Below are 57671 nucleotides of genomic sequence, written 5' to 3'. Positions count from 1 at the left end.
GCCCCAGGAGGTGCCCCATGACCTGAGTATTGCCCTGCCCTGCCTTCCCCGCTCTCTTTGGAGGTTTCCTATGACTCAATCCGGCACCCCGCCTCCTCACCGTGACCAAGGCCTCACCCTGGTCGAGATCCTCGTCGCTATCGCCATCGCCATGGTGCTGATGGGCTTGATTGCCCTCGCCCTCCCCCGCCTGGCGGGTAGCGCGGTCGCCCAGACCAACACCGCCCGCACCGTCCAGACCGTCACCACCCTCACCCGCGCCATTACGACGGACTTTAAACAGGACGCCTTCGCAGGCTTCCTCCAAGGCAACGCCACGAGCATGCAGGCCGTCTTTACGCAAGGCGCAGGCCGCACCTTGAAACTCACGGACGACATGCTCACCGGTAAAACCATCCTTGCCCCAAATCTCGGCGTGGAACCCGGCGGCTACGTCCTGCTCATCGCAGGCACCGGCCAGGCCAAAGTGGTCAAGGCCACCGCTGTGAACGGGGAAGCGGTCACGGTCTCCTGCCCACCTGGTCTGCCCAGCAACGTCGCGATCAAGGCCTACCGCGCCCGACTCTTGTCGCTAACCGTCCAGGGCTCCAAGCTCACCCGCACGGATGGTGACCGCGTGCAGGTCATGAGTGATGCCGCTACTGGGTTGCAGTTCTCGTATGCCTACGTCTCGCCCACGGGCCGTTTCTTACTCAACCCGCCCGGCGCACCTGCCAGCCGTCTGCCAGAAGGCACCCTCACCGGCTTCGTCCCTCAGATGAAGGACGTCAGCACCCGCATTGACGCCTCCGACATCGTGCCTGCCGAACCCGGCCGCGTCGAAAGCTTCATTCCCTGTGAAACGCTGGCTGCCCTCATCGAGAACGGCTCGAAACTCACGGTCGGGATCGAAGGCCTGCCCAGCGGCACCACCCCGGACGTCACCGTAAACGGCCCAGACGCCAGCGTGGACGGCGACCGCCCCACCAGCACCCGCGCCTACCTGAAAGTCGTGCGCGGCACGTACTCCATCACGGTCCGGGATGTCATCGTGAACGGCATCCGGTACCGCGGCGAAGCCCGCAACAGTCCCACGCGCTTAATCGCGCCGTGGGGCCAGATCATGATGCTCGCCCGCTACACCCAAGTCAGCGGGAACCTGAACATCAATGTAAGTGGCCTGGGCGTCGGGATGACCAGTAACCTCGTCCTGGCCGGACCGTACGGACAAACCTTCACGACCGGGAATGCACTGCTGGAGATCAAGACTCTGCCTGTCGGCACCTACACCTTGACCCCCAGTACGGTGAATGGTACGGATGGTACGTACAGTGCGCCCGGGTTGACGTTCACAGTGCTCGAAGGCCAGACCACGACCATCAACGCCGCCTTCACCCGCACGCCCACCTTAGGCGGCATGACCCTGAACGTCTCCGGCCTGCCCACAGGCGTGCAAACGACCCTGACCTACCGGGGGCCGATCAACGGAACGACCATCGGTCAGAATGGGCAGACCACCCTCTCTAACTTAATTCCTGGCACGTATTACTTGACCAGCACATCAGCCATCGTGGGCAGCGCAACCTACACCACGCCCGCGCTCACCATTACAGTCGTACCGGGCATCTCCACCCCCGTCAACGTGGTCTACACCGGCTCAGGCGGCACCCCACCCACAAATCCGAGTGCGCCCGGCGTTGGCAACATCGAAGTCATCATCACGGGAATCGGCGAACCGCGCAACCAGATCGCCAACCTCTCCGGCCCCAGAGATGAAGTGCTGCGCGTGACAGACAGCACAGTCACGTTCAGCAACTTCCCCGTAGGCACGTACACGTTAAGGCTACCGAGCCTGGTCCTGAATTCTGGAGTGACGGTCACCCCGGATCCAAGCGGGGTCTCCATGACGGTCGTCGCGGATCAGACGACACGGGCACGCTTCACGTACACCCGGCCTAGCGGCCCAACGCCCCCAGGAGGAACACCACCCACAGGTGGGCTGCCACCAGAACGCCCAGAACCACCAGAAGGTTGTAGTGACGGCGCCCTCCGCTGCATCGACGGCGATACCATCGGAGACGCCGTCGAGATTGGTGGGACAAGGTATCCAGCAAATACATCCTTAGATGCAGTGATCGATACGCCTCGGGGATCGATGACGCTGGAACAGTACTTGGAGAATTACAACCCCGAGTATGGTGATATCGATCAGGCGTTACGGTCCACCTCGTGGGGGGTTAACCCGAATGCGGACTCCTGTGCAGCAAGAGGCTGCGATGTGCCGGAGATCCCGGAGTCAGGTTCAGGGCCACGGGATCCTTCGGAGCCCATCACGCCACCCGAGGGGACACCGCCAGAAGGCCCACCCCTGCCACCTGGATGGGGTGGAGAGCCCTCTGAGCCAACCCCACCCACTGAAACGCCTGACCCACCCCCACCTCCGCCGCCACCCCCTTGTCGAACAAATTGCATAGAAGAGTAGTCGGATCTGACGGCCTGACACAAAGTATGAGAAAGCGTCCCGGTAGGGGACACTTTCTGTTTGTGAAGACCGAAAATGTCGCCGGGGACGCCCCGCGACTGTACCAAGCGATCCTGCCCCACCTCCACCCTGCCCTCTGGAACGATGTCCGCAACACCCGTACACTGGCGTGGATGGTCAGCGGCCTGGTGCTGTCCCAGAGCGTTTCCATCCCCGCCTGGCTGCCGCACATCCACTCCCAGGCCACAGTCGCCCAGAGCACCGAACGTCGCTGCCGACGGTGGCTGGAGAATCCAGCCATCGACCCTGGCAGCGTGTATGGCCCACTCATCACCCGAGCCTTGCGCGACTGGGGCCCGCACCCCCTGACGCTGGCACTGGATACCAGCGTCCTGTTTGAACGCTTTTGTCTCATTCGGATCGCCGTGCTGTACCGGGGACGAGCGGTACCGCTCGTCTCCCGTGTCATCGAACACGCCAGCGCTCAGGTGAGTACCGAGCAACTTCTTCCCCTTCTGGCTGAAGCTAAAGGTCTGCTGGACTTCCTCGGGCGACATGATGTTCGGCTGCTAGCGGATCGGGGCTTTTGCGACACGGCCCTTATGGGATGGCTGCGGGTCTGTGGCTGGCACTTCCGCATCCGCATCAAATCGAGCCTGATTCTTGCCGCTCCAGACGGGCAACGGGTGTGCACCATCGGCGAGATCAAACTCGCAGCGCGCGAAACGCGCTGCTTCCACAACGTCACCCTTACTGGACACCGATTCGGGCCGGTGCATGTCGCTCTGGGCCGTCCGTGGGACGGCCCAGAGCAGTGGCAGGTGGTCAGCGATGAACCCACCAGTCTTGCAACGTTTGCTGAGTACGGCGAGCGCTTCCAAATTGAGGAAGGATTCTTGGATGACAAGAGCGGCCTCTTCGGTCTGGAAGACTCCAAACTGCGTGATGCCGCCAGTCTCGAACGCCTGATCCTGGTGATCTCCGTGGCCACGCTCTTGCTCGTCTCCGAAGGACTCCAGATCGTGCAGCAGGGTGTTCGCAGAACCATTGATCCCCATTGGAACCGCGCCCTGAGCTATTTGAAGCTTGGTTTACGCGGCGTCCACTTCGCGCTGAGCCGGGGGCTGGCAGTACTCAATCGGCTGACCTCCAGGGGGGCGCCGATCCGACGCCTCCCGGACGTCGCAAGAGATCGCAAGTCAGCCCTGTGGACGCTTTGGAAGGCGGCTGGGTGCTCAGATTTCGCTCTCTCTCATAAATTGTGTCAGGCCGTCAGGTAGTCGGATAGAAATGACAGTGCCCCACTTCGTCAGTGGGGCACTTCTTTCGCAGGATTTAGTCTCAATCTTGAACGAGTTTTATAGTGCAGGTACCTGTACCTTTAGTATCTCCTGTTAGAAGATACTGGTTTGATGCTTTGAGACTGATAGACCAACGACCTTCAAATGTAGGAGGATTAAGGCTAGAAAGCTTTGGAGAACGTAAATCACAACTACTTGTAGCTCCTTTAGTTTTAGTCCCAGTGGAGTGCCAATAAGCACTGATATAAACTGGATAGGGGCCCACCAAATCTGAATATAGAACTCTAGCATCAGGGCGCTTTGTTCGGTAATCGAAGCCGCTGTCGTTGCTTGCTTTGGTGACTGAAACCAGCTCGAAGGTAGCGGCGTCGCTGTAGCCTTGGCCGCCTTGGGCGGTGACTTCCCAGCGTTGGCCAGGGGCAAGGGTGAAGCCGTCAACAACGGTGACCAGCGGTGTATGCAGTACGGGCGCACAGGCAGAGAGGATGAAGGGGACCAGGAGGGCCAGGGGAGGCTTGAAAGACTGTTTCATGGGGGAACCTCCAGAGTAGGTCTAACTGCGGCAGAGCGAGTTGAAAACAAAGGTGAGAGAGCAAGACAGGCTGCACGAGTAGGTGGCCGCGTAGGGCCGGGGCCGTGCAATACCATCTCGCCCTCTCTCCTCTTTGGAGCATCACCGCGCTCCCAAGTCAAGCACGACCCCCAGAGTGTGGAGAGAATCACGCGATGATTTCAGGCACGAGCTTCTAGAAAATGACCCTGTTTGATGTACTGGACTACCGGAACTTGGTGGGATTGGAGGTCGCCGACTACCGGAACTTGGTGGGATTGGGCAGAAGAGCTACCGGAACTTGGTGGGATTGGGCGCTTTCAGCTACCGGAACTTGGTGGGATTGGAGGTCGCCGACTACCGGAACTTGGTGGGATAGGGTAGAAGAGATGCCGGAACTTGGTGGGATAGGGCACTTCCGGCTACCGGAAGTTGGTGGGGTTGGAGGTGTCCGATTACCGGAACTTGGTGGGATTGGGCAGAAAAGGTACCGGAACTTGGTGGGATAAGGCAAACAAACTACCGGAACTTGGTGGGATTCAGAGGGAAAATTGCGCTCTAGACGGCCTACTGCGCCTGACTCTGATGATGATCATCATTTCTTTTAATAGCTTTTAAAAAGATTGATCATCAACAAGGACAGAGGGGACTCTTATCCTCGCATCAGTTGCGTCACCCCCAGCCCCCTCACCCTTTGGTCTATGAGTAGAATGTTTCCATGGTCAAAGAAGGTGCAGTCGTGACTCGCATCCAATACGAGCGGAATCTGATTCAGCTCGGCCTGATCTTGGCTGTCCAAAATGTCGACGCCAGTCGAACAAGCTTTAGTCGCCAGGTGGTCTCAAACGATATTTTTGGAATCACGACGTCTATCACCTGCACCGCAAACAATGGTTTTACTGTGCCGCATGGCATCGACAATGACATTGCGGCAGCATTTATCTCACTCTTCATTGAGCAGGGGATGCCCGAGAATGGGGCCATCCTGACGACAGGGTACAGATTACTTACTATGGTGGGATTGTCTGATGGTGGACAGAATTACAAGATACTGACGGAATCGTTGGACCGCATGCGAAACAATTCTTATGAGGTCAAACAAGGATGGCTGAATGCCTCCAAGTCTCAACGCAGCCGTGGAATTCGTTATCAATTTAATCTAATTTCTGATGTCCGAACTGTCGGTGAAGTCGATGAATTTGGCAATATCGCTCTCGGCGCTGAGAGCTATATCCGTATTCAATTGCCTCAAACCCTGATTGATAACATCAGAAGTGGATATACTCGCGCTTTTGATATGGACCTGTATCAACAAATAGATACAGTTGTGGCGAGAAGTCTTTATAGAATTCTGGAAGAAGTCCGTGATCCTGATGAATCTGCGGCTCCGCTTCCGTGGGTCAAATTACCTGTTTTGAGTTGGGGGGAGTTTTTGGGGTATAGGAATTCCGATGCCAGCGATATTCGTAGGTATTTGAAACGTGCACATCAGGAACTCCTAGACCACAAGTTTTTGCAAGCTGTTGAATATTCAGGCAGGGGTAAAAACTGTGAGGTCAAATATATTTTTAATCCCGATCAAGAAAAGAGTCCTCCTGCTGATCTTGTCGCTCTGTTGACGCAGCGGGGTTTTGGTTTGGAACGCGCCCGCGCTTTAGCAGCTGAATTTGGCCGTTCTCATGTGGAGGATGCAGTAAAACGTTTTGATCATGCGCTCGCCCGCGGCACCAAGGTCAGAGGACAGGCCGCTCTCCTGACGACCATTTTGCGGACACCTGAGAATTATCCTCTGCCTGAAGCTTCTCCTGTCATCAATGGCCGTGTCTTGCCTTCCTCCAAAGTGTTGCCAGCGGCTCCTCCCAAAGATCTGGTTGAACCACCGACGGACAGCGACGGCATGGTGCGGAGCATTCTCGCGTCCTTGGTCAACCGTGAGAAAATTAGTGCCGCTGAGGAGGCCGTGGTCATGGCTATGCACGCGCAGGGGCGGGTGACACCTATGGAGGTGACCGGGTTAGTGGCTCATCCTCAGCCCGCAGAAGTAATTAACCGCTGGGTGGTGCGCTCGACCGCGTAACGAGGCAGTACTGCAGCACGGGCCGACACTCACTGGTCGGCCCGCTTCTGTTGCTCCATTTTTTAGAGCAGTTGATTGATGTCGCCGCTTGAGGTGGGGTATAACTTTTGTTATACTGAGGAATGAAAACAGCGATCTCCCTGTCAGATGGCTTATTTGAGCGGGCCGAACGTTTTGCCCAGGTGAAGCGTTTATCCCGAAGCGAGCTCTATGCCACGGCACTTGAAACCTATCTCTCCCAACACGAGGACACTGGCATCACAGCCCAATTAGATGCCCTGTATGCCGAGGAAGACAGCTCCCTGTCACCAGAAATTCGTGAACTCGGCTTCACCGCGTTGCGTCGGGTCGAGAATTGAAGCGAGGGGAAATCTGGGACATTGAGTTCCCCTTGATTGAGCGCGAGAACGCGGAACCGTACGGACATGGCCCAGTCGTGATCGTGTCCAGTGACGTGTTCAACGCGAGCTTGATCAAGACCGTTCTGGTGGCCATACTGACGTCCAACCTTAAACTTGGCAGCGCACCCGGCAACGTTGTGCTATTGGCCGATGCTCTGAATGGCCTGCGGAACGACAGCGTGATCAATGTTTCACAGGTTCTCGTGGTGGATAAGATTCGCTTAGAGCGCCGCCGTGGCAGGCTGGACGACGTCAGCAGGCAACTCTTGGATGCTGGGCTGTTACTCGTGATGGGCCTGCCCTGACCGAGTGCTCGGTAGGCCGCACCCAAAGGAGCTGGTATGGCTGCCCTTAAAAATTCAATGTTGCTGCCCGTGCAAAATCCCGACATCATGTACCGCAGCGAGGCCTTGCCTGAAGATATGCGCCTTCGTCTGCGTCAACTGGGGTACGCGCCCCACGTGCCTGAATTGCTGATGGGAGGTTTGCCCATTGTGTACTCCGAAGATGGCCTAGTCGTGGAATACCCTACCGGGCAGCGGGTTAAAGTAAGGCGACACAAGCAGTATGACGCTCAGGGTGAGTTTCAGCGGTACTGATATCAAGTGGTGGAGTCGTTGTCTCCTGCCGCGCGTTGATACCTGTTTTGGCGCGGCGGTACAGCAGCATGGGCTGACAAGCTGAGGTTCGGATCAAGAAAAATCCCCCAGCGGTGGCCGGGGGTGTCGTTTTGGGGCGAGTGACGCGACGGAGGGGCGCACGAGAGGCTTAACCGAGGCCGAGGAGTTGGATCAGCTCAACCAACGTTTTCAGCGCCAAAAGAATGGAAGCCACGAGAGCCGCCCACTTTTGTGCCTGCGCCAGTTGAACTTGTTTCCTTTTTTTGGTAGCTTTCTTGTGCTGTTTCAAGAAGCACCACCTTTCCGGGCCACACTGTTGAAGCAGTGCGGCCCGACCTCTTGTACGAGGGGTGGCCTCCCTGATCCCCGTTGTCATAATCCCCGTCCCAATCGGACAGGACACAGAATACACGGTTTTTAGAGGTAATAGAAGGCGGTTTACGCCCGAGCAGGGGAAGCGGATAACGCGCTGGGTGCAACTAGGCAAACTGAATTTAGAGACCGTGCGCAGTTGTCTGGCCCTATCGACGTTGGAACTGCAGAAACAAGTTGGCAAATGGGATCAAGAACTGGACTGACCTGAACGTCAGTATCTCAAGAAGGCACCCCAGAGGAGGACTCTTAGGTGTCTTTTTTGGTCTCATTGCCGTTGCCGTTTTTCGTTGATCGCGTTGCCGTTTTTTGTTGATTTCGTATTTTCCCGTTGCCGTTTTTCGTTGATTGCCCAAAAAAGACCGTGTGAAACAGCATATTTTTTGGCCCTATGCTGCATTGCATTCTTTTTATCTTTAAGAGCTTTTAAAAGAATGCAGCACCAGCAAGGAGCCGAAAATTCTTGGTCACGATCCTCTGAGCGGGCCCGGGTCGGAGAGACCGGAGTGCTGGATGTTCCGGCAGGTAGACCCTTGGAAGTTTCAAAGACCTGAGCGGCCGAGGACTGCCCTTCCCGAAGTGCTGCAGGTTCGTTGGACGGTGCGCTCGCCTGCCTGATGGGACAGCAGCACGGGCGAACAGACCGAGAGACTCAAGCAGGAGTGGGCCGAGACCCCCCTTCCGCCCCAACGGCTCCTGAGCGGCTCAATTTGGCCCCTCTGAGTCTATGCATGTCCCGTTGATGCAGGATCGCTCTTGCAGGCCCCTTCACGGCCTTTCTGTGAGGGTGATCTTTCAGGTCGAACTGGGCCGACTTTGAGCGTCTTCCCTGCGTCACCCCCAGCCCCTTCACTGTGAAGGCATGCGCCACCGCACTGCTGCCTTCAGCCTGGTCTGGGCTTTGATCCTCTTCGCCGTCTTTGCCCTGCTCGCCGCCGGACTCTTCCGTGTTACCGAAGCCCGCACGACCCAAACCCGCGCTTTCGTGGACAGCACCCTTGCCTCTGTCACCGCCCGCAATGATCTCAGCTACGCCGGACGCCTCCTGGCCGCGAACGCCACCCGCATTGTCCGGAGCTTGCCGGAAACGCCGAATGATCCCACTGCTTTGACCCGCGCTGCTCAACAGATCGCCGACAGCTGGTGTACCCGCACGTCCACCGCGAGCAGCCCCGTGACCTTCCGGATCTACTTCACTCAGACAGCGTGTGGTCAAGCCTTGCCCGCAGGGATCCGGCTCGATCCGGTGACCTCGCAACCTGGGGCCCTGACCACCGTGCAACTGCCCTTCGTCCTGGTCACGCGTCTAGGAACCGGGCCGCAATCGGTTCGTACGGGTTGGCTGGGCGCGACCTACGGCGCCTTCCCGTTGGCCGCCACAACCCTGTACGTGCCGGGAGACTTGACCTTATCGCCGCGCATCAATATTCAAGGCACGGTGCAGGTGGACGGTCAGCTCACCCTGAACGGGGCGGTGAAGGTGACGGACGCAGTGGCGGTCAGTGGGTGTGGATTGAGTGCCCCAGATTGCCGGGGGGAACAGCGTGTGACTTTGGGCAGTTCGACGTTCCCAGTGATGCAACTCACGCCCGCTGTCGAGCGGCCGTGTCTCACAGTCGGGTGTCTGCAAAGTGGATCACTTAGCACAGGCGCTGGCGGGTATGGGTTGACCTGGGCGGTGCAGGCACCCAGTTCGCCGGTGCTCATTGCCGCTTCAGTGTTGCGGTTGGGTGTCACGTTGGAGGGAGTGCAAGTCCTGCAAGCCTGTCAGGGCAGCAATTGCACGTTGTACACCGCGACCCGCAATGGAGACCGGACCGCGCGCCTTCAGAGACAGGATTCAGTCACCGGACAGAGTGTGGTCGTGCAGGAACGCTGGGACGGCATGATCGTCGTGCCGAACGCGATCACGGTGAGTTCACTGGACGCGAACGGCCCATCCATCGGTCTACCGTTGACGGTGAGCAGCCTGCAACCGCTCCGGGTAGAAGGCAACCTGACGTACGTGCAGACCAGTTGTACGGACAGCAACTGCATGACAGGAGTTGGCGGCGAGGACATGCTGGGGTTGATCAGTCCAGTCGTACGGGTGGAAGCCGAACGTCTGCACGCGGCCATCTCAACAGGCACACTGTCGAACCCCAATGACCTGACCATCTACGGCTCCGTGGCGGGGACGCCAGGTGGGCCGGGGGCGCTGCGGATTCAGCAAGATCCTCGGTTTCGGGCAGGCCTCACACCGCCTGGAGTGCCTGTATTGCCGTCCAAGTGGCGGGAAGCGTTTATTGGGTATGAGAAGTGACCTTAGCCGATGGTTTGAGTGACAATCTTGATCCAACTGGGCGGGAACAGGACAGCGAACTGGCCGCGTTGCTCGCGCCAGACCCGTTCGAAATCCGGGTAGGTGATGGTGACGTAGCCGAGCAAGGGATCCATCAGGTAAACGACTTGCCGGGCGTCGTCGTAGCCCACGATGACGCGCCAGTGGGGGATGACGGCCCCAGAGGCGGCGTAATGATTTTGCAGGGCGATCAGGGGCAGGCGGGCGCGGATAGCCCGCCGGACAGTTTCCAAGGAGCCAAAGGAATATAATTTTGCCTGTAATCCGGCGGACGGTGCAAATGTTACAATTGCGGCAGATGTCATGTACGCTCGATCATTCGGACGTGTGGCCCGGCTGACGTCAGCAAGCGTGAGGGTAGAACCGAGGCCGTAATAGCGCAGGACTTGCAGGAGGCTGGCGGGGCCGCAGGCATTGTAGGTTTGGTGCACGAGCGGCATCCCGGACAGCACGAAGCCGGCGGGAGGAGAGGCAGCATGAACGGAGCCGAGTATGGACACGACGAAGATGAATACGAGATGGAACAAACGGGTCATGACTTGACTGTGCGCCCTGTAGGGGTGCCCGTGATGACGCACACGTACGTTCTGATGACGTACCTGAACCCGATCGAGATTCCCGCGGGTGAGGCTGTCATGATGCTTGCTCCCGACCAGTTCAAGGCCGTGGAGCGGATTCCAGATTGGTACTGGACGGTAGAAGAGCGGCAGCTCGGTTTTACGAATACTGGGCTGGTGGGGGATCAGGTGTTGGGCACGTATTTCACGTGTCGGCGAACGGCGGATGGGATGATGTTCAAGACGGTCATGGCGCATCCGGATGTGCGGCAGTACGTCGTGGTGGATCAGTCTCAGACGTATGCGCAGGCCCTGGAAGCGCATGCGTACTGGAAGCGCTATATGGCGCTTGATCCAGCCATTTCAGGAATGGATCCGTCGCACTGAGCGTCACCTTGAGCCGAGTAGCCAATTCTGGGTGACTCTGACTCACATCTCGGATGCGTTTTTGCACGATGCGGCGGCACTCTTGCCTCCACGCGTGGATGACTTCTGTTTCAGGGATGCCTTGCAGAAGAGGTGCTAAGTACACGATCGGCAGTTCGCGGGGTGAAATCAGGTACAGGCGGTCGATATCGGTGCGGATGGTGAAGGCCGCCAAGGTATAGCTGCCTCGCTCCGTGCCGAGTGGATCCGTGAAGCCGGTGACGGCTTTCAGGGCGTCTTTCAGGCGACTGACGGTGACATGCAGGCGACTGACGGCCTGTTCTCCGAAGACGTCCCGGGCGTCGTTGGCTGAAATTTTGCGGCGGTAAATCAGGCCGGTGAGCAGGTGCAGGGCACTCGTGCTGAGTTTGAGCGGGTGACCGTCCACGCTGACTTGCGGTCTCCGGGCAAGGAAGACGACGTCCAGAACAGGCTTGAACGTGGGGAGTTGGTGGATGCCGAGCCAGTTCGCGTACATCTGCAGAGTGCTGCGGCCCCACTGATCACTCAAGTGCTGGAGTTCGGCGATGGCGAGGGGCCTGAGATGTTCCGCTCCCCAGGTGACGATGGCCAGGACGGTCAGGATTTGCACGCTGGGGGGCACCTGTGCGCCCAATTTGAGCTGTTCAAGTGACGTAGGGGTGTGCTTGACCAGGGCGCGCAGGACGAAGACCGTGTCCTGGTAGGCGGGGTAGGGAGCGGCGACGATGGCGAGTTCTTCGAGGGTGCTTTCGAATTCGGTGCGCAGGACAGTTTCGGGCTCCTGCAAGCGGAGAAGACCGAGGCAGATGGCGCCGAGGGTCAGGACTTCGAGGCGTTGGGGCGTGTTGTTCAGTTGGCGGGTGGTCGCGCGTAAGGTGCGGGCTTCAAATAAGGCTTGCCGGAGCGCGGCGGGCGTGTGTTGACGCAGCATGATCCACGCGCGGTTCATTTTGAGTTGCAGGTGCCGTTCGGTGAGGTGACTGGGGACAATGGCGCAGCCTTGTTGTAAGAGCAGGTCAGCGATCTCGGGTTGGTCTTCGTCCGCGTAGAAGGTCGCGAGGGCGGCGTAGAGGGCGCTGAGTTCTTCGGGGTCGGTGAGGGTGTGGGTGAGGTCGCGGGCGGCGTCGGCATGGCGGCGTGCGGCCGTGCGTTGTCCTCGGTACGCCAGGGCCAGGGCAAGGGCCGTATGCGCTTGTGCTCTGGCCATCGCTGTCGCCTGTTGGGGCGCATCCAGCACTTGCTGGGCCTCAGGTTCAATCTCCGAGAGGGTGGTCAGCAGGCCGTTACGGGCCTGTACCGCCTCACCGAAGCTGAGTTGCGCGCGGATGCTCAATGCCTCACTCAACTCCGGCTGATGCTGTAAGGCTTCCCGGTACAACGCACGGGCGAGCACGAAATTCCCGGATCTCGCGCGCATGCGGGCCAGCGTCAGGGTGGCTGACAGCGGCGTGGCACCGGCTTGACGTGCTTCTTCGACCAATTGCAAGCCTTGTGCAGTGCGGCCTTCCTCGAACAGGGCCAGGCCGTAGACCACGCGGAAATCCGGGGTGAGCCGGTCACGCAGACGCTCAAGGGCGGGTTTGAGGGCACTCAGTTGATGGCTGCGCTGGAATTGATCCGTGATGCGGACGACGACTGCGAGGGCTTCATCCAGTGCGCCTGCACTGAGGAGCGCTTCAAGGGCCGCGACGGGTTGTGCGTGTTCGACCAAGGCCAGGCCGAGGGTATGTTGAGCGGTCTGGTAGGCCTTGGGTTGGCTCTGCAGGGCGTCGAGTAAGACTTGTCGGTACAGCGTGTGTGGGACGTACTCGCCGGGTGCGACTTCCAGACAAGGAACGCATTCCCGCACTGTTTCGAGCCAGTTGGGATGCAGGCCGAGTTGGGCTTGGACAGGATCGTGGTGACGCCAGAGCGGGAGGAGGGCGGCGCGGAGGAGGGAGGTATGCAGTTCAGGGGCGAGGGTGCTGGTCTGCGTGAGGATGTAATCGGTGGGGTCGCCGCCAGCGCGGAGGAAGAAGCTCAGCTCGGGCCAGCCTTGAGTTTGTTGGTACTGCGCCATGCTGAGCCCGAGTTGTGCGGCTTCTGCGGGCGTGAAGGCCAGATCGGCTTGGGTGAGGGTCTGGATCTTGACTTTCAGGCGGAGGGTGGAGAGGCGTAAGTTGCCTTCAGCGCGCATGCCGAGCAGGATGCGCACGCCTGCGGGCAGTCTGGGCAGCAGGTAGTCGAGCAGCAGGGTGCGGCTATCGGGGGTGAGGGTGTGCAGATCGTCGATGGCGATGGTGATTGGCACATGTTGGGCGAGGTCGCTGCGGAGGGCGGCGGCGGCATTGACGAGGGTCAGGGGGTTGTGGGTTCGGAGGTAGTGGTAGTGGGTTTGGGTGGGATCTGGGAGGCGGGCGATCAGGTGTGCGGCGATGTTGAGGGCTTCTCCGCCCGCGTCTGCACTGCTGATGTAGATGTCTTGGGCGCCGCGCGTGAGTTCTTCGAGTAGGTGTGTTTTGCCGTAGCCCCGGGGGCCGACCAGTGCGGTGACTGGGGCATCTGAGGCACGGATGCGTTCAATGAGGTGGGTTCGAGTGAGGTGGATCATAGGGTGCGTGGCGTTCCTTCGGAGGGGTGAAAGAGGCGTTTTATTCTGAGAGTTTCTTGAAGCGTGACTCATCTGACAATTTGGGTGTAAAAGGAACCGTTCTCATTTATTGGGGGGGATTCGGGGGTGCATTCTTACTAAGAACTTTCTGAGCGGTCTCTCATTCTTTCAAGAGGGGGTCAGAAAGGGGGTCATTCTTACAAGATGAGTGCAGTTCTCATGGTCATTAGAAGCTCTCTCATCTTATTTGTGATATACTCTGCATTAGAGAAGTTATTCCTCATCCGAGATGACTCAACGGTCCTTTTCATCTATAAAGCATTTTGGCACTTGAGCCGTATTTAGGGTGTGATTGAACGGGCAGTTTTATGAGAAAAATTCTCATAAAACCAGAAAACATCGACTGAGATGGCGCATAGAACACTAATGAGAGTTTCCAGCAGCGTTGTAAGAATTGATGGGGCAGATTTCCCGCATGTCTGCCACGCACGCTTTTCTCCTTGCCGCTCCACCCCAATGCTGGACGACCCGGGATCTGCATCAGGCCATGCGAGGGAAAACCTTGCTGCCTGTGAGCCGGGTACGAACCGGAACAGAACTGCGTGAACTCGCGGCCTCTCAAGCGGTGGTTCAACCAGTGCGGCATTACTACTGCCTGGCCGCCCAGCAAGACGAGGCTCGCGAAGCTCACATTCGTCTCCTGGTGGATTACCTCGCCAACCACGGGGCGGCGTACCGGCAGACCGTCATTCGAGACTTAGGCGTCTCCGCTTCGTTCTTGAGCTGGCTGTTGCGGGGAGTGGGCAACCGTGTTCACGTGCTGCGCCGGGACGGACGAGAAGTCTTGGAGCTGGGTCAAGGAGCGCAGACCGTCATGTTCGCACCTCATACCTTGGAGATCGTGCGGGAACGTCTACGCTATGAAGCCACGAAAGCGATCATCCGCAAGCGAGAACTCGGCCTTCAGGAACTGACGGTCGGACTCAACCGAACCATCAAGATTTCAAAAGAAGCGGTGCATCAGTATGTCCAGCATCTCGAAACGTTAGGTGAGGTCGCGCTGCGAACCGTGAAAACGGAAATGGCCTCGATTTGCTTCGTGGCGTCTCTACCTGCCTTGTTGTTCCCCGCACCCGTGGTGGCCCCGGTCGTGGCCCTGCCTGCGGTGGTTGGCCTGCCACTCGTTACCCCGCTGCCCGCCCGCCCTGCACCGACCCGTCACCAGCAGGTGCTCCTGACCGCCGCGCTCGGTCGTCCCAAGCGCACCTTGCCCCTGGGCGTGAGCGCGCCCGTCGTCACGCCGTTGTTCCCGGAGGCCCACGGCACGCCCATGATGGCCGCCGCTCCGGTGCTGTCTGCTGCAGGTGTTGAGCGTCCCGTTAATGGCTCGGGTGCGATGACGCCACTGGTCTCCGTGCCTGTGTGGGAGGTGAGGACGTCTCCCTGTGTAGTCGCGTTTTTTGAGCTTGAGCGGCCGCAGGCAAGGGGCACACCTGGTCTGCACCCGCGTCACCCCCAGCCCATTCACGATGCGGCGTAATCCCCGGCCGTCTCCTGGCCTGGGCAAAGGAGACCCATATGACTCATCCCGCACGCCCTGTTGTGGTGGCCACAGCATCTGTTGCCAACCCGACTCCTGGAGTTGTCGCTCCAACTGACCGGACACCAGCTCCAGTGGCCCCGATCCCGGTGATGCCTGTCGCTCCAGTGGCCTCACCTCTTCCTGAGGTCAGTCCAGCTGCACCCAAGGCCGCGGTACTTCCCGTACCCGAAGCCCCGCCCGCGCCAGCTCTCAGTGAGGCCAAGTCCCCAACTCCTCGAGAACGCGACCGTTCCCGCCGCACCACAGTGGATGACATCTACGTCACCCGTTCTGCCGGGCAGTACAGCATCATCCGCGTCGTTCGCCTTGGCAAAGACGGCACCCTGGTCGGCACGTATCACACCCGGGATCTCCCTACAGGCGACCACTGGGCCGCTGAAGCCATCCTCACCGCTGTGCTGCCCACCCGTACCGGCTCCATGGTGCGCCTGCACACGAATGACAAGGACATCATGGCCGCCATGCGTCTGTTCCGTGAGCGCACCAAGACGCATCCCAGCCTGACGGAACTCTCCCGTCATCTCAACCAAATGGACAAACTGCTCGTCATCGCCCGCCCGGAACGGGAACTGCCCATCTGGCGCTCCATGCTTGACCTGATGCAGCGCGGCGAAATGCCGGAACCCACCCCGCTCGTGACGTACGTCCTGCATACGGCAGCCTTTACGGATTACGAGAACGTCTACTACGGCGTGGTAATCATCGGGCAAGGGCAAGTCGTGGTGCACAGTGGCCGGGAAGCCGGGGATGACCTGGTGACGACCGAGTTGAATATGGTGACTTGGGCGTTGGAGTTCGCTCAGGGCGGTGGGCGCATTGACGTGCATCATTCTAGTGACGGGGCCCTGCGCATCTGGGAGCAACGAGACGTGCTGGTGCAGGCCAAAGGCGAGCAGGATCCCTTGGCATCAACGGGTGAGCGCTTACGGACGCTGTTACGTACGGCGATCCGTTTGAGTACGATCATTCAGCCGGCCAAGCGGCCGCATCCGGTGTACAACAAGTTCGCGCGAGCGGCGGCTGGGTTCGCGTTTGCCGAAGCAGACGTGTTGTGAACGTGGAGGCCGTGCGGCAGACGGGCCTTGTCCCGGAGGCCATCCTGCACCGGGTCGAGCACGGCCTGCAAGAAGGCGGCAGTGTGCTCACTCAACTGGCCCGGCAACCGGAATTGGATCTGCCTGCACTCTGGCAGGCCCTGGCGTCCCGTGCCGAACGCCATTTCATTCCGACTCCAGCGGCGGCCGGGCCAATTGATGCACGCCTGTTCGGGCAAGACATCGCAGTGGATTACCTGATCTTGCCGCGTGTGCGCGTATTCAACACGATCCGGGTGATCTCGCCCAATCCTCTGCGGCGAGTGCGGGAGCTGGATGAAGTGCGGGCGGTGTGTGCGGCCTGGGTGCCCAGCCGTCAGGTGACGTTCCAGATTGACATCACGACGCCTGCGGTGTTTCGGGAGTTGTTCGCGCTCACGTACCCAGCTGCGCCGAGTCACTACCGTTCTTCAGAGGATGCCGCTGCACTTGCCGCCCTCATTCCCCGACTGGCGTGGGGCATTGACCAGCGCCCGACCCCGGAAGAACTGACCCAAGCCATCGCCGCCTTCGCAGGACTGCCGTATGTGGACACCACCCTCTCCCCGCCTGACCGCAGATTGTGGCATGAGTTACCTGCCGGGCCACTCTTGCAGCGCCGCCTGGTGCCGTACGTGCGGCAGGCAGACGGGCGACTCGGTGTCCTGGGCGCTGTAGAGCGCAGTGAGGATGTCGCGGCCGTGCAGGTGAATGTGACGCGGTTGATGGAGACCCTACAAGTACCGCTGGTACTGGCACTCACCAGTCGCCGGGCGCTGAACATCTTACTGAGTACGTATCAACAGGAGGCCGAAACCGCATGAAGAACCGATTCTTATTGAGCGAAGTATTGACTGAAATGCCCGCATGTACGCATGGGACGCTGATTGCCGTGGTGCGCGATGCCGTGAACCGTCAAGAACTCAAAGCCGTTCCGTTCGGCGTGATGCCGGGCGGGCAGGGTGTTGAACTGGTGATTCAGGGGACGGAGGAAGCCAAGGCATGGGTCAAGGCCCTGCAAGAGGGTTTGAAGAGCATGTTGCGGGCGGACTGGAGTAAGAAAGGGCTGGGCGCTGCGCCATTCGATCCGGGGTTCGTGACGGATGAGTTGCTGGATGCCATGCTCGCAGCCAGTGAGAAGCCTGCGCCGTCCGCTCAAACGGGAGGGCAGAAGAAGAAAGAGAAAGGAACGAACGAGAAAGCCAGTTCGGGCAAAGACCAGACCGTACCGTCCGGGCCTGCGGTGTCCCCGCCGCTCACGAACCAATCCCATGAATCCCCTGCTGCGTGAAGCCCTGGCTGCCCTGGAGCGTGGCTGGAGTGTCCTCCCCATTCATGCGGCAGGGGCGGCCCTCAAGCAACCGCACGCGGGCCTGCTGATTGCGGCGGGCTACCGGGAGTGGGTTGAGGACGCTTCCCGTTTCCGGGCGGTCTGGAAGCCACTCCAACAGCAGGCTCCTTCCATCGAAGTCGTCGAGCACTGGTTCAAGGATCCCACTGGGCTGGGCTTGGCCTTGGTCACGGGGCGGGTGAGTGGCCGCGTGATCATTGACTTCGATGATGAACCCGGACGTGCACTTGCCCATGACCTCGGGATTCGTCCGCATGTGCGTACCGGGAGCGGGTATCACTGGCATGTGCAGGCCCCTGCTCACTTCGTGCCGAATCTCGTGGGGAAGAACACGACTCGGCCGGGCGTGCCGCAATGTGTGGACGTGCGCGGGGATGGGGGAAATGCTGTCCTGCCGCCGACTGTGGTGCCGAAAGGGCCGTACACCTACTTACGGGATCCAGATGACCTTGCGCCGCTGAGTGAGGTGCCCGTGGCGCTGCGCGAGGCCTTGGGACTGGAAGCCCCTTTACAGCCGCCCACGCCCACCTATCAGGGGCCGTTGCCGAGTGGGGAAGATCGTGTCCCCGCAGACGTGATCCTGACCTGGGCGCTGTCACAGGTCAGCACGGGCGGACGCAATGACACGGGGTACAAGCTCGCATGGGTTCTGTGCAACAACGGCTACCGGGACGATGAAGTGCTGGCGGTTGGAATGCGGTATGTCGCAGGCGTCCCACAACCCAGCGGCCAGCCGTACACCGCGTCCGAGTTTCAGGCCAGCGCGAGAAGTGCGCGGAACGCCCCGCGTGGTGCCCCTTGGGAGAATCGTCGTGTCTCCACGCCGGGGCAGGCCCAAGACGAACAGCGTCCTGTCTCCCGGGTGCCCGTCACCGCTGAACATGCCCTGCAAGACATCTGGGCCAGTCTGGATGAGGCCGGGAAAATACGTGCGGCCTACCTGTGTGCCTGGCAGTTCGCTCAACGCCGTGACACCCTCGCGAACGCCCTGACCTTCCTGCGCCTGCTCGGTCATGCCAGCGTCAGAGAAGCCCGGCGTGCGTTTGAGGAGCACGAGCGCGGCCAGACCCCAGACGGCACCCTGCCCGCCTTCCTGCAAGGACGTGGCGTCACATACCTGAAACGGGGGGCTTGACGATGACATGGGCACAGGCTCACAATCAGGGCACTTTCCCTTCCCCCTTTGTGGGGCCTTCTGTCTTGGAGCACGACCTCACCCGCAAGGGTCGGGTCGTGCTGTTCATTTCCCTTGGGCCGCGCAGTGTGGCCCGGACGCGTTCCAAAGCGTCCGGGTCCCCCCGAACGCCGCTGCAAGGAGATTCCCATGAAAAGCTACGCGATGGTCTACGTCACCGACGCTTCCCGCAAGTACGTCACCCATTATCTGGGCGAAGGCAGCAGTCCCGGCAACCTGGCCCTGATGGCCCGCACCCGGCACCCGCACTGCCTGATCTCGTTTGGGCCGTTTACCGAGCAGTAGTTCTCCCCTCCTGTGGGCCGTGTTGGTGCGGCCCGGATGCTTGATCCAAAGCGTCCGGGCTTCCGCCTGCACGCACCCAGCGGTTTGTCGCCGTTCTCGTTCCTTCGCCCGCACTCTGGGCGTCTGCCCGAGATTGCTTCCCCCGCGCTCACCCTGTGAGACAACAAGGAGATCTACCATGGCTCAAGGTATGAACCACACTTACCTGATCGGCGCTCTCGCTCGTGACCCCGAACTCCGTTACACCCCCACCGGTGTCGCGGTATTTGAGGCCGTTGTTGCTGGCGAAGATCACCTGATCGGCACCGATGGCAAAGAACGCCGTCTCCCCTGGTACCACCGCGTCACCATCCTCGGCAAACCCGCGGAATGGCAGGCGGAACGTAACCTGAAGGGCGGAGACGCCGTGATGGTCGAAGGCAGCCTGGATTACAGCCAGTGGGAAGCCCCCGAAGGTGGCAAACGCAGTGCCGTGAAGGTCAAGGCGCTGCGCATGGAACAACTCGGGTACAACCCAGAACTTGTGCAGGATGCAGGCGGCGGGGTTCGGATGCAAGGCGGCATGAACACCGTCATGCTGATCGGCAATGTCGTCCGTGATGCTGAACTGCGTTACACCCCTGCAGGTGATGCGATCTTGACGCTGGGTCTGGCCGTGAATGAGCGCTGGACAGATCGTCAAGGGCAAAAGCAGGAGAAAACCCATTGGATCGATGTGACCCTTTGGCGTGAGGTGGCTGAAGCGATGAAGGATCTCCGCAAGGGTGATCCCGTACTTGTGCAGGGCCGCTTGGTGAATGAATCCTGGCAGGACAAGGAAGGCCAGAAACGCAACTCGACGAAAGTTGAAGCGTTCCGGGTTGAAGCCTTGGCTCGTGGGAGTGCAGATGTTGCTCCGGCGACCCGTGCTGCTCCGGCCCGTCCTGCACCTGCAACGCCTCAACGTGAACCGGTCGCTGCGAGTGCTTCTAGCACGCGTCGTGCCCCCGCTCGTCCTGCCCCAACACCTCGTGGTGGTCTGGACATTGATCAAGGCTTTGACGCCTTTCCCCCGGAAGAAGACCTGCCTTTTTAAGCCTCTGGGCTGAAGCGCGGTTGTTCTCTTTCCCTCTCCCACCCCGTTTGGATGGAAGTGCGTGCACTTCTCTGAGTGGTGTGGCCGCCCTGCGCGGATAAACCCCTGATTGACCTTGTGTCTCAGGGGTTTCTTTTTGGTACACTTCACCCATCTTTCTTCTCCTCGTTCGCGAGGAGCTTTATGTTCTGGAGTACGACCCCCGGTGGCAACGCCGGGGGTCGGCGTGTGTTTTCGTCTGGAGGCCAGTATTCGTACTGGCCTCCCAGCCTGTATGACTGCTGCCTCCCTTGGATCATCCCGGATGCCCGGGCCCTAGGAGCGCATCATGATTCTATTCATCACCCGTCTCGGCCTGTCTGTCACCGCTTTCGCCACCTTCGCGACCACATGGGCCGCCTGGAATACTCCTGCGGGTGTTGCAGCGCTGGTCATGGTGTTCTCAGCGCTGAGTGTGCTGATGGTCGGGGCCGCCATGACGGACACCCATCAAGAGCGCCTGGACACCCTGCTGGAAGGGATTACCCCTCAGTCTGGAGTGGCCCAGGTCGATCTTCACTTCGCGGGCTTACCCGCCATGACGCTCTCTGTTCCGGAGCTGCACACGTTCGCCCAGTACGCCCGCACCCATACCTCCCTGACCCTGCTCAACCCCGCCATGACCGCCATTCCGGTGTCGAGTGTGGATGGGCGAGTGCGGTTCAGTGTGCTGGCCTTCGGTGAAGTGCTCGTGCTGAACTTTCGACTGGAAGGCACCTCGGTGCGCTTCCGCATTTTGATGTCCCTGAGTTCGGTCGATCGTCTGCTGGACGCCTTGACTTAACTTCATCCACTGCCCGCTGTGGGGTCATCTGACCCCGTCGCCTTCTTTCTGGTCGGAACCCCTCTCGTGTGGTTCCGACTGGAACTGTGCGATCTGGGTCTCCGGCTTCCCTCCAGGAGCTGTGATTATGCGTAAAGCCGCCCCCACCGAACACTTCGTACTCGCCCGCAATCACGTTGTCGAGGCTGTGCAGTTGCCAATCCCCACGAACGCCTTCGAGGACGCTGTCAAAAGCGCCCGGAATGCGTACGTGCGCCTGACCGACGCTGAAACGATGGCGTGCCATCAGGACGCCAGGGAAGGCACCCCTCGGCAACAAAAACGCGCCCGAGAACTCCTCGTTCGCAATGCGATGCCGCTCCTGTTGATCTCCGCGCGTGATTTCGCGTGGCGGTTCGGGGGTTGGCTGGAAGCGTTGGACGCTGCCCTACACTTGCTCAATCTGGCTCTCCCCCGCACGGAACTGTTGGAGAATGGCCGGATCAAGCGCAGTGGCTGGAATCCCCACCTGAACGGTGCACGCTGGCTGTTCTGGGTGGAGAAGACGCTCGCGGCGGAACTGCCGAAAATGGCGGAACGGCTGGTGGACGACAAACGGGCTTCTGGTGCGCCTGCGGCGATTGCGGCAGGTCGTTCGCGGTTGCTTACGACGTACGGGAATGATCTTGGTTTGCATGACGAGTTTCAAAGCGCTATGTCCGACTGGGCCTGCTCTCGCTTCACGACCGTGCTGCCGAAAGGCCGCAAGAATGTGACGCCGAAACGGGGTCACGGGCGGTATACGGTGCGCTTCGTGCAGGCCAGTGGGCCCGGGTTCTTTCGGGATCTTACGTCTGCATTCGCTTTGAAGACGGCGTATTTCACGTTACGCACGAACATCACCGCGTCCCTGGTGGCGCGGGCCGTGCGGACAAATGCGCGGGTGACTTTAGCGAAGCCTGGCTTAGCAGAGCGCACCCGGCAGCAGGCCTTCGCCCTCAGCGAAGTCACCGCCCTGTGGGTGGAACGCAACAGCAAAAGCCTGAGACTTGATGCCCTGGTGGGTGAGGATCAGAACGAGCGGTTGCAGGACATCATCGCCGCACCAGAGCCGACGCAGGCTCCTGTGTTTCAGGCCCCCCTGCATCAGGCTGACCGCGCACGCGCCTTGAGTGCGTACCGGCGGTATGGTGCCGTGTATGGCCCGATCTTGCTGGCCCTGCCTGTTCGTCAGTTGTTGCCCGTGTACCGGCAACGCGTGCGGGACGCGCAGGTGCGAGCGTACTTCCGCGCCCGGTGTGCCCAGTGGGGTGTGCCGGCCACGCAGGACGTGATCGCGTGCGCACGCACAGCTGCTCACCTCAGTGGAGTTTCACTGAGTGCCAGCGCTGCGGAGTTGCGTACCGCACTTGCTCCTGTGCAAGCTGCCTTGAGTGGGGGCCTGCACGAGAACCGCGTGTCTGTATTAGGGAGTGCCTTGGCGAACGCCTTACAAGGTCAAGCCCTTGCCCCCCGCATTACAGACAGTGAAGGTATCCGGGTTGCCCGTGAGTTACGTCAGGCGTACCCCAGCATCGCCCCCCGCATCAGTCTGGTCACCGCAATTCTGCTTGGTCGCAAGTTGGACAAGACCGGCAAAGCAGACCAGACATTCATTGCGGCGTGCGTGCAAGCGGACGTGCGCGTAAAACTGGCCGATCAAGCCTTCGCACTGCTGAGAGACGTGCCCGTGACGACCCGGAAGGGCCAGCGCGTGCGTGTTGCAGGCGGCTCGAAGTACGTACGGCCGGATCAGTTGACGTTGGAACGCCACGCGGTCAGTGCAGGCAGTCGGGCCGATGCGGCACGGCAGACCTTCCTGACGTTGCAGGCCAAACTGCACGTTGACTCCAGTCCAGCTCAGCTTCAACAGGTGGCTTTGGCAGAGCGAGTCAGTGACACCCTCACTGCAGCAGCCGAACAACTTGAAGAAGCTGCCACGCGCTTGACCTTCGGCCCCGCGCTGGAAGCCTTGCTCGCGGTGGACTCCGTACTGGACGACCATCTCGCCTTGCAGGATCCAGGGGCATGGTGGGCGGCGGCGTGGTGGGCCAAGCCCCTGCGCAACAGCGTTCAAGTGCACAAGGCACAGATTTATGGCGCGTGGGCTCCCGTAGCCCGCTGCGTGCTCCGCACCGCCGTCAAGGGTCTCCCTGACATGGCTGTACCTTTCTAATTCAAGATTCCTGACCGCCCGGTTCCCGTTCTTCGTCCTCACCAGTGTTCTGGCGGGGGCCGAGTTCGGGCCCCCGCTCCCTCAGGAGTTTTCCCATGACCTATCTCACCGCTCGTTTGACCCGTGGCAATCCTTCGACCCCGCACGCCGGCCTGAAACACCTCAAAGCCTTCGTGCAGGACTTGAAGAGCACCCAGACCCTCCAGATTCTCTCGACGCCCATCTGGATGAACGGCACCCTGAATCTCGGGGTGTTGGCACGTCAGATCCCGTCAGGGAATCACTTGCACCAGGACGTCCGGGCCTTGCTGAACAAGCAAGTGCCGGGTGTATTGGAGCAACTCGCCGATAAGCAAGGCCAAGCCGCCAGCAGGGCGACCCGCACCTCGGGTTCAGCTCCACTCGCCGGCTTGATGCCCAAGGCGCTCAACTCGCATGAACAGGCGGTTCGCACGGCGGTCTATGACCTTGTGAAAGCTGAACTGGTCGGACGCAAGCAAGCGGCTACGCTACGGGACGGTTTCAACGTGGCTGGGTTTACCAGTGACCGCATGAAACTGCACCGTTCGGATTTCATTGATCCCCTGACGGTCGTGACCGGACAGGGCGAAGATATTGACCTGCGCAGTGAGCAGGCCTTACGCAATCTCGTGCAGACACCGTTCGAGTTGACGCGCCTCCTTGATGATGGGGACGTGCGGAGCCGAGCGGAGGACAAGGCTGAGGAAGCCAAGTTGTACTCCCACAACGCGTACAGCGTGCTTTCAAATGCTTTGTGTGACGAGATCATGGAAGTCGAGGGCCTGCATATTCCGTCTGACGCGAATGTGCAGACCGTGCGAACTTTGATCGAGGGCATCAGCACCCCAGAGTTGTATGCACGAGTGTTGACGGCGCTCGAGCGTGAGGACGCGATTGACGACAGTCAGCGGACGTACCTGGTGGGCGGTTTACCAGCGTTTCGGACGAAGAAGTCGACCCCAGCCGCACCCTGGCGTCCGTACACCCCAACCGTTGAGCGGACACCCGTTGACCGGAGAGATGACGTCCAACCTGAGCGTCCGCGTTCAGCAGCCGTCATTCAGCCCGGTATTCCCATGCGCGCGCGAACCTTTGCACGTCTTCAGCAGCAACTCCGAGTGCTGATAGACGTCAAGCGCGAGGAGATCCAGAACTACATGACTTCAGCCTTGTCGGATGGAGATCTGAGCGAGAGCGCCGCCTATGACGAAGCTCGTAGCCTCATGGCCGCGAACGAACGCGCGATTGCCCAACTGGAATTTCAGTTGGATCACGCGCAGATCACCGAGGACGCCCCCGCCATTGATGCCCTGTTTATCGTGGAAGTCAACGGGCAGCGGCGCACCTTGAAACTGGTGGACTCTGAACCTGCTTTAGGTCAAGTCAGTACGCAAACCCCGTTCGGGCAAGCGCTGTCGACAGCCAAGCGAGGCGACGTGCTCACCGTGGTTCAGGAACGTGTGTCCCTGAGCCGCATTTTCACACCGATTATTGCGGGGATGAGCGCTTATGACGCACCCTTCAGTGATCGTCCCACGCGGCATCTCGTTCCGTTGGAGATCCGCACCCCTGTGTCTCTTGCCCTCACCGTTCGGGTGTTGGCCATCTGGATGCCCAGATAACCTGTCCCACCCCGTTTGGATGGAAGTGTCCCTGCTTCTCTGAACTGTGTGGCCGCCGTGCGCGGATGAACCCCTGATTGACCTTGTGTCTCAGGGGTTTCTTTTTGGGCTGTGGAGAAGGACGCCGTCCTGATTCTTTCTAGAGATTGACTTCTGTCTAGACAGCCTTGGTATCCGTCTTGACACCCGCGCGGCCCGCGTCACCCCCAGCCCCCTCACCATGCCGATATGCGAAGACATGCAAGTGCCATGATCGCGACCGCCCTGTTTCTGAGCAGCTGCGGCACCGGATCCTTCAGCAACCCGTTCGTCCAGTCCCTGGGCGTCACCCTCACTCCGAGCACGCTCACCCTCACCCCTGGCACCACCGCCCGCGCCGGGGTGACCGCCCTGATTTCCAGCACGGGCGAAGCCGCCACCGGCCTGACGATCAAGGCCGCCGAGGTGCCTACTGGCCTGACCGTTTCGGGCAGCACGGGCGCGGTCACCGTCAGTGCCGCTCCAGACGTCTCTCCTGGGGTATACAGCATTCCCTTGACGGTCACCGCACCCGGGGCCAGTGGAACGGCCCAACTCGCGGTGACGGTGCCCACCCCCACCACTCCGGGCTTCACGGTCACGCTGGATCCCGATCCGGTGGACGTCGTGCAGGGTACGGGGATGCATGTGGCTCTACGGGTCACGCCAGACGCCGGCTTTACCTCTCCAGTGCTCGTGACCGGGGTGAAAGGCAATCTGACGACCACCATTGATCCGGATGGGGGTGGGCTGACCGTCCAAGCCGCTCCTACGGCCGTTCCGGGCACCTACGTTCTGACGGTGACCACACAAGGCGGCACGGTTACACGCACTTCGTCTCTCACAGTTACCGTTACGGAGGCCACGCAATGAAACACTTCACGCACACCCTGCTCCTTGGTTTGACTCTGACGGCGTCCGCTTTTTCGATGTCTCATGCTGCCCCCCTCGCACCAGCTGCTCCTGCAACCACGCCGTATATGGGTGGGAATATCACGCGCGAGTACCGAGCTGAAGACCTGAAAACCTCGTACGGCATTCTGAATGTCGGCATGGGCGAGATCTGGGTGCTGAACTTGCCGGACACTGTGGTGGACGTCATCACGAGTAAGGATGGGGTCTTGCAGTTCAAGCAGACAGGATCACGAGTGATTGTGGGGGCGTTGGCTTCGAGTGGGTCATATCCAGTGTTGGTGATGACGCAGGACAGCGTGTTTTTCTTTCAGGCGCGGTTGAATCCCAGCCGTGGGGGTGGCGTGCGGAACATTGTGGTGCGAGCAGACCAGGCACCGGATGACGAGCAGGTGTTGCCGGGCTTTCCGAGTGCGCCGGCCACGCCTATGGGCGCAGTGACCCCGAAACCAGCGCCGCAGCCAGTCAGTCCGTCTGGAAGTGGCCGGGCACCGTTCAGTCTGCCTGTGAGCGCACTGGCGGCAGTCACGACCCCAGCCTTGAGTTTGCCCGCCCCCCTGCCGGTTCCCGTCAGTGTGACGCCCGCACCCGTGGTCAGTGCCCCGGTCGTTCGCCCGCCCGCCCCTGTCGCCACTCCAGCGGTGCTTCCACCTGCACCTGTCGTGACCCCAGCAGTGCTTCCTCCCGCTCCAGTGGTTCTTGCTCCTGCACCCGTCCTGACGCCTCCCCCAACCGCCGACCCCGCAGCCACGTCCTCGCTCACCGCCGTCCAAGCTCGCTTCACTGCGGCCATCGACGGCACCGATACCGTTCTGAACTGGCGTGTGCGCAACGATACCGAAGGCGATCTCCTCCTGAACGAACGCGCCTTACGGGTCTCTGGCGTGAATGGCCCCGCGATCTACCAGGCCACGCGGGCGAGTGTGCGGGTGGCCCCGGGCAAGACGGAGTACGGCACGGTTGTCGTGAAAGGCATGCTTGATCCGGTACTGAATGTGCAGTGGGCGGCCGCGCGGTTCGGCCTGGGGCAATCCGTGACCTTGACGCAGCGCGTGTCTGTTGGCGGCGCTGGCGCGTGGCTCGCTCCTCGCTAAATCACCCTGCACCTGAGCGCCGCACGCTCCTCCAGGGGCGTGCGGCGGCTTATGTGCAGGCCTTGATTCGCACGGGCGCTCAACGCCAGTCTCATGCCGAAGCCTATTTCGGGGTTGCTCGTTTCCAGGAGCTTCAGGCCGAGCAGGTGCTCAAGATTGTGTATGGCACCCTGGGCGCACTGGTGTTACCTACTCGCCTCGCCTACCAACGCCTCGGCATCTCCGGCCGCCCGGTATCCGCCTTGACCGCCACAGAACAAGTGGCCCTGAAAGAAGCCGTGACCCTCGCCTTAACTCGTGGGTACACGGTGGTCAGTGTGGGCGCCCGGGTGGTGCGGCTTCAGGATGCCCAGGCCCGGCAGCATGTCATGCAGGTGCGCGTGGCCGCTGGGGTGACCCCACCCCATACGGTGGCCAGCCTGATTCGGCAGTACTCCCCAAGTCTGCGGGCAGGCAAAGGCCGCTTGATCCTGGTCACGCTGCATCCCGAACGCTACGTGACCCAGGCCAAACGGCAGCCGCTCTTAGAGGTCTGGACACTCACCAATACTGCACGGTCATGACGTGCAGGCCGGGATGCCGGTCGGTGAGGTGACTGGCGCGCGCGGCACTCGCCACGCCCCAGATCACACCGGCATACTCCTGCTCGAAGGCCCTCAACTTGCGCCGGACGGCTGCCCGTCCATACCCAGCGTCGAACTCCACGGCCCAGCGGTCGTCGTCTTGCGTGAAGACCGCGTCTGGACGGGTGTCCCTGCCCCCGGGATCTGCCTGCCAGCCGTCTGTGGGCTGTGTCAGGGCGTGCCGGATCGCGGCAGTTCCGGCGAGGTGCGCGAGCCGAACCGGTGAGGTCTGCAAGATGTCTGATCGCAGGGCGCGGAAGGTGACGTCATGCGAGCGACTGCTGGACGTGAGCGGGGCGACGGTCAGTTTCAGGCTGGGAAAGACCTGGCCGTGGAGACCCAACCGATCCAATTGCGCATCCGTGAGGACGTGATCCACGGCCAAGAGGCGTCGGACAGCGGCCTGCACGACCATCGGACTGCGGTTACTGCTGGGCTGCGGCATCTGTGACATCCACGCGCACGTTGAGTTTCTCCCCGACACTGAGTTGCCCGAGCGGGGTCACACTGACTTTTGAATCGGGAATGGTGAAGGCCCCTGCCAGTGCCCCGCCCAGAGCGAGCCAGAAGTTTTGCGGGCGCTGCTGTTGTACGACCAATCCTGTATTCGTAATGGTGGTTGAAGATGCCGCTTGACTTTGCGCGAACGACTGCACGCCCCCAAGCAAGGCTTGCATGGCCGCTTGTGCCGCGTTCGGGGCGACCGACTTCACGCGGCCTCCGACGCCTGGCCCGTCTTGACCTTCGGCGTACGCATTCAGAGTGAATTGATTCGCGCCGACCATGACCCGGTCAAATTTCAGGGTGATGCGTCCGGAGCGTTCCTCCAGTGTGGCGACTCCTCTCCAGGCGGCCCCGTCCTCGCTCCGAGCCCAGACAGGGTGAGATGCGCCAGGGTAGACAGCGACAGCGGTTTCTAGAGTGACGGGCACCCGCATCCCTGGAGTGAATGGTGCACGGGCGGCCGCACTGATAGACGTGAAGCTTTCAGTGGGGTTGGAGGCGACGGGCGCGGCGGTCACCGGAGGTGCAGGAGGCGTGAGTGGTTGCTCTCCCGCTGTACTGCTGAATCCGGCTGACCCCGTTGGGGTGGTCGCAGGTGCGGACGTGCTGGACACCAGGCCTTTCGCCGCAGGAGCTGCTGGGGGTGACGCATTCGGAGTGGTGCTGACCACGCCTGCCGGAGGTGCATTCGTGGGGGTGGGCGCACTCGCGATCAGAGATGTACTGGGGCGAGTGACGGGGGTGCTTCCAGCAGTGGAAGTCAAGCCCGGGGTGACCGTTGGGGTGGTCTGCGCTGGAGTGGGAGTCGCGGAAGTGATGGCTGTCCGGGGCGTTGGGGTGGTCTGGGCCGGAGTTGCGGAGGTGATGGCGGTTCGGGGTGTTGGGGTGGTCGATTCACTCGCTGGGCTGATTCCGGAGGCCAGGGCGCGTCGGGGTGGTGTGGCCGAATCTGCGTTGGCAGCAGGGATTCCGGTGGTGAAGGCTTTGCGCGGGGTTGGGGTGGTGCGGGCGGGCGTTGGGGTGGTTGCCATCGGTGGCGTGAGAATGACTGGTGAGGGTGTGGGGGTGGCGGGCAGAGGGGTGAGCGGACGAGGGCTGACGGGTGCGGGGGTGGCGGCCTCTGGTACGGGTCGAATGGGCACGGGTTGAGACGCCGCTGGGGGTGACGCGGGGCGGGGTGAGCTGGGCGGCGAGGTCGGCTGAGGCATGATGAAACTCTCCTCCTGACTCGGGGTGGTGACCAACGTTTGATCGCTGCCAGACGGTACGGGCGTCGGGGTGGCCTCCTGAATTTGCACGGGTGCGGCGTCTGGGCTAGGGGTGACGCTCGCTTGATCACTCAGGGGTGTGGTGGGGGTGACCGCGTCGCCTTGGCTCGTGGGCAGCGCGCCTGGGGTCTCAGCGCTCTCAGCGGTTGGGGTGGTGTTCGCCGGGACAGCAGCCGTGTCTGTTGGAGTGGTCTGGGGGGTGGCCGTCTCCGGCGCTGGTTCACCTGGCAGGAGGGCGACGATCCCGATGGCTCCCAACATCACTGCGCCAGCGATCAGTGCCAGGGTCAAGGGGCGCACTCGGGCTTTGCCGCGCGCACTCGTGCCTTTGGTTTTCTTCAGGGCCGCCTGCACGTTCGTGCCGACATTGCCTTTCTTGGCGTTGCCTTCGAACAAGGCCCGGGCATCCTCGGTGTCCTCATCCAGAATGGCGGCCTGCAAGCGGTTGGCGAGCACAGGGTTCTGTGCATTGACGCGGGCGATAAAGGCGGGAAAATCGGGGTCTTCAGGCTGGACGAGGGTGAGTTCGGGATCAAGGGCGTTGAGTTCGGTGAGCAACTGTTCTTCGGCATCAGGGAGATACGGCATGTCTCTAGGGTGAGGGGGATCGGGGTGACGCGGCACAACACCGATCCGGGGATGGCCTCACTTCGGGGAGTGAATAGGGCTGTCTTCACGCTCTGTCTCACCTGAGTTCCTGTGAACACGACAGAGGACTTGAGGGGGTGCAGGCGTGGAGGCGTCGTGCCGATGGGGGGGGTTGACACTCGGTCACCCCGATCCCCCTCACCGTACAGGTGGAGGCAATAGACATGAATCACACCGTATCCCCGTCCACCCCCATCCTCACTCCGTCCGCTGCGCTGTTCACCCGGATTTTCACTTCGTTTTCCGGCTTGACCCTGCACGTCATGCAGCGCTTGTGCTTGCGCTTCACCCTGCTGCTCCTTGTCCTTGACCGCTTCTCCGTGAGCACCGCCCAGAACGCCGCGGCGTTCAAGAACGACCTGGACAAACCCGCCACCGTCTTGTGCGGGTACATGAACGTCCTGCCGCAAAGCAAGTGGATGGTCTTGATTGCTCTCGGCATGGCTATGCTCGGCGTGCTGTTGCTCGCCACTGGTCAACGCGGCGCGATGGTCTGGCTGGGCCGCGCCATCGTGATCGTGGCACTGGTGCCCGCCATCTTGGGCATCCTGAAGGGCCTGGGCATCGCCTGCTGATATGGACACCCCCTTTCCGCAATACAAGAAGGGGGTGCCCCGCTTCGGGCTCGATGACTTCAAGGACGTCATGCTCGCCATGCTCATGGCGGCCATTCCGTACTTCATCCTCGACCTGATGCTGGGGGACTGGAACTTCAAAGCCCTGATCACGTTCCCCGCTGCCTTCGGCATGTTCCGGTACGTGGCTGTGCCCCTGTTACGTCACCTCGGCCAGCGCCTGCCACCGAACTTCATGGCGTTGTGGTTTCGCCACCTCCGGTTTCAGGGCGGCTTGCTGCCCCGTCCAGACACGGATCCTCTCCCCTTTCGGGTGCGGTGAGTCATGGCCTACCGTGATGTCAGTAATGCCGTCAAAGTCTTACGGCAGGCTGGGAATCTCCCGGCCGAGCTTGCCTACCTCGGTCTGACCGACGGGGTGGTGTTCACGCGCGAGAACACCATGACCTTCGGGGTGAACTTGCAACTGGTCAGTGCGGCCCGCGCCACTCCGGATGTGCGGATCGAAACCCGTGACCGGATGGCATCGATCGCGCAGAGCATCCTGCCGGTGGGAACGACCGTCAAGTTCTATCTCGAGACCCGGCCCGCGACTCAAGCGAGTCTGGAACACTTTGCGCCTCTCCGGAAGGAGGGCAGCCCTCTGGAACGGATCTTGCAGGCCAATCATGCGGTGTACGAGCGGATGCGGGCGACCAAGTGGATCTCAGAAACGCACGCATACATGACGTTCACCCTGCAACTGAAAGGGCGTCCGAAGCACACGACCTTCCTGAATGGAGCGGAACGCCCGTATGTCGATGCGGCGCTGGCCTTACGGGGCCGTCTGGTGCGGCAACTCGCGGTGGGGGGCCTACACGCCCGGCCCATGACCTTGGAGGATGTCTGGGCACGGATTTATGATTACTTCAACCCGAGTACGGTGAGCAGCGCCAAACCACCGTACCAAGCGGAGTTTGACCAGCGGGACTTCGCGGGGGTGCAGCACGGGCGACTGTTCGGACGCAAGCCCGGCGTCAAGACCTTGCAAGTGGCCTCCATGCGGGCGCAAGCGGCCCGGTCAGCGATTGACTTGGATCATGACGGCTGCTTCATGCTGGGTGGACACCGAGTAGGGATCGTGAGTTTTCTACGCCCGCGCGGTTCCAGTCGGCCTGGCGACGCGGAAGGCATCATTACGTCCCTCGGCGGCACGCACAGCACGTTTATGACCGAGTTTCTGGTGGTGGACGCACCAAAAACCCGTGCAGAGCTGAACGAATCTCTGGACAAACAGGAAACGGCGGCAGGAGATCCCAGTATGAAAGCGGGCCGGGAGATCTACGGGCGCTTAGCCGAAGGCAATGCAGTCTTGCAACAAGTGGAGTTGGGCAACACCCTGACCGAAATGAGCCTGCATGCGGCGATTTTCGCGCGAACGCAGGAAGAACTTGATGAGCGGGTGGAACGCACCCTGTCTGCTTTCAGTGCCGTGGGGGGCTGTATGCCCGTAGTGGCAAATGCCGAGGCGATCAGTCTGTTTCTGGAGAATGCGCCATTTCATGGCAAACGCAGTTCGTACCAGACGGCTGCGTATGTCCTGAATGCCGCGGATTGTATGCCACAAGTTGGAGCGTGGCCGGGGCGCGGCCCATCTGTATTGACGCTTCGCGCGCGGAACGGGAACCTGATCGGCCTCTCCCCCGTCGGCCTGCAGAACGCGGGCATTGTGGTGACCGGGAAATCCGGGGGCGGCAAAAGTGTCGCCATGAACTTGCTCGCTTCCGGCCTAGTGCATGCGTACGACGCCAGCCTGACCGTGGTGGATCCCAAGGATGATTACCGGCCTTCTTTTCAAGCCTTGGGAGCGGGCCGGTCGATCATCAGTATCTCGCCCGGGGCGACGCTACCGAACGGGGAGCGTGTGGTGATCAATCCGTTTGATCTGCCCACGGGGATGCACAGTCCTGGGCCGGAGAAATTGGACTACCTGATGGAGTTCTTCCGGGCCCTGCGGGTGCATGACGGCAGTGGGTTGCGCCGCAGCATCCTCACGGACGCGCTCCGGGTGTTCTACATGCGGGCGTCCGACGTGCAGGAAACACCAGACGGCCCGGTGTACTTGTACCGGAACACGGGTGTCCTAAGTGATTTTGTGCAGGTCGTTCGGACGCTGAACACGATTGGGGGTGAGCCCGTGCAGGGCAACGTGCGGTATGCGTCTGAACTCCGGGATGTCGCACAGGAGTTGCAGGCCTTCACTGGCCGCACCCACTTGGGCCTGCTCTTGGATGGGCTGACCACCGTGGACGTGCAGGCTCGGCACCTCTACCTGAACATTCGCGGAATGATGGGCAGTGAGCAGACCAAGCAGCTCGGCGTGCTCCTCGTGCAGGAACTCGTCTGGAACCGCCTCCTGACCCTACCTGGCAAGAAGGTCGTCGTGATGGAGGAAGCGGGCGTGGCCAAAGACCTGCCAGGCATCGTGACCCTCACTGACCGCATCTTCAAACTGACGCGTTCCTTCGGGGTGATTCCGATCCTGGTCACGCAGGAAGTCGGCGATACCGTGCCGTATAAAGGGGTCATCAACAACGCGACGACCCGCATTCTGTTCCCAAGTGCGCCCGGGGAACGTGTGGCTGTGGCGGAAATCTACAACCTGAACCCGGCAATGCAGGCCTTGCACGCAAGTTTAGGCGGTGAGGATGGACGTTACCGAGAGCTGCTCGTATTGCAAGACAGCACGAGCGGGGTGATGGACGGCGACGTCGGGCAGTTGTGGTTATCCAGGGAAGCGTACTGGATGACGACGAGCGTCAAGGAAGAAGTCGAGCAGCGGACGGCATTGGCCGCTGAGCAGTTCGGGGGGGATCAAGCGCTAGCGGCGTTGCATCTCGCTCAGTTGGAGCAGCGTCCAGTCACAGCGTAGGGAGGGGAGCGCCCCGTCCCCAGACACACTCAGATCCCAGCCTCTTCGCCTGAGTTCAATGGTTTTTGTTCTGGAGGTTTTATGAATGCCCCACCCCTGACGTTGCCCTCCACGCGCCGGATGCGCACCCTGGCCCTCACCGGCCTCTTGGTGCTGAGTGCCCCCGCCGCCCGTGCCGATGCCCTGGACGATCTCGCCAACACGCTGTCGAATTTCGGCAGCGGTGGGCTCGGCGGCATGTTCCCCGCCCTGAGTACCGGCATGGCCCTGCTGAACACGGCGACCAGCATCGCGTCCATGATCCCCATGCTGGCTCCTATCGCGAGCATCTTCCAACAAGTGCTTGGCGTGATGAACAACGTGCAGGTCACGCTCGGCCCGATCATGCAGGCTGCTCAGACCGCTGGCACCTTCCTCAGATCGTCCATTGACGCGAAGAACACGGTCAAGAACCTGTTCGCCAGTCGGGACATCAATGACGTCATGAGCAACGTGCAAACCCTGACCAATCAGGTGGGTGGTCTCGGGGTGTTGCCGGCGAACTTCCAGAAGACGTTCGCGACGGATCCCCGCGCGGCAGTCGATACGGTGCGGTCTGCCGTGGACGCCCGGATTTCGCAACTGGTGACGACTGCCGATGCCGCTCGGCGTCAGAGAGACGTGAGTGGCTACCGGACAGCCCTGCAGCAAATTGATGAGCTGCAAGGCATGCGCGGTCGCTTGCGCCACCTCGGAGAAAGTGCAGCCGCGACCCTGGCGAACGCGAAGACCGCCGAACGCACCCAACAAATGGCGCAGCGAGCGGCACAGAACAGTCTGACGCTTGCCACCAGTCTGATCAGTGCCAATGACGCGGCCAGCGCGACCAAACTTGTTGGCGCAATTGGCGTGCAGCAGCTGAACACCATGAGTGCGGGCTTCGATGCCTTGTCCAATCAGCTCGCCCAGCTCAGCAAACAGCAGACGGTGACCAATGAGCAAAACGACCAACTGCTCGCGCACTACCAGCAGACAGATCGGGAGGCAGCGGCGAAGGATGCGATGCTGATCGATCAGGACGCCCAGCGCCGCGAGCAGGAAGCCAGGAGCATGAAGAATTCGGTGCGGGCCCTGAGTCAGGGGATCAGTACGAGCCTGAACCCATCCCGGGAGAAGCAGAGTGACTTCGGCGCTTTGATGCGGGGGGCCGCAAAGTGAATGCGCGGGCACTCACCGTACTGGCCGTGCTGCTGGTGTGGGGGATGGCGGCCGCGCAGGGTCAACCGGGTGAGTGCCCGCAGGCGGCCCCCGGTGCAGGCGAGATCACCCTGACCGCTTTTTTACCGAGTGCACCCTGTCTGATGGCACAAACCGTCCTCCTGACCGCAAAATGGGGGTTGTGGGAGGCTGCGGCCGGTCTGGGCTTGACGATCACCGCAGGGCTGGCGATGTTGCAACTGTTCTCGGCGGCCCGTTCCGGGATAGAGAAAGCGTTGATCCCCCTCGTCACCGCGATTGTGGTCACCTCGCTCTTGATCCCGGCTGCGCAGGGCACAGGTGTTGTCCGGGCCATGCAGGTGGAAGTTTTATCGCAGGTGCGGGGGGTCTACAACGCGTCTGCCACATTGGGGAACGCGGCCTTATCTAACGGGCCAAGCAGTGTGGCGTCGACAACGGCGCGGTTGGGCGAAAAGATCGCGGAACTGCTGGCCCGCACGCAGCATGCAAGCGTGGTGGAGATGCAGTTGCAGGCCGCGAAAACAGCGCGTGATCCAGCGTTTGAGGATCCCGGTCTCGCGCAGAAACTGTATGCAGATGCGGTCGCGAAGAGCAATGAAGGCATCTCGTTTACGGGCGTGCCGGGCGGACCAAACTGGATCTTCAATGTCGGCTACCTCTTGCTGTATGGTTTTTTCGCGATTTACGCGGGCATCATTTGGGTGGTCTGGGTCACGCTGGTCATCACGGTCATGCTGCTGCCGATTCTGATGGCCTGGTGCGTGCAAGGCAGTTTCAAAGGCCTGCAGAATGCGGGAGCCAGTGTGCTCGGGACAGTCCTGGTGATTGCGCTGATGCCCCCATTTACGGCGCTGACGGCCACCATCACGATTGGCATTCCAGGCTACTTCTTAGAGCAGCGGGTCAACACCATTAATACGGACGTGGCCGCATCTCTGACGCGCTATCAGAATGCCTTGGCGTCTGGGTGTGGGAGATTGGATGGAGGCTGCGTGTTACGCCGGGATGTGGTGTTGCCCATGCAGGCGGACTTAGCGAGCATGAAGGAGACGGCGACCTGGGCAATCTTGGCGGTGGTGTGCTTGTTCGTGGCGCTCTCCATCGGGTCGACGATGTTGCGTCGGGTGCCGGCCACGATCATGGGCATGTTCAGTCTGCCGGGCGGTGGGGAGAGCAGTGGCGTGGAGACCGCTGGGTTATCGAAAGTGCTGGGAGGCCTAGCGAAGATGTCAGGCGCGAGTGCGGCGATGAGTGCCGGGCAACGGGCCCTCGGGCAGAAGATGCTCGGCGCTGGGAGCGGCGGGAAAGACGGCGGGAAGGAGGGAGGCGGTGCGGAAGCGAAGTCCAGCGGGAGTGCCGGGTCAGGTGCGGTCCCACCGCCGAGTGTGACCAGTGGTGCTGCCCCTTCGGGTGGCGGGAGCGGGTCGAATGTGCCGCCTGCGAGTGTGACGGGGACAGGATCAAGCGCAGGATGGAGTCCGGCTGGAGGGAGTTCGTCTGTGGGTTCTGGGACTGTGCCTGCTGCGGGCAGCACGGGCGGATCCAGTGCAAGCCCTGCGAGCGGGACGAGTCCAAGTGCTCCAAGCGGTACAGCGGGCACGAGTTCCAGTGGCGTGACGCCAGCACCTGCCGCACGTTCGGCGGTGGGCCGGGGCATCGCCGCCGTTCAAGCGGCCAGAGCCAACCCGGTCGGTACGGCGAAAGCAGGCCTGCAAGCAGCGGCCGCCAAGACCGGCGCGGCGATCACTGCGGCGGCCTTTAGTCCTCAGGAGCAGGAACGATTCGCCAGTGCTCGGCAAGCGGTGTCGGATATCAAAGCGGATGTGCGTGACGTTCAGGAGGCACGTTCAACCGCGCGGGAGGAAGCAAGTTGGACCCGAGCCGCGGCTGTTCCGGCGCCGGCCAACCCGGATGCTTCGGAAGCGACCCCGGTTCGGCAAGGGGCGCATCCGAATCCCACAGCGGTCGCCCAGAACGCTCGGGCGGGTGGGGCGGACGGCCCGCAGAACCGTCAAGCCGTGGCTGGGCTTCGAGCAGGAGGCCAGGCGGGTGAATTCAGTGGGAATGTCACGGTCAGTACACCGGTCAGTACTGCGGCTCATCCGGTGGCGGGGGGCGGGACACCTGCTCCGGCCACCCCACCCGCACCAGTGACGCCTGCGCCCGTCACGCCGGCTCCAGCACCACCTCGGAATGAACGACGTCAAGGGGTGGTCACGGCCGCCCCAGTGCAGAGCGCGAGTGAGTGGAAACCGACGCCCGCTCCAGCGGCTCCGGCTACGCCAGCGAGTGCGCTGCCTGCTCGGGCAGGTTTGCGGCCTGCTCCGGCTCAGCCTGCACGTGTCCAACCAGCTTCGGCACCTCAAACGAACGCTGGGAGTTCAACGCCCGCGCCAGCTGCGCCCGCTCCAGTGCAGCCCGCGCCTGCCCCAGTGACACCCACGCCGGTTCAGCCTGCGAGTGCAACTCCTGCACCTGCACCCGTCACGCCGAAAGTGGATGACACCGAAGTCAAGCAGTAACACCTCGCCTTTGTCAGAGAGGAGCGGCTCACAGCCAGCTCCTCTTCTGCTTCCCCTCTTGGAGATCTCTGATGACTCGAACCGCGCCACAAGTCGGCACCCCCACCGCCCCACGCCTGCCCCCGATGACGCCCCCCGTCGCCACACTCGTCGTTGGCACCATCGGGGCTATCGGCATGTTGCTCGTTCAGTTCAGTGACGTGGTTGCTCATGTGATCGGCCAGATCGTGCAGTACACCCGCATTGATGACCGTCTCGGTGTGGAGGGCGATGCCTGGATCGCCATCGCAGTCGGCTGTGGGCAAGATGCTTTGTGCAGCCCGTGGATGTCTCGCGCGTTCCGGGACGGCATGGCCTGGTGGTGGCTGATCCTCCTCCTGCCCCCGATCTTCTCCATCCTGGTCTGGCGGCTCATGCCGAAGAAGCGCCCCGTGCAGGAGAAAGATCCTGGCCTCGCTATGTGGGAACGCAAGGATCGCCTCACCCGGTTTCTCCCAGGACAGGATTCCCGTGCCGATCCCTTTGTGGGGTTCATGGGGTACTTGAAATCTGGGGTTGGAGCGAACACCTTTGATACGAAGGAGTTGCCGCCGTTGTTCGTGCCGAGAGAGGACTGGTGTCAGAACACGTTGGTGTGGGGCGGGATTCGGAGTGGCAAGACGACCTCGTTCTTTCAGCCGTCCTTATTTCTTGGGGCACACTTGGGCGTGACGTGCGTGGTGTTCGACGTGAAGTGGCCGCAGAAGGATTCCGGGTTTTTTGAGAGCATCGGGTACTGGCACGCGCGGGGTCGGCGCGTCGTGTTGTTCAGTCCGTATGAGCCGACTGGCGCACGAGTCAATCTCTTGGCTGGGGTCCGCAGTGCCAGCGATGCACTGGAAGTCGCAGACGCCGTGTTCCCACCTCCAGAATTCACGGAGGAGCGAGGCAAGCACTACAACGACAAGAAGCGCTTCATGATCGCCATGCTGGTCTACCTGTTGGTCGTGGAGTACGGCGATCAGGTCTCGTTCGCGGACGTCATTTCGTATGTCCTGAAACCCGATGACACCCTGATGGAGTTCATTGAGAACGCCAATGACGCGCAGGCCCGGCAATTGCTGCTTGGATACCGAGAAGCTGGAGATGCGAACTGGGCGGAGACCAAGAACGGGATCATCTCCGCGTTGAAGGTGTTCTTCAATGCGGAAGTGGTGCGGGCTACGAGCGGCCTGCCGCACGAGACGGTGACGCTGGAGGATTGCTTCCGGCAACCCACGCTCGTGATGGTGGGCGTGAACCAGAAAAACATGATGGACGGCTCGGGCGAGATCCTGTTCCGGTTGTACAAGCGCCTGTTTGATCAGGCCGCGTTACGGGTGGCGGACGAGCAGGGCGGGAAGCTGCGGGTGCACCTGTCGTATTACATGGACGAGTTGCCTGCGATGGGGAAGTTCAATTACATGATGCGTTCGATGGGCACCTTGCGCTCGTTCAACATTGCCCACCACCTCGGCATTCAGAACAATGCTCAGGGGCAACTGGTGTACGGGGAGACGTACTGGAAGGCGATCAGTACGAACGTGGTGGCCCGCTTGGTGGTGTTCCCGCGTGGGATCAACGGGGATGACGCCCGGATGGTGAGTGACATGATCGGGAAGACGACCGCACTGGAAGTCAGTGTGTCAGGCAGCGAGAAGAACACCAGCTTGGTGGATGGGGGGCGGAGTGCGACGGCAAGACTTGTCGAGCGAGACCTGTTGTCGTACGAGGAGTTCAGTGAGTTCACCTTAGGGGAAGCGGTGATCCGCATGAACGGGCAGCACCCGATCCGGGTGCAGCTCGCGCCGATGAGCATGAAGACGGTGGAGGGGTTCGGGATTGCCCCTGGAAGCCGGACGAATGTCTTAAATGCGTTGTACCTGGAGACGGTCGCGCGGTGTCCGGGAGGTTTGATTGCGTACACGATGGGCTTGATTCGGGATGGGAAGTTAATTGGTGCACCACCCCGACCCGTGCCGGCATTGCCCGTCTCAGCTCAGGCGGGCACAGCAGTGACCCTGAACGAAGCGGGCACAGCAGTGACAGGCGGAGCTGCCTCCCTTCCAGCGATTGCCGTGACAACTCCAGTCCTGCATGTGCCGGTGAGTGCCTTGTTCGATTGGTTGATGCAGGTCGTTGGGGCCTTCGGGCAAGTCAGTCTGGTCGAGGGCCAGTTCAGTGTGCGCGTGTCCTCACTGCCCGAGGCGTTGCAGCACGAGACACTCGTGCGGCCCTTGACCATGATGGGTTACCTGGAGCGCAATCAATCCAAAGCCGAATTGCGGGTGACCAAGGACGCCATGCGGCAACTCCCAGAAGAGTTGCATCGGGAGTTGGTCGACCTGCCTGACCATGCGCCGGTGACGCGGTGGATGCAGGACAACGGTGTGTTCATTGACGGCCATCCGTTACGAGAAGAACTGAGGGCGGCAGGAGCCGAGTTGCCGGAGGTGCGGGCCAGCCTGGAATTGGTGAAGCCTCAGCCCGTGCCCGTGTTAGAAGAGTCCAGCACATTGGGCGTCAAAGTCGAAGCTGGGATCAGTCTCGAAGTGGAGCAGCCCCAGCCGTTCCTGGTATGCCCACGTGGGGTGCTCAAGGAAATGTTTGGGAGCACGCCGTTGACCTTGAAGGATCGCCGGGTCGGCACGCGCACGTTGGTGCTGATCCCGGTGAGTACCCCAGCGGTGACCGCGCAGGCAATCCGGGAAGCGAGGGAGGCCGCGCTCACCCCGAGCACCGAGCCGCGCAAGTCGCGCCGAGATCGCAAGCAAGCCGCGACGCATCTGGTGGATGCGGCCGTGCAGGAACATGCGGCGGTCACCCCCACGGCTGAGACGATGGAACCATGAAACGAATTCTTGCTGTTGCCGTTTTGCTCTTGAATATGGCGGAGGCCGTCACGGTGACGGATGCCTTGCGGAGTATTCGCGATGCCCGTCGGGAAGTCATCGCGGTGCTACCCGGTTTGATGCGGGAGGATATGGCCACGGCGCTGAAAGCCACGAGTGCCCGGGGAACGCGGGTGTTCGTGATTACGCGCGAAAGTAGTGTGCGTTCCGGCGGCTACCTCTTGACGGTGAGTCATGCACCTGGCGCTCTCTATACATACTTGATCGCGGGCGAGATTCCTGTGCCGTGGGTCTTAGTGGATGGGGCATGGGCAGTGAGTGGTCGGGCGCTGGATCAGGAAGGGGCTGGATCGGTGGAAGTCACACGGGCTGCCTCAAAGATCGCGCCGTTACAAACGTGGGCGCGAGAGGTTACGAAGCCCGGGCCAGTATCGAGGGTGGACGTACTGAAACGGCGGTACGCGAAAAACTGAAGTGGCCTGTTAAAGATCAGACGAGCGGCACCTGAAGTTGTGGGTGCCGCTCGTCTGTGGCGTTAAGCCGTGCGTACGGATGATGCAGTGGGCAAGGGCAGGGAGAAGATCGGGAGGTGTCCGACGAAGGTGCAGGTGATCAGCTCTTGTTCGTCCAGCCAAGCCAGGGCGTGAATGATCTTCAGCTTGGGGTGATCAAGCGCAGTGCAGATGCCCTTCAAGGTTTCCTTGCGCCCAAGTAAGAAGGTCAAGAGCTGCTCTTCGATCACCGAGCGGGGGCGAACAGGGAGGCCCGCAGGCCGCGCGCGGTTCAGGCTGTAATGAGGTTCCGGAGTGATTGTGGGATCGGGGGCGACAAAGCGGGAGCGGATCTCACCTTGTGCGAGGAGATCGGCGAGCACATGTTGTACCACAGGAGCATCAAGGTTCAGGAGGGTGCGCAACTGTTCGAGGTTCCAGAGGGGTCGAGTGTCCATGAGCGCGAGCAGGTCAGGTCGTGCGGTGAGGGCCGGCCTGGCGTACTTCGTATTCGTCATCGCCGCACTATAGAGACGAACTGTTCCGGGTGACGCTTGATTTACGCCGCGTCACCCCGAGCCGCCTCACTCTGGAAAGATGCAAATGACACTTGATGCATGGTTGGCCCGGATCCCTTTTCGTTACGAACTCTTGCTGCTCCTCGCCCTGCTGACCTGGGTACTCTGGTCAGTGGCTGCGGGCATGACAGGCGTGGCTTGCGGCATGGCCCTGGTGCTGCTCACCCTGATCGCTCGGAGTGTCAGCCAGCTCAAGAGAGGCAATGTCCACACGGTCGATGACCTATGACGCTCCGGCGCTTCATGGGATTGAAGGGCCGGTTGATTTCCTTGTACCTCTTCACTGCCCTGTCCAGTGCGGGGGCATGCGGGGCAATCCCCAGCACCCTGCTACAGACTTCCTCGCAAGCCGAACGTGCCTATGGTCTGCCCAAGAACTTGCTCGTGAGTTTGATCTGGGCTGAATCCCGGTACTGCACCTCGGCCGTCAGTGAGGTCGGCGCTCAAGGCTTAGGGCAACTCATGCCCGGCACCGCTCGGGAGCTCGGGGTGACGAACGCGTTTGATCCCACTCAAAACCTGTACGGCTCCGCGCGATACCTCCGGCAGATGTGGGAGCTGTTTCAGGATTGGCCGCACGCGATCCTGGCCTACCACGATGGCCCGGGCAATGTCCGGGCCGGGTACGCGAGTGCACGTGGAGTGGCACATGTGCAATTTGTGCTGGGCACCTACGACGCCATCCGTCGTTCCGGTGGACTGGTGATGCAGCGATGAGCGAGGCGATCCGGATCTTGCCAGGGATTGCTCGGGTCACGCGGGAGGTGCAGTGTGCAGCTCAAGCGGTCTACGACCTGAGTTCGGATCAGGAGTTTGAACACCTCCTAGAGAAACTGCCGCCACGGGTCAAGCCGTTGGTCGCGGGCCGGATTCGAGAGGTCGAGGAGATCAAGATGCAGTTGCATGGCCCAGTGGAAGTGCTGTACGGACATGCGCATGTGATCTACCCGGTGATCTTGAACAAGGATGACATGGAGATTCTGGATGCGGTCGGGCAGTGGCGAGCGGATGGCCGTCTCGGATTGGAGGGGGCGTTGCACCGGTTCGGGCGGATGGCGAGTACGGCCGGGCACACGAACCTGGTCACCGTCCGAGTGGCGAAAGCGTTCGCGGGATTAGCAGAACCGCTCCGGGAATGGATCGAGTGGGCAGAAGATGGCTTGATCATCCTGGGTCTGCCGGGTTCCGGGAAGACGGCGCTCCTCCGCGACGTGCTCCGAATCTTAGGGGAGCGGTTCGCGGGGCGGTTGTTCGTGAACGATTCATCGAACGAGATCTTGGGCGACGGGGAAGTGCCGCATCCGACCACGGACTGGTTGAGTCGAGTGATGATCGGGGATCCGACGCAGCAGTTTCCGAAACTGAATCAGACGGTGAAGAACTTTCAGCCCCGGTGGATGGTGGTGGATGAGGTAAGCAGTCCAGAGGATGCCAGAGCAATTGCTTACGCGCGTTCGCGAGGAGCGCGGACAGTGATGACCTGGCACGCGGGCAGTCTGGCCAGTGCGTACGAGGAAGCCGAGGAGCGCACCCTCTGGCCGTTGATCAAACGCAACGAGGCAGGCTTGACCGGCCCACCTATCGCGTCGCTGGGCATTCTGGTGCGGGGGCGCGGCGAGTATGTGGTCTTCGAGCAACTCGCCTCAGCGTTTGAAGCAGTGGCGGCAGGGCGGTTGCCGAACGGGATACAGGTCAGTGTGGCGCAGGCGGGACGATGGACGGCACGCGAGACCACCTTGACCGGTTGACCTCAAGGCAAAGCAACGCAGAAGACAGGAGGATGCACGTGCATCCTCCTGTTCTATTTGAGACCGAGCTTCAGTCGGGGCGGTGGACGGCGGCAGGCGTGACGGGTGCGGGTGCCGGGGTCACGCGGGGCAATGAGCGGGTGAGGTGCTCAGTCAATTTCCACAGGCGGTCGGTGGTGTCCACGAGTGCGTGGCGGAGTTCGGCGTTGGTCAAGTCTTCCAGCGTGCGGGCCTGGGGAGGCTGAGTGGTTGGGTCAAGGGCGACATACGAAACCGTCACGAGCTTTTGCGTGATCAGTCGAGTGGCGAGACGCACGCCGGAGATCAGGGAGGTCTTGTTCTGTTGACATTCTTGAATGAGCTTGACCATCAATTCAAACGTGGGCGTGTCCAGTTGGTAGAAGCGTCCGGAGAGCGGGTCACGCGGCAGGGTGAGGTTGGCGGCCTCTTCGTAGGCGTGCAAGCAGCGCGTGATGACGCTGCGGGTGAGGTGGAGACGCTGAGCTAAATCTTGTGCGGTATAAGGTGGCATGGCTTAAGTGTGCGGGCGCTTGGGGTGACGCGAAGTGCGCCACCGTTGAGGGGAGAGGGGCTCAGAGCACTTGCCATTCCAGCAAGCGCAGTTGCGAATCAGGAAACCGCAGTTGTCGATCAGGAAACTGCGGTTGCGAATCAGGAAACCGCAGTTGTCAATCAGGAAACTGGGGGTGCGATGGTGTGAAAAGAGGTCTGTTTATGAGGGAAATAGTCCGTCCAAGCTGACCTCAAATTGTGTAGTCTGGTTTACGTTTACATAAAATGGGGCTTTACATTTAACTGACACGTAGTTGTCGTTTTGGGTGGTTTCAGAGTTGCGTTTTTTTCGTGTGGCGGGGCGTGCAGGGTTTACATGTCACGTTTTTTAAACTTGATTCTATACTTTGGTTTAATGCGTCAACTAGTGTAAGTTACAAATCATACCTGTGATCCTATCCATGAGTGTTATCTGAGGCGGGTGTTTTCCATCTTTGGCCCACGCGGGGCGCGTGCCCGGAGTGCGTATGAGCCGCCTGATGATCAACGCCCTGGACGCCCACGGCCGTTTCGTCCAACTCGCCGCCGGATACGATCCAGCCCTGAGCGTGCACTTCTTGGATGTCTTCGATCTTCGTTCCCCGGACGCTGACCCGATCTACGACAGCATGTTCGAGCATCCGGCCGGCAAGAGCACGTACGGGTTGACGGAACTCGCTGCAGATGTCGAGCGCGTCCTGGGGCATCCACTCCCCTTGCTGATTTCTCTCGTGCAGAAATCTCCGCCCGGCCAATTTGTCAAACACCTCGGTGGGCTGTGTCACCCTGACATGGACTGACCTCCCTGCACCTGTGGCCCTGTGTTGGGCCACTGACTTCTATGCCTTACTACTATCTCGTCCTTCATCGTCCGAACGGTTCCGACACCCAGACGCTCGCCGAAGCGGTCGTCACTCGACCCACTCCTGCCGAAGCATGCGAGACCTTGGCAGGCGCCCTGAGTCTGAACGTCGCGCACCGGGATGTCCTGCTTCTCCACAGTGAAGGGCATGTTCGGGTTCAGCCGGGTGATTATTTTTTCGACGGTTACCGGACATGGATGGTGCAACCGTACGGCACCCCGGCGGCGTACCAGGGCATCGGCCTGTGCTTGAACTGACAGTCGGGGCCAGCGCGAGGCGCTCGGCCAAGGAGAAGCATGAAGCGATTCTTGCTCACCCTGATCCTCGCCGCCGCGCTGCACCCCACTGTCTCACCGCCCAAGGTCATGAGTGCCAGTCCAGTCGAGACCATCACCCTCAGCACAGTGGTCTTCGTCACCCAACCGTAACTCGCCTGCGCGTGGCCCCCGAGAGGGCCATTCGCTCCTATGACTGCCCTGCACTGTCTCTTCCTCGCCGAACGCCATCTCGCCGCCGCACATCAAGCAGCTCACCAAGCAGCGAATGATCCCAAAGATTTTCAAGCTGACCTCGCCGCCCGAGTCCACGCGCACCGGGCCTTGCAACAAGCGAATCAAGTACAAGCGGCTCTGACCTCTCCCCCAGTCTCTGGCCTGATCATTCGCACCCGGCGTTGACGCCTTCACTCGTGGCCCGCGCTTCGCCGGGCCAAGCAAGCGTATGAAAGGATTCCTTACTGGTCTTGTCCTCGCTGTCACTCCCGCCAAGAGCGGCACCCTCGTGCGCTTGGCCGGCATCACCCCGAATGGACACCTCGGCATCACATGGATTCGGGACGTACGCTTCCTGCCCTCCTGCTTGCCCGAACTCCCCATCGTCGGCACCGCCCTGCGGGTCATGGCTCAGGCCGCCTATGAAACCTGGCAGGTCGGCGCGGAGAAAGCGAGTCACGTGGTGGTGTATGGCGTGCGCGCTCAGCCCATCGAGATCGAGCACACGATCAAGAAAGGCGAGACCTTGTTCTTGAAAGGCGCCGAGAACGCGTTCACATTTTGCGGGCACCTGGTCAAACCCGCTGTCACGAAACCTGTGGGTGTCATTGAAGCCCGAGTGGCCGTGCAAGGAAAAGTGGACAAGCACTTCTTCAATCTCGAAGCCTGGCGGGATCAGCAAGGCGTCTTGATGGACGCCACGGCGGGAACGGAAGTGGAGGTGACGTGCATCCTGCGTCGGGACCGGCTGCCGGAACGGGCGGGTCATGCGGCACGGACGCTGGATGTCATGGAGGTGCAGGCCGGGCAACGCGTGAACGCCGTGCGGTTGTCCGAAGCTGCCGATTGAAGAACTTGGCCCCTAGTGGGGCCGAGTTGCTCTGAGGAAGACGTGGCCCGCGCTCCGCTCTGGGCCACCGAGTTGCTGAACGAGAACACGGGACGCCCCTCGCCGAAGGGCACCTGGTTCCCGACACCTGAAGGAATATTCGATGAATGAAATCAATTTTGTTCAGAGTGAAGTCAACTTTGTTCAGTCGCGCAGATGTTGTTCGCGTGCAGTCAAGTTCGTTCGTCTGCACCCCTGTACCGTGAAGTTAGGCCAGGAGGAAGTGCGCACCACCCTGCAACTGTTCATGATTGACCATGGGCCCTTCGACCCATTGACCTTCCGGGCCCCGAGTCTGCTCGTGACAGGTCAGGTGCAGTTCCGTGCGTCGCTCCGAAATTTACGGAGTTGCGTACGACTCGGCCCAAGTGAGACGCAGCCGTGGGCGATTGAACCTCGCACGGTGACCCGGGCGGTAGCGCAGGGCTGCCGCCGATGGGTGCGCCCCGAACCCACGGAAGATCGCTACAGGAATGATCGTCCCGATCTCCTGGCCGAACGATGCAAAATGCGCGCCGACGGAGATTCACTCAGCGACATCATGGAATACCAAAGGCATCAAGCTCTGTACGGCGACCACGCCTGGTAAGTCACCCAAGAGTCTTGGCCCCGAGTTGGGGCCAAGTTGCTCTGCGGGAGACGTGGCCCGCGCTCCGCTCCGGGCCCAGGGTGCGCATGTCTCTGCGACCTAACTTCACCGTCGGCAACCACAAGCCCGTCACTCTGCGCGCCCAAGACCAGAAGTTCTTCGTGCGTCATGATGCGGCCGCCCGCACCATCACCTTGACCTGGGCGGGCGACCTTCGGCAGCAAACGGTGCTCCTGGATCACGAGGCCTTTGAGTACGCCAGCGTCATCAGTGTTCACCGGCATGTCCCCCTTGGCGCACAGACCTTGACCTTGACGCGCGACCAAGCCTTCCGGGCCGCCCGCGTCTTGCGCTCGATGCATCACCCGGCCGCAGAAGCAGTGACCTACCAGGCGAGTGACCCGAGGGGGATCGACGCAGCGCTGTCGGTTCTCTCGGTGCGCGTGACTCGCACTCAGCAGCAAGGGCGCCGCGACATGTGGTGGCCGCACTCGGGTCGGGTCATCTTGCAAGCCACCCGTGCGGCCTGGCGTTCAACATTCCACGGCCAGAGTGCAGAGGGGCATCGGGCGTTCCATCAACGGATCACGCACTTCACGGCGCCTGATCGACAAGCAGAGGCAAGCTTCCTGCGGCAGGGGAAAGCGCACGGTCGGCACTTCACCATCGCCGAGATTTGCGCGGACGAGCATCTGCCCTTCTAAGGGGAGGCCCGGCGGGGCGGAGTTCGCTGGGCACAGACGTGGCCCGCGCTCCGCTTCAGGCCAGCAGCCCGTATGGATTTGCTCTTCGCTTATGCCAGCACCCTGACCGTGCACCCGGATCTGTTTTCCCTGCCCACCGACCCCACGGTGTACCTGACCTGTACTCCGAGCGCGGACGAGCTGGAGTTCACGGGCGGCATCCTCGGTGTGGCCTGGTTGCGGCCAGGTCTGGAGGCGACCGTATGGCGTCCGGGCGAGGTCACGCGCTCAGTCTTGCAGGCGCATCTCAATCGGGGCGATGACCTGGTCTTCATCACGGGCGAGGTCTCCGGCGTGCCGACCACGGATGGAACTGTAGACGCACAGTTGGAAGTGTCCGAGGTCAGGCTGGTGATTGGGGAAAGGGTTCGGCGTGCAGAGGTCTCGCGATTATGGTCAGCGGGGGACGCCCGGTTGCGTGCTCGGCTCAAGCACGTCGTCCTGAAGATCATCACTGCGTTGCGCTGAACATCACCTGTGGCCCGCGACTCTGTGGGCCACCTACACGCATGACCCTCACCGAGATAGCGCGTGCCCTTGTTCGTCAGACCTTCCCTCACACCGAGGTCATCACGTTCGGGCGGGATGCGCGGACGGGACGGTTTGGCTTCATACTGTACGGCCCGGATGGGGCACGCCCTTCAGCCACCTTGTTGCCGGCTGATCGCGAGACGTTGCGCTCCGCGTTGGAACCGGTGCTCCGGTTGACCTCGGCCCAACACCTGACCTTGTAAGGCGGCGGCGGCTTGCGCACGGGCGTTCCTGATCGCTCCCGCTGATGGGGCGGGGAGGGCGCGCTCAGGGCGCGCAAGGCGGGCGGCCCCTTCGGTCAAGCACCAGCCTCGCCACATTGACCTTCACCCACGTGACTGATGGGGCTGGGTCTGGACGCGCGCCGACAAGCGGCCCGCTGGGTTGAACGTAAACAGCCGGGGCCGGCGCGTGGCCTCTCCCCGGCCAGTGCGAGTTCCCGCTCCCGCTTAGGACTCAACGAGTCTTGGCCTGTCACCACAGGCCACCACTCAGCATGACGATCTTAGTTTTAAAGACTGATCTGTACCCAGTGCATCGTGGTTGTTCCTGCGCTTCCCACACGCCTGTGTTCGTGACGGCGCAGGCTGTCTTCGGGCACGGGGGAGGACAGGCGTGAACGGCTTCATCTGCTCGAGGTGCGGGCGACGCTTGCCTCCCTCCAACGAGGCTTGCCCCTGTCTGAACATGGACGACCAGACCTTCCAAGAGTGGGCCGAGGTGTGCGACAAACTGCGCGCGAACGCCGCCGAAGCGGAAGGAGAAGGGGAACAAGAATTGATTGGGCTGTGATGACCTTGCCTGCTCAGGTGTGGCCTGAAGTGTTCAGGCCACGCGTCGGTATGATCCGTTCTTTGAAAGGCACGCCCTTGAGTAATTTCGCTCCTGTCCAGATTCGGTTGGGTGGACAACTGTACCCAAGTGTGGAGGCGGCGTTTGCGGCAGCGAAGACCCTGATACCGGAAGAGCGACTACGGATTCTCCTGGCTCCAAGTCCGGCGGCCGCGAAACAACTCGGACGGCAAGCGACCCTGCGTGAGGACTGGGAGGACATCAAGCTCACGGTCATGTTGGAATTGTTGCGCGCGAAATTCCAACGACCCAGCTATCGGGCGTTGCTGCTGGCGACCGGGGAACAGGAGATTGTCGAAGGAAATACTTGGGATGACCGGTTCTGGGGCGTGTGCAATGGGGTGGGCGAGAATCATCTTGGTCGCCTGTTGATGCAAGTCCGCAGTGAACTGTGGGAAGCGGAACGCACCAGGGCCCTGGCGCAAGTCGCGTAATCGGGTGGGCGCGCCTTGTTCAACGCAAGCGCCAACCCCCATCAGACTTCAGTGTTATGACCTGCACAGTCTTCCCCAGTCCGAACAGACGGGGCCGGCGCGTGGCCTTTCGGGGTCAGTGCGAGTCACCCGCTCTCGCTCAAACCTGCCCTGAAAAAATGACACCTATATATTAAGGTGTAGTTTCTCGAGAAATGCTGCACGCGTGGCCCGAGGTGAACTCGGGCCAGCAGCGCGTATGACAGCAGCAGATATTCGAGCGCACGGTGGCGCACGCCTGTGCGGCAGTGGACGCAAAGCCGGAGAACTCTACCTCGAAAGCGGCCAAGTGATCGGCGGCTCCGAGATCCAGCACTTCCTGGTGGACTTGCCGGAACGCGTTGACCCCGAGGTCTGGGGCATCAGCGCCATTGGCATTACTACCTTCCAGGACGAGCATGGGGTCACGCATGTCCTGGACTGGGTGGGCGAGAGCCATTACCCGGAAGTGGCGGACTTCATTGAGGAAGCCAGGCGGATGGGTGTCTCCCGCAAAGTCAGTCACAATGCACCCGTCCATAACCTGACCCGGGACAGTCGCTTGTACCTGATGCACCCCCGTGCGGCCGTCACGAATGCCGACGTGCTCACGCCCACAGACTTGCCGGATTTCGCTTGCCCCTGCGGCCAGGGTCATACCGCCGCGCAGGGCTGTCTCGGATTGGCCTGGCATGCCGTCGCCAACTTGGGCACAGATCAGCGTCAGCTCTCTGGGGGGCAGAGCTACCGAGTCCGGACACCGTTGCCTGGGACACCGGAGTTTGGGCTGGCGGTTTTCATGATTGTGCCGATTACGGCCTTGACCGTGATTGCCCATCCAGACCCCCAGGTGCAGGCGAGTCGGGAAGCGCGGGCGGGCCAGAGCCGGTTGCCAGTCTTCGTGGCGGAAGAATGATCCTCTCCTTACGTGACCGGCTCACCCAGGCGGCGTTCCTGATCCAACCCGCCTTTCCACTGACTGACGGTCTGCACCCACCGGTTGGGTTGGCGTTCTGGCAATTAGGGATTCCGTTATCTCCCGGAACCTTCTTGACCATCCGGCTGGCCAATGGCCTGACCCACCTCGTCGTGCCCTGTCCTCCAAGCCTGTTGGAGACTCATGTTCAAGGTTTCGGTCTCGCCTTGCCTGCTGGATTCAGTGTGACCGGGTTTCAGCAGCATCAGAGTCTGGTGTTCCTGCTGGAAGCTCAAGCCGTGTACGCGACCCTGCCCATCACCGGACTCTGGATTCCTGATGATCACCTCGAGCGCATGCGGTTGCTGCTCGAAGCGCAGACCACTGGCTGGCGATGAACTGTGGCCCCACCACGTGGGGCCATGTTCCCGTATGTCCCCCAAGCCTAGTCCTGCGAAAGTGATGCCCACCCTCTTGACTGTCGATCTGCCCAAACCCCGCCGAACCCTGATCCCCTTGACGGCCTTGCAGGAGAATGCGCATGGGGCCAGCAACCATCTGCTTGGCAGTCTGCGCTCTGTCGGCCAACTGCACCCGATCCTCGTGGAGCAGTGGGCGGGCGATCATCTGGTCATCCACGCGGGCAATCGTCGAGTGGCGGCCGCGCGCAAACTTGGCTGGACAGAGATTCAAGCGGACGTCTACTGCCGAACTGAAATGACCGAGACCGCTTGGGCGCTGGTCTTGGCTGGCGACCACAACCGCTCGGTTAACCCAGTTGATGAGGCCCGAGCCTTCGAACGTCTGGCCAAGCAGTTGAGCTTGGAGAGCCTACAGGCCAACACGGGTGTGCCCATCCAAACCATTCGGGCACGTCTGGCCCTGCTCAGTCTGCCCACAGATGTCCTGGAGTTGATCGGCAGCAAGGCGCTGTCACTGGGCGTGGCTGAGCGGGCCAGCCGTTTGAAAGGCGTGCATCTGAATACAGCCGTGAGTGTCATCCGGAGTAAGGCCGCCGCGGACGAGAGCTTCACGCAACTGGATCTGAAAGCGGTCACGCTCGCCCGGCGTCAAGCGTTCGGGCAGTCACTGGCACATCTCCAGGTGTCTGCTCCAGCGCTGCTCCCTGAAGCTGAATTGTTGGCGCTGGAGATCCGGGAACTTTGCGCTCGACGACACGTGCCGCTCTCCGACGTTCTCGTTGAGCTGCAAGGTCAGAGACATGCTGTTGACACGCCGCTCTCCCCTCAGCCGCAAGCGCTGCACTGATGGCGCAACCTCAATTCTTGAACTGACGCATGGCGAGTTCATACTTCGCGATCTCAAACGGGCTCGCGCAGCTTCTCGCCAGTTGTAAGCGCAGCTCTAGGATGTCACCCTCATCCGGTGAGATTTCGAGATACTTCGTCATCAGCAACACAGCACGGCGGTCATCACGAATGTGCTGGTAATGTTCGATCTGCGCTCTGAGTTCCGAGGTGATGGCCGCGTGGGTTTCAAGTCGAACGTCCTCAACCCACCGGAAGCCTTCGAACTCGGCGGTCGCCAGAAACGGGCCGCGATATAACCCGACCATGCGGGAGACATCTCGCTCCCGCGCCGCGTCCCAGAAGTGCGTGAGATCCACAGTGACTTGGACATCTGGGGCGAGGAAATACGTGGGGGAACGCGCGGAGCCTCGCAACTCGATCACCGAGCGTCCGAGCTGTTGGCGAAGATCTTGAAAGCTTTGCCGGATATACCCTGCGCCATTCTCCGGACTTTTGTCCGGGAACATCGCCAGCTGGATCTCGGCTCGGGTTCGGCCAGGATGCTGGTGCAAGTAGGCGAGGAGCGGAATACTGCCGGGGCGATTGAGTTCGAGGCGTTTGCCATCGACGGTGATGCTGGGCTGTCCAAACGTGTTGATCTGTAGGGTCGAGACATTCTGGGCCGCGCCAATGGGGCTATTGATCAAATGCGCGATCTGATCGTGCAGCGGCTCTAGGTACGGTGCAATCTCCGGCTCGAGGATGGCGTATTGCAGGAGTTGCTGCGTCTCCTCGAAATCGGGCGCATACGGGCTGAATTGCCGGAAGTGCAGCATCAGGGTCAGGCATTCCCGGAGCAGGGTGGCCACCCGCGCGCTGTCTCCGAGTTGGTGGGCTGCTGCAGCGGCATGCAGCAGAACCCGGATCAGTTCCGGAGTGCGTCCTGCCTCCCGGCACCGCGTGATCGCCTGCTCAAAGTCTTGCATCGCGGCGTGCGGGTCACCTCGGCGGCGGGCCAGCAATCCACTGGTCAACCACAATTCCAAGGGCCAATCTGGCTTCATTCTGGGGTACCCAAACAAGGTGGCCAATGCTGGCCCTGGTTGCCCGTGGGCACTTTGCCACTCCGCCAGACGCGTCGTGACCCAGAGAATGAGATTCTCTTCCCCGAGGTCGTGTGCCAGTCGGGCGAGCCGTTGCAGTAAGGCGTCGGAGGTATCCGTCCCAGTGAGCCGCTGAATATCGGCTTCGACGCTGAGCAAATGAACTTCCTGACGTGTGGACGGATGTTCAAGCAAGATGGCCTGACCTTGTTGCAGATACGCTCGAGCTTGCTTGAAGTTGCCTTGCAGGACTTGGAGTTCGGCCAGGAGTTTCAGGGCGCTGAGCTGCGGTGCGGTATCGGCGGAGCCTTTCAAGTCTCGCAGCACCTCTTGGAGCAGGGTCGCGCCACGCCTTGGGTTGCCTGCTTTGAGGTGCATCTCCGCCAGCGTCATGCTGACTCGGGCGAAGGCAGGGAGGTCAGACCCACCCAGATACCCCTCCCAGGCTTGCTTGACCATGGCCAGACCTTCTTGATGCTGGCCCTCACTAAACAGCGTGACCCCCCACCACCTTAAGGCCCGGGCACGCAATTCTCCGGTCAGGAATGGAAAGCAGGTTTTAAACTGTTGGAGGGCTTCTGTGTGCCGTCCAAGGATGCGCAGGAGGTTGCCGTATTCGACTTGGGCTTCTGAATCGCCTTGGAATGCAGCCCGCGCCAGGGGGCGTTCAGCCGCTTCGAATTGAAAGGTGTACAGCAGGGACAAGCCTAGGAAACGCTCTTCAACCGGGGTGGAGGTCCGGCCCTGAAGAAGCGTATTCACTACATCGAATTGTTCAGTGTCAAATAGATGTTGAATGTCGTGCACGACGGCCCTCCTCGGTTCCCTACGGCCCGTTTCTTAAGCTAGCAGGTATGACCTTGAAGCGAGTGCTCACATCCATCATCACGGCCGTCTTGTTGATTGTTACGGGCGCCCAAGCTGCTGGAGCCTCGGATTACGGGGTGCGGCGTGTCATCCCCGTTCAGAGTGACCTGATGGTTCAAGACGCGCGATGACTCGTCCTGTGTTGCCCCGTCCCGGTGCGCCTGTACGCCCGATTTCGCACCCACTGATCAAAGAGCCGGCTATTCAATTGGTGATCGTAAAAGGCAGTGCGCCAGACTTTGGAGTTCGCTGATTCTAGACGCATGATCCAACGAGGCCCTCGCAAGTGAGTGGGGGCCTCTGTCATGTTCTAGAGTGGAGCTCATGCCTGGAATACCACAGCACTCTTTCAAACTGCTCAATACGCTCGGCTTTACCAGCCTGGTCAGGCTAGCCCAGGCCGCGCCCCCGAAAGATTTTGGGCTTTGTCGTGTCGTCACCCCTGACGCACCAGTGATCATTCAAGGGGAACCCGAATGACCCGTGATGCACTGCCTCGGCCGCCTCAACGTCCCGTTGTGATGCCGTTGATCGTCAAAGTGACCTCGTTGCCGATCATGAAGTCCGTCCGTGACTTTGGTCTCCGTTAAGCGCTCACGCTACAAGTTCAAGTGCGCCACCGGTGGACAACAGGTGGATGGATGCCGGGTTGACAACCGGCGCAGAAGTAACGCTTGGCCCACTCTTGCAGTGGGCCAATGTCAGGCATGGCTCCTCGAACGTTTCCGGATGGGTTTGAGCGGTTGCCCAAACTGCACGCGACCTTGCTTCCCCTGGTCAAGCGCGTGTACCCGACTGCTGTTCGCCTCGTGCTGCATCCGCAACGGCAGCGGGATCGTTACGGCTTTCCTATTGAGTGGGTGACGCTGGCCGCTTTTGACCGGGCGGCTCGTCTTCTGGCCCCGTTGCGGGTGGAAGAAGCGTTTGATCTTCTTGAAGCGTTGCAGGGCAAACATGGGGCGGGCTTGCGCGTCATTGAGCTCGCGTCACCCCCAGCGGCTTCAAGCTGAAGGCATGTCAACGACTGCTTCCGCTCCGGCCCTTTCCCCGCTGCTTAATGTTCTTCGGCATTTCCCGCACGCGATCGTCCTGGTCGGCTCTGCTGGTGCCCTAGAGGTAAGGGCCGCTGCACTGCCGCATGCCCAACTCCATGTCGTGCCGGATGTGGAGACCCTCACCGAGCGTCTCACCCAACTCAACGACGACAACCTCCTGCACCACGTCCTGCTTGATCCCGAAGTCAGCGTTCTCTGGTCAACAGCTGCTGGCCTGCCCGCCCCTTGGCTGAGTTTCCGTACGGCCTGAGTCGTGGCCCCAGGGGTGGGGCCACCCACGGGTATGACCGTTTCCTCTTCCGCATTATTCAGCCACACCACCGTCCTCTTTCCTGGGCTGCCCGGGAAAGGCCGCGTCGTGATTCCTAAACACTTGCACAGCGCCTCCGGGCAACGTGACTCTGCCCGTCCTATCTCCTGGGCGTTCGTGGAGGCCGCCTGCCACAGTCTGCTGGGCCGCGTTGAGGTGTTCGTGCAGGACAACGCAGTGACCATTCAGCATGCCACGAGTGGTCAGGCGGGCGGCACCCGGTTGGGTCAGGTCAGCCAGCTGCACGGTCAAGTGACGTGGCGGAACGGTGATGGCGTCACGACGCCCGGCAAACTGCTGCTGATCGAGGCCGTCTACTTCGACCTGCACCCGGAATTGAAGACCCGTTGGGAAGGCCTGGTGCAGGCGGTCAAGAACACGGGCGTGAGTCTGCCCTGCACACCGCAACAACTCGCGGCGGCGAGTCACCAGGCAGCTGTGAAGGACGGCATGATGGCGCTGGTGGATACGCTCTATTACGTGTGGAGAGATGCGGGCCGCAACAGTGTGGACGGCGGAATCTCCATGCCCCCAGCGTTCCCACAGACCTTCGTGCTGCTGGGCAATTCCCCGGCTGGCCCGAGTCTGAGTCAGGATGAACGCCTGCTGATTCGCCGGGCACGTACGGGCCTGCGTGCACTCTTGATCGGCCCAACTGGGGTGGGCAAAACGGAACTCGCCAAACGCATCACCCTCGCGCTGCAGGCCCGCTTGATCAGCGTCAAGGGTCGCCCTGGACTTGAAGACCGCGATTTGATCGGCGGGATCGCACCGACGCCGAGTGGACCTGCCTGGGTAGATGGCCCTCTGGCTCGGGCGTTTCGGCAAGCGGCACACGGCCCTGTCGTGCTGCTGATCGACGAGCTGCTGCGTTTTGATCCGTACCACCTGAACGTGTTGATCGGGTTGATGGACGACTTGAACGAACAGGAAGTGCAGGCCTTGACCGGTCAACCGTGTGCGGTGGGGCGGTATTACGCGCTGGAGTTGCCAGGCACGGGCGAGATCCTCCTCGCGGCCCGGAATCAACTCACGATGCTGGCGACCACGAATGCGGGTTCCGGGTACGTGCAGGCCAGTGGGCTTGATCCGGCGTTGCTGCGGCGTTTCGAACGGGCGTCCTTCCTGTCCTATCCATCAGAGGCGGACATCATGCCGGTGTACGAACGGTCGGCCTGCTCTCCCCTCTCGGCGGGGTGGGCGTACGCGTTGGAGGTGGCCACTCGCGCGATGACGACCGCACATGGGCAGAGTTTGACGCAACCCGGCAACATCGGGGTCACGCTGAACCTGCTGACTGAGCAACAGGCGCTTATGGAGGAAGGCTTGAATGAAAGCGAGGCATTTCTAGCCGCCGTGCAGACGACGTTAGCACCGTTTTGTTGCCCGCTGACGTCCGAGGGCGTGTTAGATAGTGCGGCCGTGAAAAGCTTGACGGTGACGGCGGAACGGGTGCAGCGTCCGGCCCCCGGCAATGCCCGAATGGCGAGCTGAAGCAGGGGTGGCCCCCAGGAGGGGCCAACTTCCCGTATGACAATGCATTGGTGGCAGCAACCCCGCATCCAAGCGTGGGCATGGGAACTCTGGCGGTATTACTCCTGGCGGCCCGGTTACCAGTTGACCCTGACCACCGCCTTCCCGACCGCGTATGTGGACATGAAGAATCAACGGGTGGTGTGCAACCCGGAGTACCCCATGCCGCCCCAGCCGGAAGCGCAGGAAGTACGGGACTTGCCGCGAGACACTCGTGCCTTTCAACTGCGCTACCTCGAAAGCCTGATCGCGCATGAAGCCGGCCATACCCATTTCAGTGGGGCACTCCCGCCTGGGCTGCTCGGCCAGCTGGTGAACAGCATTGAGGACGAACGTATGGAACGCCTGATGGCCCGGGATTTCAAGGAACTCGGCGCGTTGTTTGGGTTCGCAGCAGACGTGGATGCGGCCCATGCCGTGCACGCGAGTGGGCAAGGGGGCGATGTGCTCTACGGCTGCCTGTTCCACCGCTTTACCTGCCGTCATCCGGCGTGGTCGTTTCAGCCAGATGGGCTGGACGCGGTGCATTGGCCGGAGGTGCGGGCGGTGTTGGAGGCCGCGTGGAACGCCCCGGTCTACGCGGACGTGATTGTGGCCGCCCAGTGGATCCTGAATAGGCTAGGCGTGCCGAAAGAAGCACCGAAACGGGGTGACCTGCAACGGTTTCTGGACGTCAGTCTGGATGGCCTGCCGGAGATTCCGGAGGCCGAACAGGAGAAGGGTTCCGGGGGCGACGGGGCCGGAGTCGGGAGTGAGAAACGCCCGCCTCTTCCCGTCCTGGATGCTCTCCCCTCCCCTGCGGCAGTCAAGCTCATGACGACCACGGCTGGGTACGCTCAGGAAATGGCGCCGTTGCTTCATCCCCCGGTGCAGCCCGGTCGAGTGCACGCCAGTCGGGATCGGGGACGGTTTCGCTATGACCGGTATCAACGTGGGGCTGAACGCGTCTTCGAGCAGCGGGTCGAACCGACGCGGCCTGGCCCGATGCACATCCGGGTGGCGGTGGATATCAGCGGCAGCATGGAGGGCGAACGCTTGGAGACCGCACGGTTCCTGACCTTCGCGCTTCGACAAGCCGCCCAGTTGGCCGGGGTGCCGATGCTCGCGTTTGGCTTCGATGACGAGACGCATGCGCTGATTGAGCCCGAAACGCTCTTTCAGACGGGTCTCAACCGCATCGCGGCCCTCACGGTCTGTGGGGGCACCACCTTAGCCCCGACTCTGAAAGCCCTCTGGCAACCGGGACTTGCCGGGCACAGTTTGACGTTCGTCATCACGGATGGGAGCCTAAGCTCGCAGGATTACCGTGCGTGTCAGGCGCTCCGGGCGGGGCATACCGGGTTGGTCGTCCCCATTCTGCTGGTAGACGCGCCCAGTATCTTGCAGGCGTACCAGGAGGCGTTCGGGCAGTGTGTCAGCGCGGCGGAACTGCCCTCGCTGTTGCCGAAGGTCTTGGCATTTTTACGGGCCCTGCGCGCCTGAAACTAGGAGTGGCCCACCCGGGTGAACCGGAGTGGGCCAGCACCGGGTATGTCTCTGACTCAATCGATCAACTCGTGTGACCTTCGGGCGCTGATTGCGGCGCACTGTGGAGCGGAAGCGGCTCGTGGTCTGGGCGCGAAAGGCGGCACGATTCTGGATCCCCGACCCGGCAAGGCAGAATGCGACCCCAGCTTCAGTGTGTGGCACAACGGCACGAGCTGGATGTGGAAGAAGCGCGGGCGCAATGAAGGCGGTGGCACAGCATTCTTCTTCCTGTTGAGTCTGGGTATGAA

General features: G+C 61.3%; 55 protein-coding genes (2 of these 55 only partly in view). 46 read left to right on the top strand and 9 right to left on the bottom strand.

Translation table 11 applies throughout. The annotated features are described in order from the left end of the window. The 3 genes from F561_RS0103790 to F561_RS0103780 form a co-directional block, all read left to right on the top strand. A protein-coding gene (locus F561_RS0103790) for a hypothetical protein (RefSeq protein ID WP_019008615.1) crosses the window boundary here: on the top strand, positions 1–21 show its 3' portion. It extends 366 nt beyond the left edge of the window; only the last 21 of its 387 coding nucleotides appear in the window; its start codon lies off the left edge, out of view; its stop codon occupies positions 19–21. Between the two features lie 49 nt (positions 22–70). Beyond that, positions 71–2461: a prepilin-type N-terminal cleavage/methylation domain-containing protein gene (locus F561_RS0103785; RefSeq protein WP_019008614.1), complete on the top strand. Its 2391-nt coding sequence runs from the start codon at positions 71–73 to the stop codon at positions 2459–2461. 62 nt (positions 2462–2523) lie between these two features. Beyond that, entirely contained in the window at positions 2524–3741 is a 1218-nt protein-coding gene (locus tag F561_RS0103780) for a transposase (protein ID WP_157451536.1), read from the top strand. A gap of 61 nt (positions 3742–3802) precedes the next feature. Here F561_RS0103780 and F561_RS28615 read toward each other — a convergent pair whose 3' ends face one another. Further along, positions 3803–4294 (bottom strand): hypothetical protein, encoded by a 492-nt coding sequence (locus F561_RS28615; protein WP_157451535.1) that lies wholly within the window; start codon positions 4292–4294, stop codon positions 3803–3805. 736 nt (positions 4295–5030) lie between these two features. Here F561_RS28615 and F561_RS0103770 point away from each other — a divergent pair. The 4 genes from F561_RS0103770 (at position 5031) to F561_RS0103755 (ending at position 7389) form a co-directional block, all read left to right on the top strand. Next, positions 5031–6389, top strand: a complete 1359-nt coding sequence (locus F561_RS0103770) for a replication initiator protein A (RefSeq protein WP_019008611.1) — start codon at positions 5031–5033, stop codon at positions 6387–6389. Positions 6390–6511: 122 nt separating this feature from the next. Continuing rightward, positions 6512–6748, top strand: coding sequence for a hypothetical protein (locus F561_RS0103765; RefSeq protein WP_019008610.1), 237 nt, complete (start codon positions 6512–6514; stop codon positions 6746–6748). Further along, complete coding sequence (locus F561_RS0103760; protein WP_026298578.1) at positions 6745–7095, top strand: type II toxin-antitoxin system PemK/MazF family toxin; 351 nt, start codon at positions 6745–6747, stop codon at positions 7093–7095. Before F561_RS0103765 ends, F561_RS0103760 begins: the two co-directional genes overlap by 4 nt. A gap of 36 nt (positions 7096–7131) precedes the next feature. Beyond that, positions 7132–7389 carry a hypothetical protein gene (locus tag F561_RS0103755; protein WP_019008608.1) on the top strand — a complete coding sequence of 86 codons (258 nt, stop codon included), beginning with the start codon at positions 7132–7134 and terminating at the stop codon, positions 7387–7389. A gap of 169 nt (positions 7390–7558) precedes the next feature. On the opposite strand, the gene F561_RS28610 is transcribed toward F561_RS0103755, so the two are convergent. Beyond that, positions 7559–7699: a hypothetical protein gene (locus F561_RS28610; RefSeq protein ID WP_019008607.1), complete on the bottom strand. Its 141-nt coding sequence runs from the start codon at positions 7697–7699 to the stop codon at positions 7559–7561. A 945-nt stretch (positions 7700–8644) separates the two neighbouring features. On the opposite strand from F561_RS28610, the gene F561_RS0103745 reads away from it, so the two are divergent. Further along, positions 8645–10084 (top strand): hypothetical protein, encoded by a 1440-nt coding sequence (locus F561_RS0103745; protein WP_019008606.1) that lies wholly within the window; start codon positions 8645–8647, stop codon positions 10082–10084. Between the two features lie 2 nt (positions 10085–10086). Here the strand turns inward: F561_RS0103745 and F561_RS0103740 are convergent, their stop codons facing one another. Together F561_RS0103740 and F561_RS0103735 are read right to left on the bottom strand one after the other, a co-directional pair. Next, complete coding sequence (locus F561_RS0103740) at positions 10087–10563, bottom strand: C39 family peptidase (protein WP_157451534.1); 477 nt, start codon at positions 10561–10563, stop codon at positions 10087–10089. A 364-nt stretch (positions 10564–10927) separates the two neighbouring features. Then, the gene (locus F561_RS0103735) at positions 10928–13678 is read right to left on the bottom strand and encodes an AAA family ATPase (RefSeq protein ID WP_019008604.1); all 2751 of its coding nucleotides are present in this window, start codon (positions 13676–13678) and stop codon (positions 10928–10930) included. 475 nt (positions 13679–14153) lie between these two features. On the opposite strand from F561_RS0103735, the gene F561_RS0103725 reads away from it, so the two are divergent. The 13 genes from F561_RS0103725 to F561_RS0103665 all read left to right on the top strand — a co-directional run bounded on the left by F561_RS0103725 (position 14154) and on the right by F561_RS0103665 (position 27507). Beyond that, a complete protein-coding gene (locus tag F561_RS0103725; RefSeq protein ID WP_157451532.1) occupies positions 14154–15218 on the top strand; it encodes a hypothetical protein in 1065 nt (354 codons plus the stop codon). 38 nt (positions 15219–15256) lie between these two features. Beyond that, positions 15257–16336: a hypothetical protein gene (locus F561_RS0103720; protein ID WP_157451531.1), complete on the top strand. Its 1080-nt coding sequence runs from the start codon at positions 15257–15259 to the stop codon at positions 16334–16336. Beyond that, a complete protein-coding gene (locus F561_RS0103715) occupies positions 16333–17178 on the top strand; it encodes a hypothetical protein (RefSeq protein ID WP_019008600.1) in 846 nt (281 codons plus the stop codon). The genes F561_RS0103720 and F561_RS0103715 overlap by 4 nt, the downstream gene beginning before the upstream one ends. Then, the gene (locus F561_RS0103710) at positions 17175–17645 is read left to right on the top strand and encodes a hypothetical protein (protein ID WP_019008599.1); all 471 of its coding nucleotides are present in this window, start codon (positions 17175–17177) and stop codon (positions 17643–17645) included. Before F561_RS0103715 ends, F561_RS0103710 begins: the two co-directional genes overlap by 4 nt. Further along, entirely contained in the window at positions 17626–18840 is a 1215-nt protein-coding gene (locus F561_RS0103705) for a bifunctional DNA primase/polymerase (protein WP_019008598.1), read from the top strand. Before F561_RS0103710 ends, F561_RS0103705 begins: the two co-directional genes overlap by 20 nt. Before the next feature lie 189 nt (positions 18841–19029). Then, on the top strand, positions 19030–19185 hold the full coding sequence (locus F561_RS28605) for a hypothetical protein (RefSeq protein ID WP_019008597.1): 156 nt from the start codon (positions 19030–19032) through the stop codon (positions 19183–19185). Positions 19186–19363: 178 nt separating this feature from the next. Then, positions 19364–20260, top strand: a complete 897-nt coding sequence (locus F561_RS0103695; RefSeq protein ID WP_026298577.1) for a single-stranded DNA-binding protein — start codon at positions 19364–19366, stop codon at positions 20258–20260. Positions 20261–20588: 328 nt separating this feature from the next. Further along, positions 20589–21083: a hypothetical protein gene (locus F561_RS0103690; protein WP_019008595.1), complete on the top strand. Its 495-nt coding sequence runs from the start codon at positions 20589–20591 to the stop codon at positions 21081–21083. Between the two features lie 127 nt (positions 21084–21210). Continuing rightward, a complete protein-coding gene (locus tag F561_RS0103685) occupies positions 21211–23277 on the top strand; it encodes a hypothetical protein (RefSeq protein ID WP_019008594.1) in 2067 nt (688 codons plus the stop codon). Between the two features lie 95 nt (positions 23278–23372). Beyond that, positions 23373–24920: a GreA/GreB family elongation factor gene (locus tag F561_RS27040; protein ID WP_019008593.1), complete on the top strand. Its 1548-nt coding sequence runs from the start codon at positions 23373–23375 to the stop codon at positions 24918–24920. Positions 24921–25148: 228 nt separating this feature from the next. After that, positions 25149–25811: a hypothetical protein gene (locus tag F561_RS27035; protein ID WP_157451530.1), complete on the top strand. Its 663-nt coding sequence runs from the start codon at positions 25149–25151 to the stop codon at positions 25809–25811. A 56-nt stretch (positions 25812–25867) separates the two neighbouring features. Then, the gene (locus F561_RS0103670) at positions 25868–26944 is read left to right on the top strand and encodes a hypothetical protein (RefSeq protein WP_157451529.1); all 1077 of its coding nucleotides are present in this window, start codon (positions 25868–25870) and stop codon (positions 26942–26944) included. 53 nt (positions 26945–26997) lie between these two features. Continuing rightward, positions 26998–27507, top strand: coding sequence for a hypothetical protein (locus tag F561_RS0103665; RefSeq protein WP_019008590.1), 510 nt, complete (start codon positions 26998–27000; stop codon positions 27505–27507). Here F561_RS0103665 and F561_RS0103660 read toward each other — a convergent pair. Further along, positions 27485–28012: a hypothetical protein gene (locus F561_RS0103660; protein WP_019008589.1), complete on the bottom strand. Its 528-nt coding sequence runs from the start codon at positions 28010–28012 to the stop codon at positions 27485–27487. The two genes, F561_RS0103665 and F561_RS0103660, sit on opposite strands and share 23 nt — an antisense overlap. Beyond that, on the bottom strand, positions 27993–29927 hold the full coding sequence (locus F561_RS0103655) for a hypothetical protein (RefSeq protein WP_026298575.1): 1935 nt from the start codon (positions 29925–29927) through the stop codon (positions 27993–27995). Before F561_RS0103655 ends, F561_RS0103660 begins: the two co-directional genes overlap by 20 nt. A gap of 224 nt (positions 29928–30151) precedes the next feature. Here F561_RS0103655 and F561_RS0103650 point away from each other — a divergent pair, with 224 nt between their 5' ends. The 7 genes from F561_RS0103650 to F561_RS0103620 all read left to right on the top strand — a co-directional run bounded on the left by F561_RS0103650 (position 30152) and on the right by F561_RS0103620 (position 40556). Beyond that, complete coding sequence (locus F561_RS0103650; RefSeq protein WP_019008588.1) at positions 30152–30562, top strand: hypothetical protein; 411 nt, start codon at positions 30152–30154, stop codon at positions 30560–30562. A 1-nt stretch (position 30563) separates the two neighbouring features. Continuing rightward, entirely contained in the window at positions 30564–30884 is a 321-nt protein-coding gene (locus F561_RS0103645) for a hypothetical protein (protein ID WP_019008587.1), read from the top strand. 3 nt (positions 30885–30887) lie between these two features. Beyond that, complete coding sequence (locus F561_RS0103640) at positions 30888–33473, top strand: TraG/VirB4 family ATPase (protein ID WP_019008586.1); 2586 nt, start codon at positions 30888–30890, stop codon at positions 33471–33473. A gap of 81 nt (positions 33474–33554) precedes the next feature. After that, the gene (locus F561_RS0103635; protein ID WP_019008585.1) at positions 33555–34670 is read left to right on the top strand and encodes a hypothetical protein; all 1116 of its coding nucleotides are present in this window, start codon (positions 33555–33557) and stop codon (positions 34668–34670) included. Beyond that, positions 34667–37213, top strand: a complete 2547-nt coding sequence (locus F561_RS28600) for a hypothetical protein (protein WP_019008584.1) — start codon at positions 34667–34669, stop codon at positions 37211–37213. The genes F561_RS0103635 and F561_RS28600 overlap by 4 nt, the downstream gene beginning before the upstream one ends. A gap of 71 nt (positions 37214–37284) precedes the next feature. Then, a complete protein-coding gene (locus F561_RS0103625) occupies positions 37285–40083 on the top strand; it encodes a type IV secretory system conjugative DNA transfer family protein (protein WP_083922290.1) in 2799 nt (932 codons plus the stop codon). Beyond that, on the top strand, positions 40080–40556 hold the full coding sequence (locus tag F561_RS0103620; RefSeq protein ID WP_019008582.1) for a hypothetical protein: 477 nt from the start codon (positions 40080–40082) through the stop codon (positions 40554–40556). Before F561_RS0103625 ends, F561_RS0103620 begins: the two co-directional genes overlap by 4 nt. A gap of 62 nt (positions 40557–40618) precedes the next feature. Here F561_RS0103620 and F561_RS0103615 read toward each other — a convergent pair whose 3' ends face one another. Beyond that, complete coding sequence (locus tag F561_RS0103615; RefSeq protein ID WP_019008581.1) at positions 40619–41092, bottom strand: hypothetical protein; 474 nt, start codon at positions 41090–41092, stop codon at positions 40619–40621. Between the two features lie 79 nt (positions 41093–41171). On the opposite strand from F561_RS0103615, the gene F561_RS0103610 reads away from it, so the two are divergent. The 3 genes from F561_RS0103610 to F561_RS0103600 are packed head-to-tail and all read left to right on the top strand — an operon-like array spanning position 41172 to position 42900. Next, the gene (locus F561_RS0103610; RefSeq protein WP_019008580.1) at positions 41172–41381 is read left to right on the top strand and encodes a hypothetical protein; all 210 of its coding nucleotides are present in this window, start codon (positions 41172–41174) and stop codon (positions 41379–41381) included. After that, entirely contained in the window at positions 41378–41869 is a 492-nt protein-coding gene (locus tag F561_RS0103605) for a transglycosylase SLT domain-containing protein (protein WP_019008579.1), read from the top strand. Before F561_RS0103610 ends, F561_RS0103605 begins: the two co-directional genes overlap by 4 nt. Then, positions 41866–42900, top strand: a complete 1035-nt coding sequence (locus F561_RS0103600; RefSeq protein ID WP_019008578.1) for a hypothetical protein — start codon at positions 41866–41868, stop codon at positions 42898–42900. Before F561_RS0103605 ends, F561_RS0103600 begins: the two co-directional genes overlap by 4 nt. A gap of 70 nt (positions 42901–42970) precedes the next feature. On the opposite strand, the gene F561_RS0103595 is transcribed toward F561_RS0103600, so the two are convergent. Then, positions 42971–43432, bottom strand: coding sequence for a hypothetical protein (locus F561_RS0103595; RefSeq protein WP_019008577.1), 462 nt, complete (start codon positions 43430–43432; stop codon positions 42971–42973). 508 nt (positions 43433–43940) lie between these two features. Here F561_RS0103595 and F561_RS0103590 point away from each other — a divergent pair. The 10 genes from F561_RS0103590 (at position 43941) to F561_RS0103530 (ending at position 51047) form a co-directional block, all read left to right on the top strand. Next, positions 43941–44252 carry a hypothetical protein gene (locus F561_RS0103590; protein ID WP_157451528.1) on the top strand — a complete coding sequence of 104 codons (312 nt, stop codon included), beginning with the start codon at positions 43941–43943 and terminating at the stop codon, positions 44250–44252. Between the two features lie 41 nt (positions 44253–44293). Continuing rightward, entirely contained in the window at positions 44294–44572 is a 279-nt protein-coding gene (locus F561_RS0103585) for a hypothetical protein (RefSeq protein ID WP_019008575.1), read from the top strand. A 39-nt stretch (positions 44573–44611) separates the two neighbouring features. Next, positions 44612–44743 carry a hypothetical protein gene (locus F561_RS30285; RefSeq protein ID WP_281166571.1) on the top strand — a complete coding sequence of 44 codons (132 nt, stop codon included), beginning with the start codon at positions 44612–44614 and terminating at the stop codon, positions 44741–44743. Positions 44744–45101: 358 nt separating this feature from the next. Then, on the top strand, positions 45102–45656 hold the full coding sequence (locus tag F561_RS0103575) for a hypothetical protein (RefSeq protein ID WP_157451527.1): 555 nt from the start codon (positions 45102–45104) through the stop codon (positions 45654–45656). A gap of 714 nt (positions 45657–46370) precedes the next feature. Beyond that, entirely contained in the window at positions 46371–46988 is a 618-nt protein-coding gene (locus tag F561_RS0103565; protein WP_019008571.1) for a hypothetical protein, read from the top strand. 72 nt (positions 46989–47060) lie between these two features. After that, a complete protein-coding gene (locus F561_RS0103560) occupies positions 47061–47495 on the top strand; it encodes a hypothetical protein (RefSeq protein WP_019008570.1) in 435 nt (144 codons plus the stop codon). A gap of 854 nt (positions 47496–48349) precedes the next feature. Then, entirely contained in the window at positions 48350–48844 is a 495-nt protein-coding gene (locus F561_RS24690; RefSeq protein WP_019008567.1) for a riboflavin biosynthesis intermediates N-glycosidase, read from the top strand. A gap of 238 nt (positions 48845–49082) precedes the next feature. Next, positions 49083–49778: a hypothetical protein gene (locus tag F561_RS0103540; RefSeq protein ID WP_019008566.1), complete on the top strand. Its 696-nt coding sequence runs from the start codon at positions 49083–49085 to the stop codon at positions 49776–49778. Next, a complete protein-coding gene (locus tag F561_RS0103535; RefSeq protein WP_019008565.1) occupies positions 49775–50176 on the top strand; it encodes a hypothetical protein in 402 nt (133 codons plus the stop codon). The genes F561_RS0103540 and F561_RS0103535 overlap by 4 nt, the downstream gene beginning before the upstream one ends. Positions 50177–50294: 118 nt before the next feature. Continuing rightward, entirely contained in the window at positions 50295–51047 is a 753-nt protein-coding gene (locus F561_RS0103530) for a ParB/RepB/Spo0J family partition protein (protein WP_169389485.1), read from the top strand. Between the two features lie 10 nt (positions 51048–51057). On the opposite strand, the gene F561_RS0103525 is transcribed toward F561_RS0103530, so the two are convergent. After that, complete coding sequence (locus tag F561_RS0103525; RefSeq protein ID WP_019008563.1) at positions 51058–52938, bottom strand: AfsR/SARP family transcriptional regulator; 1881 nt, start codon at positions 52936–52938, stop codon at positions 51058–51060. A 767-nt stretch (positions 52939–53705) separates the two neighbouring features. Between F561_RS0103525 and F561_RS0103515 the strand changes: the two genes are divergently transcribed. The 5 genes from F561_RS0103515 to F561_RS0103495 all read left to right on the top strand — a co-directional run. Continuing rightward, positions 53706–54008 (top strand): hypothetical protein, encoded by a 303-nt coding sequence (locus tag F561_RS0103515; RefSeq protein WP_019008561.1) that lies wholly within the window; start codon positions 53706–53708, stop codon positions 54006–54008. Between the two features lie 4 nt (positions 54009–54012). Continuing rightward, positions 54013–54303 (top strand): hypothetical protein, encoded by a 291-nt coding sequence (locus F561_RS28595; protein WP_157451526.1) that lies wholly within the window; start codon positions 54013–54015, stop codon positions 54301–54303. Positions 54304–54411: 108 nt separating this feature from the next. Next, on the top strand, positions 54412–55857 hold the full coding sequence (locus tag F561_RS0103505) for an AAA family ATPase (protein ID WP_169389484.1): 1446 nt from the start codon (positions 54412–54414) through the stop codon (positions 55855–55857). Between the two features lie 36 nt (positions 55858–55893). Further along, on the top strand, positions 55894–57378 hold the full coding sequence (locus F561_RS0103500; protein ID WP_019008558.1) for a vWA domain-containing protein: 1485 nt from the start codon (positions 55894–55896) through the stop codon (positions 57376–57378). A gap of 48 nt (positions 57379–57426) precedes the next feature. Continuing rightward, a protein-coding gene (locus F561_RS0103495) for a hypothetical protein (RefSeq protein ID WP_019008557.1) crosses the window boundary here: on the top strand, positions 57427–57671 show its 5' portion. It continues 877 nt past the right edge of the window; only the first 245 of its 1122 coding nucleotides appear in the window; the start codon lies at positions 57427–57429; its stop codon lies beyond the right edge, outside the window.

Source organism: Deinococcus aquatilis DSM 23025 (assembly GCF_000378445.1).
In the GTDB taxonomy this organism is placed as follows: Bacteria; Deinococcota; Deinococci; order Deinococcales; family Deinococcaceae; genus Deinococcus; species Deinococcus aquatilis.
The sequence above is the reverse complement of the archived record's forward strand: the minus strand, read 5'-3'. Positions and strand labels throughout refer to the sequence as shown.

Excerpts from the sequence above, each read along its gene's own strand:
- F561_RS0103785 (WP_019008614.1), top strand. The coding sequence starts at position 71 with ATGACTCAATCCGGCACCCCGCCTCCTCACCGTGACCAAGGCCTCACC.
- F561_RS28615 (WP_157451535.1), bottom strand. The coding sequence starts at position 4,294 with ATGAAACAGTCTTTCAAGCCTCCCCTGGCCCTCCTGGTCCCCTTCATC.
- F561_RS0103770 (WP_019008611.1), top strand. The coding sequence starts at position 5,031 with ATGGTCAAAGAAGGTGCAGTCGTGACTCGCATCCAATACGAGCGGAAT.
- F561_RS0103765 (WP_019008610.1), top strand. The coding sequence starts at position 6,512 with ATGAAAACAGCGATCTCCCTGTCAGATGGCTTATTTGAGCGGGCCGAA.
- F561_RS0103755 (WP_019008608.1), top strand. The coding sequence starts at position 7,132 with ATGGCTGCCCTTAAAAATTCAATGTTGCTGCCCGTGCAAAATCCCGAC.
- F561_RS0103745 (WP_019008606.1), top strand. The coding sequence starts at position 8,645 with ATGCGCCACCGCACTGCTGCCTTCAGCCTGGTCTGGGCTTTGATCCTC.
- F561_RS0103740 (WP_157451534.1), bottom strand. The coding sequence starts at position 10,563 with ATGCCGCTCGTGCACCAAACCTACAATGCCTGCGGCCCCGCCAGCCTC.
- F561_RS0103735 (WP_019008604.1), bottom strand. The coding sequence starts at position 13,678 with ATGATCCACCTCACTCGAACCCACCTCATTGAACGCATCCGTGCCTCA.
- F561_RS0103725 (WP_157451532.1), top strand. The coding sequence starts at position 14,154 with ATGTCTGCCACGCACGCTTTTCTCCTTGCCGCTCCACCCCAATGCTGG.
- F561_RS0103720 (WP_157451531.1), top strand. The coding sequence starts at position 15,257 with ATGACTCATCCCGCACGCCCTGTTGTGGTGGCCACAGCATCTGTTGCC.
- F561_RS0103710 (WP_019008599.1), top strand. The coding sequence starts at position 17,175 with ATGAAGAACCGATTCTTATTGAGCGAAGTATTGACTGAAATGCCCGCA.
- F561_RS0103705 (WP_019008598.1), top strand. The coding sequence starts at position 17,626 with ATGAATCCCCTGCTGCGTGAAGCCCTGGCTGCCCTGGAGCGTGGCTGG.
- F561_RS28605 (WP_019008597.1), top strand. The coding sequence starts at position 19,030 with ATGAAAAGCTACGCGATGGTCTACGTCACCGACGCTTCCCGCAAGTAC.
- F561_RS0103695 (WP_026298577.1), top strand. The coding sequence starts at position 19,364 with ATGGCTCAAGGTATGAACCACACTTACCTGATCGGCGCTCTCGCTCGT.
- F561_RS0103690 (WP_019008595.1), top strand. The coding sequence starts at position 20,589 with ATGATTCTATTCATCACCCGTCTCGGCCTGTCTGTCACCGCTTTCGCC.
- F561_RS0103685 (WP_019008594.1), top strand. The coding sequence starts at position 21,211 with ATGCGTAAAGCCGCCCCCACCGAACACTTCGTACTCGCCCGCAATCAC.
- F561_RS27040 (WP_019008593.1), top strand. The coding sequence starts at position 23,373 with ATGACCTATCTCACCGCTCGTTTGACCCGTGGCAATCCTTCGACCCCG.
- F561_RS27035 (WP_157451530.1), top strand. The coding sequence starts at position 25,149 with ATGCGAAGACATGCAAGTGCCATGATCGCGACCGCCCTGTTTCTGAGC.
- F561_RS0103670 (WP_157451529.1), top strand. The coding sequence starts at position 25,868 with ATGTCTCATGCTGCCCCCCTCGCACCAGCTGCTCCTGCAACCACGCCG.
- F561_RS0103660 (WP_019008589.1), bottom strand. The coding sequence starts at position 28,012 with ATGCCGCAGCCCAGCAGTAACCGCAGTCCGATGGTCGTGCAGGCCGCT.
- F561_RS0103655 (WP_026298575.1), bottom strand. The coding sequence starts at position 29,927 with ATGCCGTATCTCCCTGATGCCGAAGAACAGTTGCTCACCGAACTCAAC.
- F561_RS0103650 (WP_019008588.1), top strand. The coding sequence starts at position 30,152 with ATGAATCACACCGTATCCCCGTCCACCCCCATCCTCACTCCGTCCGCT.
- F561_RS0103645 (WP_019008587.1), top strand. The coding sequence starts at position 30,564 with ATGGACACCCCCTTTCCGCAATACAAGAAGGGGGTGCCCCGCTTCGGG.
- F561_RS0103640 (WP_019008586.1), top strand. The coding sequence starts at position 30,888 with ATGGCCTACCGTGATGTCAGTAATGCCGTCAAAGTCTTACGGCAGGCT.
- F561_RS0103635 (WP_019008585.1), top strand. The coding sequence starts at position 33,555 with ATGAATGCCCCACCCCTGACGTTGCCCTCCACGCGCCGGATGCGCACC.
- F561_RS0103625 (WP_083922290.1), top strand. The coding sequence starts at position 37,285 with ATGACTCGAACCGCGCCACAAGTCGGCACCCCCACCGCCCCACGCCTG.
- F561_RS0103620 (WP_019008582.1), top strand. The coding sequence starts at position 40,080 with ATGAAACGAATTCTTGCTGTTGCCGTTTTGCTCTTGAATATGGCGGAG.
- F561_RS0103615 (WP_019008581.1), bottom strand. The coding sequence starts at position 41,092 with ATGACGAATACGAAGTACGCCAGGCCGGCCCTCACCGCACGACCTGAC.
- F561_RS0103610 (WP_019008580.1), top strand. The coding sequence starts at position 41,172 with ATGCAAATGACACTTGATGCATGGTTGGCCCGGATCCCTTTTCGTTAC.
- F561_RS0103605 (WP_019008579.1), top strand. The coding sequence starts at position 41,378 with ATGACGCTCCGGCGCTTCATGGGATTGAAGGGCCGGTTGATTTCCTTG.
- F561_RS0103600 (WP_019008578.1), top strand. The coding sequence starts at position 41,866 with ATGAGCGAGGCGATCCGGATCTTGCCAGGGATTGCTCGGGTCACGCGG.
- F561_RS0103595 (WP_019008577.1), bottom strand. The coding sequence starts at position 43,432 with ATGCCACCTTATACCGCACAAGATTTAGCTCAGCGTCTCCACCTCACC.
- F561_RS0103590 (WP_157451528.1), top strand. The coding sequence starts at position 43,941 with ATGAGCCGCCTGATGATCAACGCCCTGGACGCCCACGGCCGTTTCGTC.
- F561_RS0103585 (WP_019008575.1), top strand. The coding sequence starts at position 44,294 with ATGCCTTACTACTATCTCGTCCTTCATCGTCCGAACGGTTCCGACACC.
- F561_RS30285 (WP_281166571.1), top strand. The coding sequence starts at position 44,612 with ATGAAGCGATTCTTGCTCACCCTGATCCTCGCCGCCGCGCTGCACCCC.
- F561_RS0103565 (WP_019008571.1), top strand. The coding sequence starts at position 46,371 with ATGTCTCTGCGACCTAACTTCACCGTCGGCAACCACAAGCCCGTCACT.
- F561_RS0103560 (WP_019008570.1), top strand. The coding sequence starts at position 47,061 with ATGGATTTGCTCTTCGCTTATGCCAGCACCCTGACCGTGCACCCGGAT.
- F561_RS24690 (WP_019008567.1), top strand. The coding sequence starts at position 48,350 with ATGACCTTGCCTGCTCAGGTGTGGCCTGAAGTGTTCAGGCCACGCGTC.
- F561_RS0103540 (WP_019008566.1), top strand. The coding sequence starts at position 49,083 with ATGACAGCAGCAGATATTCGAGCGCACGGTGGCGCACGCCTGTGCGGC.
- F561_RS0103535 (WP_019008565.1), top strand. The coding sequence starts at position 49,775 with ATGATCCTCTCCTTACGTGACCGGCTCACCCAGGCGGCGTTCCTGATC.
- F561_RS0103515 (WP_019008561.1), top strand. The coding sequence starts at position 53,706 with ATGGCTCCTCGAACGTTTCCGGATGGGTTTGAGCGGTTGCCCAAACTG.
- F561_RS28595 (WP_157451526.1), top strand. The coding sequence starts at position 54,013 with ATGTCAACGACTGCTTCCGCTCCGGCCCTTTCCCCGCTGCTTAATGTT.
- F561_RS0103500 (WP_019008558.1), top strand. The coding sequence starts at position 55,894 with ATGACAATGCATTGGTGGCAGCAACCCCGCATCCAAGCGTGGGCATGG.